The 56433-nt window shown below is 66.6% G+C and carries 57 protein-coding genes and 1 tRNA gene (1 of these 58 cut by a window edge); 33 read left to right on the forward strand and 25 right to left on the reverse strand.

Features of this window, described 5'->3' with window-relative positions; all coding sequences use genetic code 11:
• The first annotated feature begins 495 nt into the window (after positions 1 to 495).
• The 15 genes from U1737_RS00245 (at position 496) to U1737_RS00315 (ending at position 12955) form a co-directional block, all read left to right on the forward strand.
• Positions 496 to 1233 carry a Crp/Fnr family transcriptional regulator gene (locus tag U1737_RS00245; RefSeq protein WP_332795168.1) on the forward strand — a complete coding sequence of 246 codons (738 nt, stop codon included), beginning with the start codon at positions 496 to 498 and terminating at the stop codon, positions 1231 to 1233.
• A 555-nt stretch (positions 1234 to 1788) separates the two neighbouring features.
• Entirely contained in the window at positions 1789 to 1953 is a 165-nt protein-coding gene (locus tag U1737_RS00250) for a hypothetical protein (protein WP_332795169.1), read from the forward strand.
• Between the two features lie 178 nt (positions 1954 to 2131).
• Positions 2132 to 3031 carry a baseplate assembly protein gene (locus U1737_RS00255; protein WP_332795170.1) on the forward strand — a complete coding sequence of 300 codons (900 nt, stop codon included), beginning with the start codon at positions 2132 to 2134 and terminating at the stop codon, positions 3029 to 3031.
• Positions 3028 to 3573 (forward strand): phage tail protein I, encoded by a 546-nt coding sequence (locus tag U1737_RS00260; protein ID WP_332795171.1) that lies wholly within the window; start codon positions 3028 to 3030, stop codon positions 3571 to 3573. The genes U1737_RS00255 and U1737_RS00260 overlap by 4 nt, the downstream gene beginning before the upstream one ends.
• Before the next feature lie 12 nt (positions 3574 to 3585).
• Positions 3586 to 5502 (forward strand): hypothetical protein, encoded by a 1917-nt coding sequence (locus U1737_RS00265; protein WP_332795172.1) that lies wholly within the window; start codon positions 3586 to 3588, stop codon positions 5500 to 5502.
• A 42-nt stretch (positions 5503 to 5544) separates the two neighbouring features.
• Positions 5545 to 5775, forward strand: a complete 231-nt coding sequence (locus U1737_RS00270; protein WP_332795173.1) for a hypothetical protein — start codon at positions 5545 to 5547, stop codon at positions 5773 to 5775.
• A 77-nt stretch (positions 5776 to 5852) separates the two neighbouring features.
• On the forward strand, positions 5853 to 6422 hold the full coding sequence (locus tag U1737_RS00275) for a phage baseplate assembly protein V (RefSeq protein WP_332795174.1): 570 nt from the start codon (positions 5853 to 5855) through the stop codon (positions 6420 to 6422).
• Positions 6423 to 6427: 5 nt separating this feature from the next.
• Complete coding sequence (locus U1737_RS00280) at positions 6428 to 6778, forward strand: GPW/gp25 family protein (protein WP_332795615.1); 351 nt, start codon at positions 6428 to 6430, stop codon at positions 6776 to 6778.
• A 20-nt stretch (positions 6779 to 6798) separates the two neighbouring features.
• On the forward strand, positions 6799 to 7977 hold the full coding sequence (locus tag U1737_RS00285; protein WP_332795175.1) for a phage tail sheath subtilisin-like domain-containing protein: 1179 nt from the start codon (positions 6799 to 6801) through the stop codon (positions 7975 to 7977).
• 38 nt (positions 7978 to 8015) lie between these two features.
• Positions 8016 to 8522: a phage major tail tube protein gene (locus tag U1737_RS00290; protein ID WP_187502718.1), complete on the forward strand. Its 507-nt coding sequence runs from the start codon at positions 8016 to 8018 to the stop codon at positions 8520 to 8522.
• A gap of 61 nt (positions 8523 to 8583) precedes the next feature.
• Positions 8584 to 8889 carry a phage tail assembly protein gene (locus U1737_RS00295; RefSeq protein ID WP_332795176.1) on the forward strand — a complete coding sequence of 102 codons (306 nt, stop codon included), beginning with the start codon at positions 8584 to 8586 and terminating at the stop codon, positions 8887 to 8889.
• Between the two features lie 11 nt (positions 8890 to 8900).
• On the forward strand, positions 8901 to 9017 hold the full coding sequence (locus U1737_RS00300) for a GpE family phage tail protein (protein WP_332795177.1): 117 nt from the start codon (positions 8901 to 8903) through the stop codon (positions 9015 to 9017).
• Positions 9018 to 9021: 4 nt separating this feature from the next.
• Positions 9022 to 11553, forward strand: a complete 2532-nt coding sequence (locus U1737_RS00305; RefSeq protein WP_332795178.1) for a phage tail tape measure protein — start codon at positions 9022 to 9024, stop codon at positions 11551 to 11553.
• A gap of 2 nt (positions 11554 to 11555) precedes the next feature.
• Positions 11556 to 11948 carry a phage tail protein gene (locus U1737_RS00310; protein ID WP_332795616.1) on the forward strand — a complete coding sequence of 131 codons (393 nt, stop codon included), beginning with the start codon at positions 11556 to 11558 and terminating at the stop codon, positions 11946 to 11948.
• Positions 11945 to 12955 (forward strand): contractile injection system protein, VgrG/Pvc8 family, encoded by a 1011-nt coding sequence (locus U1737_RS00315; RefSeq protein WP_332795179.1) that lies wholly within the window; start codon positions 11945 to 11947, stop codon positions 12953 to 12955. Before U1737_RS00310 ends, U1737_RS00315 begins: the two co-directional genes overlap by 4 nt.
• 208 nt (positions 12956 to 13163) lie before the next feature.
• On the opposite strand, the gene U1737_RS20650 is transcribed toward U1737_RS00315, so the two are convergent.
• Positions 13164 to 13733 carry a helix-turn-helix domain-containing protein gene (locus U1737_RS20650; RefSeq protein WP_443027061.1) on the reverse strand — a complete coding sequence of 190 codons (570 nt, stop codon included), beginning with the start codon at positions 13731 to 13733 and terminating at the stop codon, positions 13164 to 13166.
• A 258-nt stretch (positions 13734 to 13991) separates the two neighbouring features.
• On the opposite strand from U1737_RS20650, the gene U1737_RS00320 reads away from it, so the two are divergent.
• The 9 genes from U1737_RS00320 (at position 13992) to U1737_RS00360 (ending at position 17819) form a co-directional block, all read left to right on the forward strand.
• Positions 13992 to 14243 (forward strand): helix-turn-helix domain-containing protein, encoded by a 252-nt coding sequence (locus U1737_RS00320; protein WP_332795180.1) that lies wholly within the window; start codon positions 13992 to 13994, stop codon positions 14241 to 14243.
• On the forward strand, positions 14240 to 14734 hold the full coding sequence (locus U1737_RS00325; protein WP_332795181.1) for a hypothetical protein: 495 nt from the start codon (positions 14240 to 14242) through the stop codon (positions 14732 to 14734). Before U1737_RS00320 ends, U1737_RS00325 begins: the two co-directional genes overlap by 4 nt.
• Positions 14731 to 14949 (forward strand): hypothetical protein, encoded by a 219-nt coding sequence (locus tag U1737_RS00330; RefSeq protein ID WP_332795182.1) that lies wholly within the window; start codon positions 14731 to 14733, stop codon positions 14947 to 14949. The genes U1737_RS00325 and U1737_RS00330 overlap by 4 nt, the downstream gene beginning before the upstream one ends.
• Positions 14946 to 15284, forward strand: a complete 339-nt coding sequence (locus U1737_RS00335; protein WP_332795183.1) for an Ogr/Delta-like zinc finger protein — start codon at positions 14946 to 14948, stop codon at positions 15282 to 15284. Before U1737_RS00330 ends, U1737_RS00335 begins: the two co-directional genes overlap by 4 nt.
• Positions 15285 to 15822: 538 nt before the next feature.
• Positions 15823 to 15981, forward strand: coding sequence for a hypothetical protein (locus U1737_RS00340; RefSeq protein WP_332795184.1), 159 nt, complete (start codon positions 15823 to 15825; stop codon positions 15979 to 15981).
• Entirely contained in the window at positions 15981 to 16202 is a 222-nt protein-coding gene (locus tag U1737_RS00345) for a hypothetical protein (RefSeq protein WP_332795185.1), read from the forward strand. Before U1737_RS00340 ends, U1737_RS00345 begins: the two co-directional genes overlap by 1 nt.
• A complete protein-coding gene (locus U1737_RS00350) occupies positions 16199 to 16549 on the forward strand; it encodes a hypothetical protein (protein ID WP_332795186.1) in 351 nt (116 codons plus the stop codon). The genes U1737_RS00345 and U1737_RS00350 overlap by 4 nt, the downstream gene beginning before the upstream one ends.
• Entirely contained in the window at positions 16546 to 16716 is a 171-nt protein-coding gene (locus U1737_RS00355) for a hypothetical protein (protein ID WP_332795187.1), read from the forward strand. The genes U1737_RS00350 and U1737_RS00355 overlap by 4 nt, the downstream gene beginning before the upstream one ends.
• Positions 16713 to 17819 (forward strand): site-specific integrase, encoded by a 1107-nt coding sequence (locus tag U1737_RS00360; RefSeq protein WP_332795188.1) that lies wholly within the window; start codon positions 16713 to 16715, stop codon positions 17817 to 17819. The genes U1737_RS00355 and U1737_RS00360 overlap by 4 nt, the downstream gene beginning before the upstream one ends.
• 4 nt (positions 17820 to 17823) lie before the next feature.
• On the opposite strand, the gene U1737_RS00365 is transcribed toward U1737_RS00360, so the two are convergent.
• The 8 genes from U1737_RS00365 to U1737_RS00400 form a co-directional block, all read right to left on the reverse strand.
• Positions 17824 to 17900, reverse strand: a tRNA-Arg gene (locus U1737_RS00365).
• 51 nt (positions 17901 to 17951) lie between these two features.
• Entirely contained in the window at positions 17952 to 18653 is a 702-nt protein-coding gene (gene nth, locus U1737_RS00370; RefSeq protein ID WP_332795189.1) for an endonuclease III, read from the reverse strand.
• A gap of 4 nt (positions 18654 to 18657) precedes the next feature.
• Complete coding sequence (dapB, locus tag U1737_RS00375) at positions 18658 to 19428, reverse strand: 4-hydroxy-tetrahydrodipicolinate reductase (protein ID WP_187502701.1); 771 nt, start codon at positions 19426 to 19428, stop codon at positions 18658 to 18660.
• A 103-nt stretch (positions 19429 to 19531) separates the two neighbouring features.
• Positions 19532 to 20299 carry a nucleotidyltransferase family protein gene (locus U1737_RS00380; RefSeq protein WP_332795190.1) on the reverse strand — a complete coding sequence of 256 codons (768 nt, stop codon included), beginning with the start codon at positions 20297 to 20299 and terminating at the stop codon, positions 19532 to 19534.
• On the reverse strand, positions 20296 to 21204 hold the full coding sequence (locus U1737_RS00385; RefSeq protein WP_332795191.1) for a hypothetical protein: 909 nt from the start codon (positions 21202 to 21204) through the stop codon (positions 20296 to 20298). The genes U1737_RS00380 and U1737_RS00385 overlap by 4 nt, the downstream gene beginning before the upstream one ends.
• The gene (locus tag U1737_RS00390; protein WP_332795192.1) at positions 21201 to 22292 is read right to left on the reverse strand and encodes a diacylglycerol/lipid kinase family protein; all 1092 of its coding nucleotides are present in this window, start codon (positions 22290 to 22292) and stop codon (positions 21201 to 21203) included. Before U1737_RS00390 ends, U1737_RS00385 begins: the two co-directional genes overlap by 4 nt.
• A gap of 89 nt (positions 22293 to 22381) precedes the next feature.
• Complete coding sequence (locus U1737_RS00395; RefSeq protein WP_248521275.1) at positions 22382 to 22843, reverse strand: DUF2141 domain-containing protein; 462 nt, start codon at positions 22841 to 22843, stop codon at positions 22382 to 22384.
• Between the two features lie 93 nt (positions 22844 to 22936).
• Complete coding sequence (locus U1737_RS00400) at positions 22937 to 24298, reverse strand: lipopolysaccharide biosynthesis protein (protein WP_332795193.1); 1362 nt, start codon at positions 24296 to 24298, stop codon at positions 22937 to 22939.
• Between the two features lie 133 nt (positions 24299 to 24431).
• Here U1737_RS00400 and asnB point away from each other — a divergent pair, with 133 nt between their 5' ends.
• Positions 24432 to 26360: an asparagine synthase (glutamine-hydrolyzing) gene (gene asnB / locus U1737_RS00405; RefSeq protein ID WP_332795194.1), complete on the forward strand. Its 1929-nt coding sequence runs from the start codon at positions 24432 to 24434 to the stop codon at positions 26358 to 26360.
• A gap of 217 nt (positions 26361 to 26577) precedes the next feature.
• On the opposite strand, the gene U1737_RS00410 is transcribed toward asnB, so the two are convergent.
• From U1737_RS00410 to U1737_RS00435, 6 genes are all read right to left on the reverse strand, one after another.
• Positions 26578 to 27702 (reverse strand): CDP-alcohol phosphatidyltransferase family protein, encoded by a 1125-nt coding sequence (locus U1737_RS00410; RefSeq protein ID WP_332795195.1) that lies wholly within the window; start codon positions 27700 to 27702, stop codon positions 26578 to 26580.
• Positions 27703 to 27901: 199 nt separating this feature from the next.
• A complete protein-coding gene (locus U1737_RS00415; RefSeq protein WP_332795196.1) occupies positions 27902 to 29017 on the reverse strand; it encodes a CDP-glycerol glycerophosphotransferase family protein in 1116 nt (371 codons plus the stop codon).
• A complete protein-coding gene (locus tag U1737_RS00420) occupies positions 29014 to 29766 on the reverse strand; it encodes a phosphocholine cytidylyltransferase family protein (RefSeq protein ID WP_332795197.1) in 753 nt (250 codons plus the stop codon). Before U1737_RS00420 ends, U1737_RS00415 begins: the two co-directional genes overlap by 4 nt.
• 193 nt (positions 29767 to 29959) lie before the next feature.
• Complete coding sequence (locus U1737_RS00425) at positions 29960 to 31480, reverse strand: efflux transporter outer membrane subunit (RefSeq protein WP_332795198.1); 1521 nt, start codon at positions 31478 to 31480, stop codon at positions 29960 to 29962.
• Positions 31481 to 31731: 251 nt separating this feature from the next.
• On the reverse strand, positions 31732 to 32883 hold the full coding sequence (locus tag U1737_RS00430; RefSeq protein ID WP_332795199.1) for an HlyD family secretion protein: 1152 nt from the start codon (positions 32881 to 32883) through the stop codon (positions 31732 to 31734).
• Positions 32880 to 34550, reverse strand: coding sequence for an MFS transporter (locus tag U1737_RS00435; protein ID WP_332795200.1), 1671 nt, complete (start codon positions 34548 to 34550; stop codon positions 32880 to 32882). The genes U1737_RS00430 and U1737_RS00435 overlap by 4 nt, the downstream gene beginning before the upstream one ends.
• 305 nt (positions 34551 to 34855) lie before the next feature.
• Here U1737_RS00435 and U1737_RS00440 point away from each other — a divergent pair, with 305 nt between their 5' ends.
• Positions 34856 to 35944, forward strand: a complete 1089-nt coding sequence (locus U1737_RS00440; RefSeq protein WP_248521260.1) for a mechanosensitive ion channel family protein — start codon at positions 34856 to 34858, stop codon at positions 35942 to 35944.
• Between the two features lie 91 nt (positions 35945 to 36035).
• Here U1737_RS00440 and U1737_RS00445 read toward each other — a convergent pair whose 3' ends face one another.
• The 3 genes from U1737_RS00445 to otsB are packed head-to-tail and all read right to left on the reverse strand — an operon-like array spanning position 36036 to position 39996.
• Positions 36036 to 37424 (reverse strand): alpha,alpha-trehalose-phosphate synthase (UDP-forming), encoded by a 1389-nt coding sequence (locus U1737_RS00445; protein ID WP_187502689.1) that lies wholly within the window; start codon positions 37422 to 37424, stop codon positions 36036 to 36038.
• Positions 37421 to 39217: a glycoside hydrolase family 15 protein gene (locus tag U1737_RS00450; RefSeq protein WP_332795201.1), complete on the reverse strand. Its 1797-nt coding sequence runs from the start codon at positions 39215 to 39217 to the stop codon at positions 37421 to 37423. The genes U1737_RS00445 and U1737_RS00450 overlap by 4 nt, the downstream gene beginning before the upstream one ends.
• Complete coding sequence (gene otsB, locus U1737_RS00455) at positions 39214 to 39996, reverse strand: trehalose-phosphatase (RefSeq protein WP_332795202.1); 783 nt, start codon at positions 39994 to 39996, stop codon at positions 39214 to 39216. The genes U1737_RS00450 and otsB overlap by 4 nt, the downstream gene beginning before the upstream one ends.
• A gap of 723 nt (positions 39997 to 40719) precedes the next feature.
• Between otsB and U1737_RS00460 the strand changes: the two genes are divergently transcribed.
• From U1737_RS00460 to U1737_RS00475, 4 genes are all read left to right on the forward strand, one after another.
• Entirely contained in the window at positions 40720 to 42195 is a 1476-nt protein-coding gene (locus U1737_RS00460) for an efflux transporter outer membrane subunit (protein ID WP_332795203.1), read from the forward strand.
• Complete coding sequence (locus U1737_RS00465; RefSeq protein WP_332795204.1) at positions 42195 to 43583, forward strand: efflux RND transporter periplasmic adaptor subunit; 1389 nt, start codon at positions 42195 to 42197, stop codon at positions 43581 to 43583. Before U1737_RS00460 ends, U1737_RS00465 begins: the two co-directional genes overlap by 1 nt.
• A gap of 67 nt (positions 43584 to 43650) precedes the next feature.
• Positions 43651 to 44307 carry an ABC transporter ATP-binding protein gene (locus U1737_RS00470; protein WP_332795617.1) on the forward strand — a complete coding sequence of 219 codons (657 nt, stop codon included), beginning with the start codon at positions 43651 to 43653 and terminating at the stop codon, positions 44305 to 44307.
• A gap of 163 nt (positions 44308 to 44470) precedes the next feature.
• Positions 44471 to 45679, forward strand: a complete 1209-nt coding sequence (locus U1737_RS00475; protein ID WP_248521249.1) for an ABC transporter permease — start codon at positions 44471 to 44473, stop codon at positions 45677 to 45679.
• Here U1737_RS00475 and U1737_RS00480 read toward each other — a convergent pair.
• The 6 genes from U1737_RS00480 to U1737_RS00505 all read right to left on the reverse strand — a co-directional run bounded on the left by U1737_RS00480 (position 45654) and on the right by U1737_RS00505 (position 53523).
• Positions 45654 to 46271 carry a nucleotidyltransferase family protein gene (locus tag U1737_RS00480; RefSeq protein ID WP_332795205.1) on the reverse strand — a complete coding sequence of 206 codons (618 nt, stop codon included), beginning with the start codon at positions 46269 to 46271 and terminating at the stop codon, positions 45654 to 45656. The two genes, U1737_RS00475 and U1737_RS00480, sit on opposite strands and share 26 nt — an antisense overlap.
• The gene (locus U1737_RS00485; RefSeq protein ID WP_332795206.1) at positions 46258 to 47181 is read right to left on the reverse strand and encodes an XdhC family protein; all 924 of its coding nucleotides are present in this window, start codon (positions 47179 to 47181) and stop codon (positions 46258 to 46260) included. Before U1737_RS00485 ends, U1737_RS00480 begins: the two co-directional genes overlap by 14 nt.
• Positions 47182 to 47325: 144 nt before the next feature.
• On the reverse strand, positions 47326 to 49530 hold the full coding sequence (locus tag U1737_RS00490; protein WP_332795207.1) for a molybdopterin cofactor-binding domain-containing protein: 2205 nt from the start codon (positions 49528 to 49530) through the stop codon (positions 47326 to 47328).
• A gap of 218 nt (positions 49531 to 49748) precedes the next feature.
• Positions 49749 to 51980 carry a xanthine dehydrogenase family protein molybdopterin-binding subunit gene (locus tag U1737_RS00495; protein WP_332795208.1) on the reverse strand — a complete coding sequence of 744 codons (2232 nt, stop codon included), beginning with the start codon at positions 51978 to 51980 and terminating at the stop codon, positions 49749 to 49751.
• 2 nt (positions 51981 to 51982) lie between these two features.
• Positions 51983 to 52963 (reverse strand): FAD binding domain-containing protein, encoded by a 981-nt coding sequence (locus U1737_RS00500; RefSeq protein ID WP_248521239.1) that lies wholly within the window; start codon positions 52961 to 52963, stop codon positions 51983 to 51985.
• Entirely contained in the window at positions 52960 to 53523 is a 564-nt protein-coding gene (locus U1737_RS00505; protein WP_082441359.1) for a 2Fe-2S iron-sulfur cluster-binding protein, read from the reverse strand. The genes U1737_RS00500 and U1737_RS00505 overlap by 4 nt, the downstream gene beginning before the upstream one ends.
• Before the next feature lie 141 nt (positions 53524 to 53664).
• Between U1737_RS00505 and U1737_RS00510 the strand changes: the two genes are divergently transcribed.
• Together U1737_RS00510 and U1737_RS00515 are read left to right on the forward strand one after the other, a co-directional pair.
• Positions 53665 to 54675 carry a glycerophosphodiester phosphodiesterase gene (locus U1737_RS00510; RefSeq protein ID WP_248521493.1) on the forward strand — a complete coding sequence of 337 codons (1011 nt, stop codon included), beginning with the start codon at positions 53665 to 53667 and terminating at the stop codon, positions 54673 to 54675.
• A 5-nt stretch (positions 54676 to 54680) separates the two neighbouring features.
• Positions 54681 to 54959, forward strand: coding sequence for a hypothetical protein (locus tag U1737_RS00515; RefSeq protein ID WP_248521238.1), 279 nt, complete (start codon positions 54681 to 54683; stop codon positions 54957 to 54959).
• 228 nt (positions 54960 to 55187) lie between these two features.
• On the opposite strand, the gene U1737_RS00520 is transcribed toward U1737_RS00515, so the two are convergent.
• Positions 55188 to 55853 carry a TIGR02117 family protein gene (locus tag U1737_RS00520; RefSeq protein WP_248521236.1) on the reverse strand — a complete coding sequence of 222 codons (666 nt, stop codon included), beginning with the start codon at positions 55851 to 55853 and terminating at the stop codon, positions 55188 to 55190.
• 22 nt (positions 55854 to 55875) lie between these two features.
• On the opposite strand from U1737_RS00520, the gene phhA reads away from it, so the two are divergent.
• Positions 55876 to 56433: the 5' portion of a phenylalanine 4-monooxygenase gene (gene phhA, locus U1737_RS00525; protein ID WP_248521235.1), read on the forward strand. Its footprint extends 321 nt past the window's final position; the window shows 558 of its 879 coding nt (coding positions 1–558); its start codon is at positions 55876 to 55878; its stop codon lies beyond the right edge, outside the window.

Genomic DNA, 56433 nt, shown 5'->3' on the forward strand with positions numbered 1-56433 from the left:
GGTATAATATAAGCGAGTCTTTTTCCCCGCGGAGACGTGATGCGGAGGCACGTGTGAGGCAGCTGCGCTCCACCGACGCCCAACTCTAGCTAGCGGTTCATCGCAAGCCTGAATTTAGATGGCTGGTCGCCAAACATTCGGCAAAATGAACCAACGGCTGAAGTTGGGAAGCGGATAACCCCCGACGAACGTCCGCTACTGGGTCCTATCGGCCCCGCGCTGCCGGGCAGTTTCGCCCAATTCCGGACGCTTCGGTCACAAATCATGACTCCCGATAACGGCCATTCGTTCAGCGCATCTTTCCCGGTTTAAATTTGCCCCATCTGCTCCGAACTGCGACCCTTACCTGCCGCCGCACCGTAAAGGCGCCGTGAAGATTAACTTCAATCGAGTATTATCCGGCAACCTATGGTATGAATTATAAATTGCTGATCGAGCACGGCCCTTGGCAACTGAGAGACTCAATGCTCCCGCCGATATTACGGGAACTGCGTTTTGATCTCAGAAATTGACCCTCGCGGTTTGTTTGCAAAAAATCTCTTAGCGCAATCGCAGATACAGGTTTTTGACGACGGAGCTTTGGGCCGTTTGAAAGCTCGAACAAGAACCTTCGATTCGGGAAGCTACGTATTCAGGGAAGGCTTGCCAATTTCAGAATATGCATTTGTAATATCGGGGTATTTATTCCGTCAAAAGCAGACATCGGACGGTCACCGGCAAATTGTATCATTAATAATTCCTGGAGACATAGTTAATCCAGAAATCAGATTTGTGAATAATCTGGACCATGACGTGGTTTGTGCGGAAAAATCTAGCATCGGGTATGTGCAAAAATCCGAGTTTGAGTCATTAATGGATTCCCATTCATACATTCGGCTGGCCTTAGATTTAATCACTACTGCAGAATCACGCCAATTACGGGAGTGGCTGTTAAATATAGGCGGGCGCTCCGCAAGAACTCGCGTAGCTCATTTCTTGAACGAATTTGCTGCCAGAACTCGGCTACGCGGCTTGAATGATGGTTTGCGGTTTTACCTGCCTATCTCGCAGGAGCAGATTGGGGACGCCGTCGGAATTACACCTGTTCACGTTAATAGGGCTATCAGGTCTTTAGTTGAAAGCGAGTTAATCAATCATACAAACAGAGAATACAAAATAGTTGATATCAAAGGATTTAGGCAAGCTGGTCAATTTTCAGAACGGTTTATTACAGTCGATGATTTTTTTGAATAATTATTGCTGCGTGTATACCTCGACATCTAACGTTAAATGCTAAGCGGTTCCATGTCGGCTATTATCGCCTACCCCTCCATCCCTGATACCGTAAGCAGACAGTTTGCGTTCCTTTCCTTACTGGCCATTCCCGACCACGTATTTGCGTCCGTTCCCATTGGCTGTAGAAGGGCCGCATGCGGGCTCGCCATACCGATCGGTACGCTGTTTACATCTGGCTACCTGCCTTAATTGGCGCCAGTCATTTGTGGCTGTGGTGGGATGATCCAACGCCCAGCACAGTAATGCTGCTGGGAGGCAGCTTCTGGCTGCTGTGTGGGATCGCCGCACTTATCCAACGGATGCGTAAAGCTGAGACTGAACGCTAAAACGTCAATATGCGTCAGTTTTCATCCAAAGCAGCCTGACAGCTTTCCTCTCCCAACCGGCACTTTTTATGAAGCGACATCCGGTCGGGTTTACCGCGTGATCGGACAGTCTCAGCTACGCGGGGCGAGGAAAGTAAACAATGAAGGCGGGGATAGCATAAATCTTGATCTAGTTTAAGTCATCGGCATGCCACGAGTCGCCCTCTCGCCCGTTCAGCGCCTGCGCGAAGACCTGGAGGATGCCTTGGCGCAGGCAGATGCCTTAGACCTATCACTGGTAGCTATCCAGATCGCGGAGGCGCTCGAGATGCTCGGGCCTTATGAGGACGGCAAAGCCCGGCTGCTCGGTTAGCACGAACGAGGGCGGGGCAAACGTTCAACAGTGGATCGCTTGGTCTTAAACGAACGACTATGCTCCAAAGCGGACGGTCCGCAATCCTCTCCATACCCGCCATTAAGCGCGAGTGTGAAAAGGCATCTCACACCCGAACATGATGGCGCACCGGTGACCTGACCGACGACATGGCCCGATGGCCGAGCCGTCTACCTTCACCGCTGTCGATCTTTCCCGCCTGCCGGCGCCGATGATCGTCGAGACCCTCGATTTCGAAACGATCTACGGTCAGATGTTGGCGCAGCTTGTCGCACTGCTCCCCGACTTCGATGCGACCGTCGAATCCGATCCCGCCGTCAAACTGCTGCAGGTCGCAGCCTACCGCGAGATGCTGCTGCGCTCCCGCGTGAACGACGCCGCCCGCGCGGTCATGCCAGCCTATGCGATCGGCGCGGATCTCGACAACCTTGCCGCCCTCATGGGCGTGGTTCGCCTGCTCATCACCCCGGCCGATGCACAGACCGGCGCCGCAGCGGTCCTCGAAAGCGACCAGGACTTCCGGCGCCGCCTCGTCCTCGCGCCAGAGGGCTATTCGGTTGCCGGCCCCGAAGGCGCCTATATCTTCCACGCGCTGTCGGCATCGGCGGACGTCCTCGACGCCAGCGCGACCAGCCCGACGACCGGCGAGGTCTGCGTCACCGTCCTTGCGCGTGACGGCACTGGCGTCGCTTCGGCAGCGCTGCTCGCCGCGGTCCTCGCCTACGTCTCGGCCGAGACCCGCCGCCCGCTGACCGATTACGTGACGATCCAGTCGGCGCAGATCGTGCCATACGCGGTCGCCGCCTCGATCACGACGTTTGCCGGCCCGGATGGCTCGATCGTCATCGCCGAAGCGCGTGCGCGTCTCGCCGCCTACATTGCCAACTCGCACCGCCTCGGTCGCGACATCACCCGGTCGGGGATCTTCGCCGCGCTCCATGTCGAGGGCGTGCAGAACGTCGTCCTCACCAGTCCCGCGGCCGACGTCGTTCTGGATCGCACGCAGGCCAGCTGGTGCACCGCTTCCAACGTCGTCCACGCCGGGCTCGGCGAGTGACGCTGCTCCCGCCCAATGCCACCGCGCTCGAGCGCGCGGTCGAGGCCAGCATGGCGCGCCTCGCGGACGTGCCTGTACCGCTGCGCTCGCTCTGGAACCCCGATACCTGCCCGGTCGACCTGCTCCCGTATCTCGCATGGGCGCTGTCGCTCGACAGCTGGTCGAGCGCGTGGCCGGAAACGATCAAACGCGCGCGCGTCCGCCAGGCGCTGGCGATTCAGCGCCGCAAGGGCACGGCATTGTCCGTCCGCGACGTCGTCGCCTCGTTCGGCGGATCCGTGGCGCTTCGCGAATGGTGGCAGACTACGCCGCCCGGCGATCCGCACACCTTCAATCTGCTGCTCAACATCACCGACCAGAGCGGTGCGCCTGTCGATGCCGCGTTCGTCGATGCCGTCATCGCCGAGGTCTACCGCACCAAGCCGGTCCGCTCGCACTTCACCTTCAGCCAGGCGCTCAACGCCACCGCCGGCATCGTGCCGGTCAGCGCCGCGCGCCCCGCCGTTTTCACCCGCCTCACCATGACCGCACCAGCGGCCTGACCCGGAGAGACCATGTCGCTCGTCTTATGCATCACCGACGCCGGCCGCGCCGCGCTCGTCAACGCCGCCCGCGACGGCACCAACGCCGTGCGGATCGCGACAGTCGGCGTGTCGCCGACCGCGATCGTCGCCGCGGCGAACACTGCTGCGCTGCCCGGCGAGGTAAAGCGCATCGCGACGGTCTCGGGTGCCGGCGTCGCGGCCGACGTCATCCATCTGGTCGTGCGCGACGAGACCGCGGACACCTACACGGTCCGCAGCCTCGCGCTGTACCTGGCAGACGGTACGCTCTTCGCCGCCTACGGCCAGGCCGCGCCGATCATCGAGAAGTCGGCCGGCGCGCTGCTGCTGCTCGCGATCGACGCCACGCTGCTCGACGTCGCCGCCAGCCAGATCACGTTCGGCAACGCCAACTTCCTTAATCCGGCCGCGACCTCCGCGACCCCCGGCGTGGTCGAGCTGGCGACCGATGCCGAAGCCATCGCGCTGGCCGACGCGGTCCGCGCGCTCACCCCGAAGAACATGGCGGCGATCTTCACCGCGGCAAACGTCCTGTCGCGCCTGCTGTCGGTTGATGGCGCGGGTTCGGGGCTCGACGCCGATCTGCTCGATGGCCGTCAGGGCGCGGAGTTCGCCCTGTGGTCCGGTGGCAACTTTACGGGGCCGGTCGGCATCCGTCATGCCGGACTGGCGGCGGGCCTGCGGATATCGGACGGCACGAACGGTTACGGCTTCCTGCAGTTCGGCGAAGCGTCCGATGCCAACGTATCGCTCAACTGGTACATGGGTTCGTCCGCTGACAACGCGTACAGCATCTACCAGGGGCCGTTCGGATCGGGCGCGCTGCGGTTGCGCGTCACGCAGACGACGGTCGCGTTCAACGGGTCGCTGATGTGGACGGCCGCGAACGATGGCGCGGGTTCGGGGCTCGACGCGGACCTGCTCGATGGGCAGCAAGGCGCTTGGTACACCGACATCGTCGCCCGGCTGGGATACACGCCGGTCAACGCCACGACCTTCACCGGCGCCAACATCATATCGCGCCTGCTGACGGTCGACGGTGCAGGGTCGGGGCTCGACGCCGACCTGCTCGACGGTCGCCAGGGCAGCGAGTTCGCGCTGATCGCAGGCGCGGCATTCTCCGGGGCGGTATCGGCGCCCTCCGGCACGATCGGCAGCGTTACCTGCGACGCCAACGCCAATCTGCTCGTCGGCGTCACCAGCGGCAGCGCGCATGTCCTCGCCAAGGGCGGTGTGGAGAACGCGCAACACACCGGCTTCCTCGGACCGAACGGCTATGTCGCGACCTTCAACATCGCGAATTCATCGGGGCAGAGTTCGGCTGCGTCGGCCTTCTACCTGTCGAAGAACAGCAGCACGGGTCGGTCGATCAACGCGGCCGGCACGATCAACGCCAGCGGCGCCGACTATGCCGAGTATATGCAAAAGGCGGACGGCTGCGGCCCGATCGTGGCCGGCGACGTCTGCGGCGTCGATATCAACGGCGAGCTCGTGACGCGCTGGGCGGATGCCCGGAGCTTCGTCGTGAAGTCGGACCAGCCGGGGTTCGTCGGCAACGACACCTATGGCGCGCATCTGGGCGAAAGACCGATCGAGCCTACCGACGAAACCGCCGACGATTGGGATACCGCGCACGCCGCGTACGTGGCGGATCTTGCGACGTTTGAAACCGCCCTCGAAGCGGCACGCGCGAACGTCGACCGGATCGCCTTTTGCGGTCAGGTCCCGGTGGCGGTCAGCGGTGCGTTCGCGGTCGGCGATTACATCGTCGCCGCGCCGGATGACGACGCGATCAAGGCGGTCGCTGTCGGTGCCGCGACGATCAGCTTCGACCAGTATCGCGCCCGGATCGGCAAGGTCTGGGCCGTGCGCGACGGCCGCGCATGGATCGACGTTCAGCACGGCTGACGCCCCCGCAATCACAACCACCCACCGGAAGGACCCGACGCAATGAAGATCACCATCGGCGAACACGACCCCGCGACCCGCACCGTCGCCGCCACCTTCACCAGCGGCGACGTCGTTCACGAGCGTAGCGTCAACGCCTGCTACGACGCGAGCGGCGTGTATGACGCCGACGCCACCGCTGAACGTGTCGAGGAAGTCGGCCGCGGCGTCGCGGTGAAGATCGGCCTCGGCGTGATCGCCAACGCACCCGACGCCGAGCCGGACCCCGCCTGATCCCTTCGGGTGTGGGATCGCATTCCACACCCGCACGACCGCGCGCTGTCCGGATCGCCGCGCCACTGTCCCGCGTCATGAACGCGCTTCCCGATCCTCGCCGCATTATCGGCAACATCGTCCGCATCGGCACGATCGAATCCGTCGATCTTGCCGATGCGACGTGCCGCGTGCGTGTCGGCGAGATCGTCACCGGTGACGTCTGCTGGATCGTCCAGCGCGCCGGCAATACGCGGATCTGGTCGCCGCCCACGGTCGGCGAGCAATGCCTCCTGATCTGCCCCGAAGGCGACACCGATGGTGGCGTCGCCATCCTCGGCCTGTTCTCCGATGCGATGCCCGCGCCGTCGAGCGACGACATCGATCTGATCCGCTTCGGCGACGGCGCGATCCTGTCTTATGACACCACCGCGCACCTTCTCGTCGCGCATCTCCCGGCGGGCGGCAGGGTGCAGATCGATGCGCCGGGCGGCGTGACCATCACCGGTCCGGTTTCCATTACCGGTGCCGTCACTATCACCGGCGACGTCGATATCGCGGGCAAGGCGACCGCGAGCGATGACGTGATCGGCGCGGGCAAGAGCCTCAAGAGCCACAAGCATCTCGGCGTCACCGCCGGTGGCGGCGTGTCGGGGTTGCCGCAGTGAACGGCATGAACGCCCGCACCGGCGCGCCGCTCGACGGCGGCGACCACCTCACCCAGTCGATCGCCGATATCCTGTCGACGCCCATCGGCTCGCGCGTTGCTCGGCGCGACTATGGCTCGCTGCTGCCCGACCTGATCGACCAGGCGATGAACCCCGCCGGCCGCATGCGCCTGCTCGCGGCGACCGCGCTCGCGCTGCTGCGCTGGGAACCACGCATCATGCTGACCAACGTCGCGCTGGGCCAGATCGGCCCCGCCAGCTTCGCGCTCGTCCTCGACGGCAAGCGCACCGACGTCCCGGCGCTCGCCGCCCGCACGCGTCTCTCCATCCCGCTTGCCGGCGCGCTGCCCGCATAGTCCTGAAAGGATCTGTTTCGATGGCCTACCAGCACGGAATTACCGTCACCGAAGTTACCGCGGGCGCTCGAACGCTCGTCGATGTCGCCACCGCCGTCATCGGCCTGGTCGCAACCGCGACAGCTCCGGCGGGTGCTCCGACCGCCGCGCTCGATGCAGCGTTCCCGCTCAACCGGCCGGCGCTGGTGACCGACATCGCTGCCGCGATCGGCATCGCCGGCACGACCGGCACGCTGCGCCTCGCGCTGCAGGCCATCTCCGACCAGGCGCGTGCACCCGTCGTCGTCGTTCGCGTCGCCGCGGGGGCCGATGCTGCCGCCACCAACACTGCCGTGATCGGCGGGACGGTCAACGGGCTCAAGACTGGCATGCAGGCGCTGCTCGCGGCTGAAGCGCAGCTCGGGATCAAGCCGCGGATCCTCGGCTGCCCCGGCCTCGACACCCAGGCGGTCACCACCGCGCTGGTCGTCGTCGCGCAGAAGCTGCGCGGCATGGCCTATGCGTCCGCGATCGGCGCCGACATCGCTGCCGCGACCGCCTACCGGGGAAGCTTCAGCGCACGCGAGCTGATGCTGATCTGTCCCGACTTCATCGCCTTCGACACCGTCGCCAGCGCCAACGCGACCAGCTTTGCGGTTGCCCGCGCGCTTGGCATGCGTGCCCGCATCGATTCCGACGAGGGCTGGCACAAGACGCTGTCGAATGTCCCCGTCGTCGGCGTCGTCGGGCTGACCAAGGATATCCAGTTCGACGTGCAGGATCCGAACTGCGAGGCCAACCTGCTCAACGCGCAGCAGGTAACGGCACTGATCCGCAGCGGCGGGGGCTTCCGGTTCTGGGGCTCGCGCACGACGATCGACCCGACCTCGCCGTTCACCTTCGAGTCCGCCACCCGCACCGCGCAGGTCCTCATGGATACGATCGCGGGCGGCATGATGTGGGCGATCGACAAGCCGCTTCGCCCGAGCCTGGTGAAGGACATCGTCGAGACGATCAACGGCACGCTACGCGGGATGAAGACCGCCGGCCAGATCATCGACGGCAACGCGTGGTTCGACGCGGCCAAGAACACCGCGGCGACGCTCAAGACCGGCAAAGTGACGATCGATTACGACTACACGCCGGTCCCGCCGCTCGAAAACCTGATGCTCAACCAGCGCATCACCGACAGCTATCTCGCCGACTTCTCCGTCGCCTGATCGCCCCCGCTTACCCGACCCGAACTTAGGAGCCGATCATGGCATTGCCGCGCAAACTGAAGAACATGAATCTGTTCAACGAAGGCCAGAGCTATCTGGCCGAGGTCCCCTCGGTCACGCTGCCCAAGCTCACCCGCAAGCTCGAGGAGTATCGCGGCGGGGGAATGGACGGCACTGTCAAGCTCGACATGGGCGCGGAAGCCATGGAGCTGGAATTCACCGCCGGCGGTCCGCTGCGCGACGTGCTGCTGCAGGCCACCGCGCCGACGATCGGCGGGATCTTCCTGCGCTTTGCCGGCCAGTACCAGAACGATTCCGCCGGCACGTCCGATGCCGTCGAGGTGACGGTGCGCGGCCGCCACGAAGAGATCGACATGGGCGAGCAGAAGGTCGGCGAGGGCGGCGAGTTCAAGGTCAAGATGGCGCTCGTCTACTACCGCCTCGAGTGGAACGGCGCCGTCCTGATCGAGATCGACGTCCTCAACATGGTTCACATCGTCGGTGGCGTCGATCGTCTCGCGGACATGCGCGACATCATCCTGTGAGGACGCCCCGGCGCCAGCGCCCGCTCCATGACCATCCCCGTCTCGATCCAAGGAATTTTGTATGACCGACACCAAGACCGAATTCGCCACCGTCAAGCTCGACTTCCCGTTCGCTCGCGGCGACCAGCAGATCGAGAAGGTCCAGGTGCGCCGGCCGCGCTCGAGCGAGCTGCGCGGTCTCAACATCGCCGACCTGGTGCAGATGAATGTCGCCGCGACCGCCAAGCTGCTGCCGCGTATCACCATGCCGCCGCTGACCGATGCCGAGATCAACAATCTCGATCCCGCCGACCTGACCCAGTTCGGCATGGAAATTCAGGATTTTTTGTTGCCGAAAGCAGCGAAGGAACAGGACTCCCAGGGCTAGTCGACGACGCGATGGCGGATCTCGCGATCGTCTTCCATTGGCCGCCCGCCGCCATGGACGAGATGACGATCGCCGACCTGATGCGCTGGCGCACGCGTGCAGCGGAGCGGCACAACCCGGAAAGCTGACGCCATGGACCGCAATCTTCGGATCCGCATGCTGCTCGAGGCGAGCGACAAGGTCACCAAGCCCTTGCGCGATATCGTCGGCGGATCTGCCAAGGCGGCTGCGGCACTGAAGGTCACCCGGCAGGGGCTGAAGGATCTGAGCGCGCAGGCCCGCGCCATCGGCGAGTTTCGGCTCGGCCAGGCCAAGGGCGGGGAGATGTTCGGGAAGATCGACGATGCCCGCCGGCGCATCCGAGCCCTGCGCGACGATATCGCGCGAACCGAGACGCCAACCAAGCGCATGACCAACGCCCTCGCGTCGGCCGAGGCGGCGGAGCGCAAGCTCGTCCACGCCAGCGAGGAGCACAGCGCGGAGCTGACGCGCATGCGGTCGGCGCTGACCTCGGCTGGCGTCGATGTCCGCAACCTCGGCGCCCATGAGCAGCGCCTGCGCGACAACATCGCCGCGACCACCGCCACGATGGGCCAGCAGCGTGCCGAGTTCGATCGCCTGGACGAGCGGCAGACTCGCTTCGCGAGCGCGCGCGCCGGGTTCGCGCGGACGCAGAACATGGCGACCGGCATCGCTGCAGGCGGCGCGGCTGGCATCGCCACGGGCCGGACGCTCGCACGACCGATCCTTGGCGCGGTCGAGGACGCGCAGGCATATCAGTCCGTCATGACCGACATCGCCCAGAAGGCGGATCTCGGCCGCGACCGTGCTGACCGCATGGGCCGCAACCTGCTCGCGGCTGCGCGCGCCGCCAACCAGATGCCGGACGAACTGCAAAAGGGTGTGGATACGCTGGCAGGCTTCGGCCTCGATCCGACCAAGGCGGTTGCGATGATGAAGCCGATCGGGCGCGCGGCGACCGCCTACAAGGCCGAGATCGCCGATCTATCCGCCGCGGCGTTTGCCGCCAACGACAATCTGAAGGTGCCCATCGAGCAGACCGGGCGCGTCATCGACATCATGGCGCAGGCCGGCAAAAGCGGCGCGTTCGAGATCAAGGATATGGCGGGCGCGTTCCCGGCGCTGACGGCCGGCTATCAGGCACTTGGCCAGACCGGCACCGGCGCGGTCGCCGATCTTGCCGCGGCGCTGCAGATCGCGCGCAAAGGTGCGGGCGACTCGTCGACCGCTGCCTCGAACGTCGCGAACATCATCCAGAAGATCGCCTCGCCGGCCACGATCAAGGCGTTTTCGAAGTTCGGCATCGATCTGCCGAACGCGCTGAAAAAGGCGTATGCCGAGGGCAAGACGCCACTCGAGGCGATTGCCGAGCTGACCAGGAAGGCAACGGGTGGCGACCTCGGCAAGATCGGCTTCCTGTTCGAGGACGCCCAGGTGCAGCAGGGCCTGCGTCCGCTGATCCAGAACATGGAGGAATATCGCCGGATCCGCGCAACCGCGGCTGGCGCGAAGGGGACGACCGATACCGATTTCGCCGAGCGCATGAAGGACTCGGCCGAGCAGACCAAGCAGCTCAAGATCAACGCGCAGGTGCTATCGGTGTCGTTAGGCTCGATGCTGTTGCCAGCGGTCAACGCGATCACGAAACGTGCCTCGGCTCTTGCCAGCGGCCTGGCGCGGTGGACCGAACGCCATCCCGCGCTGGCGAAGGCGATCGCGATCAGTGCGGCGGTACTCGCCTTGCTTTTCATCGTCCTCGGCGGTGCTGCGATCGTCATCGCCGCGATCATGGGACCGATCGCGATCCTCAACGCCGGCCTGATCGCCATGGGCGTTGCGGGCGGAACCGCGTCTATCGGGCTGCTGCCGATCCTCGGCGCCGTTCTCGCGATCGTCGCGGTGATCGCGTTGCTCGCGGGCGCGGTGTACCTGATCTACGCCAACTGGGGGCCGATCACCGCCTGGTTCAGTTCGTTGTGGCAGGGGATCGTCGGCGTCGTGACCGGCGTCCTCGGCTGGTTTGGCGCTCTCCCTGACCGCTTCGGCGAGTTCGGCCGCAACATGATCATAGGGATGATCAACGGCATCACCGGCATGCTGGGGGCACTGAAGGCGACGATCGTCGGGGCGGCATCGTCGGCCGCGAACTGGTTCAAACAGAAACTCGGCATCCGCTCGCCGTCGCGGGTGTTCGCCGGTTTCGGCGGGTTCATGATGCAGGGCCTCAGCAACGGCATAGCTGGTGGCGCTCGCGAACCGGTGCGGCGGATCGACCGGCTGTCGCGCAACCTGACCGGTGCCATGTCCGCCGCCTCGCTACGGCCGCTTGGTATGATGACCGACGAGGATGCGCCGGCGCGCCGTATCGACGGCCTGTCGCGCCGTCTCACCGCCGCACTGGCGATCGGTTCGGCTTTGCCCGCGCTGACGCCCGCAACCGCGGCCACGCCTGGCGTATCCGCAGCCTATGGTCGTGCGGCCCCGGCGCCGGCACCGATCACGATCAACGTCTACGGTGCGCCAGGCCAAAGCGAGCAGGCTCTTGCCGAGAAGATCGAGCGTGCACTGGAACGCCTACTGAACCGCCAGCGCGCCATGTCGCGATCGTCCTTTTCCGACACACCTGATGGAGCCGACCTGTGAACATGATGGCACTCGGCATGTTCGTCTTCTCGCTGCCGACGCTGGCATATCAGGAGATGCAGCGCAAAAGCGCCTGGCGGCACGCGAGGAGCGGCCGGATCGGCGCGATCGACGCGACGCAGTTCGTCGGCCGCGAGAACGATACGATCACCCTGTCAGGCACGGCCTATGCCGAGCTGATGGCGGGGCGCGTGTCGATTGACGAGCTGCGCGACATGGCGGCCAAGGGCGAGGCGTGGCCGCTGATCGACGGCACCGGGCGGGTCTACGGCGCCTTCGTCATCACCGGCATCGACGACGGCATGAGGGAGTTCTTCGCCGACGGTACGCCGCGCAAGATCGATTTCACCGTCGACCTGCTCGAGATCGCCGACGCAGCGGCGGGTGCGGCATGACCGCGGTCAACAACGTTCCCGACTTCAAGGTTGCGCTCGATGGCACCGATCTGACTGATCGCATTCGTCCGCGCCTTATCTCGCTGTGCCTGAGCGAAAAACGGGGCGGCGATGCCGACCAGCTCGAGATCACGGTCGACGATTCGGATGGCAAGCTCGCGGTGCCGCGCGCCGGCGCAACGCTGACGGTACAGCTTGGCTGGTCGGCCGGCGCCGACGTGACGATCGGGCTGGTCGACAAGGGCAAGTTCACGGTGGACGAGGTCGAACATAGCGGCCCACCCGACCAGATCACGATCCGCGCGCGTGCGGCCGACTTCACCAGTGCCATCGCTACGCGGCGCGAGAAGAGCTGGCACGACACGACGCTCGGCGCGATCGTCAAGGAAATCGCCGGCCGCAACAAGCTGACGCCCCGATGCGCGCCCGCGCTGGCGGCGATTGCAGTCAAGGCGATGGCACAGACTCGCGAGAGCGATATCGCCCTGCTGCGCCGGCTGGGGCGGGAGAACGACGCCACGGCGACGGTGAAGGCCGGCGCATTGATCCTCGCGCCGAACGGCGCCGCCACGACCGCGACCGGCGCGGCGATTCCTGCGCTCACGATCCGGCGCGGCGACGGCGATCGACATAGCTTTCGGATTAAGAAACGCGACGAGGCCAGCAGCGTGTCCGCCGACTGGCACGACCGCAAAGGCGCTAAGAAAAAGACCGTCACGGTCGGCAGCGGTACCGGCGAGACGAAGCGCTTGGCCCGGACCTATTCGTCCGAAGATGCCGCCCGCCGCGCCGCGACTGCTGAGCAGGGACGCGCCGCGCGCGAGCCGCGCACGCTGGATCTCGGCCTCGCACTCGGTCGGTTGGAGATTTACCCTGACCGCCCGGTGACGGTTGCCGGGTTCAAAGCCGAGATTGATGCGGTGAAGTGGCTGGTCGCCGACGTTTCGCACGAACTGCTCGCCAGTCGCGGATTTACTACGGCGCTAACGCTGGAGAGCGCATCGTAATTTGCTCTCCGGAACAGCGCCAGCTCAGCGTGCAACGAACCCTTCGATCGATATGAACGGATTTGCGACAATGACCCCGAAGTGGGTTTCCTACACGCATCCAGCCGTGTGATAGGAGAACAAAATAAGAACAAGTGAGCCGTCATGTCCAACCGTCCGATCTACCGAACTGCGCCTGGCTGCGAGCTGTCGTGCCCGCGGTGCGAGGTTATGTGCGCGGTGATCGCGGGGAAGCGCGACGTGGCCTGGCGGGAGGTGGAGGAAGCGTATCGGCAGAAGGCGATGCGGCCGGGGGTTGATCGGGAGCGACATCTCGCGTCTGCTCGAGCGCGTCTGGCAGATGCCGAGCGAGCATTCGCGCGACATCGCTCGGGTCGGCCGACAGGTCCTCGCCCGCCAGGATACCCTCGAACATTCGCGCAAGCGCATCTTCACTAGGCAGCGTCGGATAAGATTTCGCCGGGAGAGGGTGCCCAGACATAAGTGCCGTAAGCCGAACAAGGGCTTGGCGATCTGCGTCGCGCAACTGCCGGGCGTTATGCACGATCGATCCCTCTTCGCTCGTAAGGGCCTCACCGCCAGACCGTTGGCCCGTCAGTACGTATTGCGTGTCAATGCCGAGCCGAGCCAGATTCGCCAGATAGTCGCCGACTAATTTGCGCTTCGAAGTCTCATACAGGCTTTGCTTCTGGGTATCGGTTCCAGCCCGCTCCGCCAATTCGGCCTGGGTCAGCCCCAGCCGTTTCCTCTCCTCGCGAAGGCGCACACCTGAACTCATCGCTTTTCAACGATTCCCTATTGACGACCCATTGCTTTTCAACGAGTGATGCTATCGGTTTCTACAAAGGCGATGCATTGCACATGATCGACCCCCAAGTCTCGCTTTCATCATCGCCCGCCGCAGACGATGCCACGGCCGCACATGCCGGTCGCGTGCCGTCCGACACGTCGATGGTACCGTGCGATCTGAGCGCGGGGCGGGGTGCATGATCGCGTGCGCTCCCAGTCGCCGACGCTTACCGCGCAAGCGCTCGGATTGGGCATCGATTCCGCGCGTATCGCGGCTGCCCGCCGCACGCTGGACAGGTCAGGCACCAACATCAGCGAATGGGCGAACCGCCACGGCTTTTCGCCGAAGCTCGTCCACGCGATTCTGCAGGGTCGCCGCCGTTGCGCGCGCGGCCAATCGCATCGTATCGCCATCCTGCTCGGGCTCAAGGACGGCGAGCTTAACGATATCGCTCAGCGCGGAGGCGGCTCGCCAATCGCGACGGGTAAGACGCAATGACGAAGATTCGCGTGCCGCATAGTTGGGCCGACGCCGTAACCCGCATTCTCGACCGCGTTGACGATGTTGCCGCTGCCGCTGCCGTGGGCAAGTGCGAACGTCTCGTGCGCGCTTGGTCCGATCCCGATGATCCTAGGCTGCCGTCGCTCGATCAGGCGCTGGCGCTGTCCGCCGCCTATACAATTGCCGGGGGCGAAGATGCGCCGTTTCTGGAAGCGTTCGCGTTCCAGCTCAACGCCAAGACGGTCGAGTGCAACCCATGTCGCCGAGCGTTGACCGCCGATGTGGCGCTCGTCGTTCGCGAATTCGGCGAGGCGTGCGCCTCCGCTCTCCGCCTCGCGGATCCCGAGGCGTCGCCGCGCGACGCACACCGGGCGTTCGCCGACGCGCAGGAGGCGGACGCCGCGATCGACGGGCTGCTGCGCCGCCTATCCAGCATTCTCTCCGCCGGCACGGTGCAAGCGACGGTAAATCTCGGGAATCACCAGTGACGAAGAAGACGCTTATCAAACTGCCTGCCATCGCGTGCCTGCATCGCGCCGCGAAGGCGATCGTCTGCGACGGTTCAGAGATCACATCAATGCTGCGCGCCCTGGCCGAGACCGAAGAGGCGTATAGCCGCACCGGTCGGCTGCTGCGTCGCCTCAAGAGTTTCCTCCCCCTAGGCGTGGCGTCGCGGGCGGGGTTAGCAGGGGGAGCCCAATGACCGTATCGAAGCCTACCAAACACCGGATTCCCGGCATCTCGTGCCCGCATTGCAGCGGCCCGGCCGGAATCCGGAACAGCGCGGCGCTGACCGCGACGGTGCGGCACATCCGCTATCGCTGCGAGAACGACGATTGCGGACATGTCTTCGTCGCCGAGCTGCAGGTTATCCGTACGATCGTGCCGAGCGCCCGTCCGAACCCGGAGGTCCGCCTCCCTTTTTCGAACCCGAACGTCGGTCGGACCCGACCGGTACCGGCGAATGACGACACCCGCACACCGGCCAACGACGACGTCGCGACGTCGCCGGCCGCGATCGGACCCGCGCCCAGCTGAACCCGCGCGGTAACGCCGCGCCCGTCATCCCCGCTGACTGAACACCCGGCCGCAAGCTCCCCGCTTTCGGCGACGCCACACCTTTGCCTGAAGAGGATTGAACCATGCTTCATGTATCATCGTCGACCCACCGCTGTTTGGCGCTCAAGACTGCGCCGATCGCGCCGGTCACTCCGGCAGGGTACCTTCGTCTCCGCCGAAACGCCGCTGGCGTTTCGATAGCAGACGCCGCCAAAGTCATCGCACCGAACAATCGGGCTGAAGGCGCTGCGTTAATCCGCCTGCTTGAAACCGAAGGTGCCGCTGCCCGGTATGTCGAAACGATCCACTCACTCCGCGACGCATACCCTGTCGACGCCGATGTCTACCTCCAGCTGCGGGACGGCCCAGCCGCCACGCATCCGCGAATTTGCGCCGGTTGCGGATGCAGTCATTGGGATCCGTGCGTCGCGCCCGATGACTTCGGCACTTGCACATTCGCGGACGAAAAGACCTGCACGCGCTGCAGCGGTGCGGCCTTTCCGCTCACGGTGTACCAGTGAACGTCGCCACCGCTTCGACGGCGCCGCGCCAGGTCGAACGTTGCATGCGTCGCCGCCGCATCGCAAAGATGGTCCTGCTGATTGCGTTCGCTTTCGTGTGGATCCCGGTCGCGATCATGATGGTCGTCGCGGGTATGCCGGATCGGCGCACGTAATGTCGGTTGCCCTGTTTCACGACATCGGTGTCGGACTGTTCGTCGCCTCCGGTGCGACCGCGGTTGGCGCCATTGCCAACAGCCTAATTCCGCAGTGGCCGCGCATCGCCAGGCTAGCCCTCGGCGAGATCGAACGACCGCTGCAAGTGTCGAACGGCATTTCACACCTTTCGACGAATGGCAGTCGTCATCAACGCATCCAAAAGCAGGGTCTTTCATGATGATCACCGCTGCGCCCAACGAACCTCGCCAGACACCGTTGTCGCCACAGCCAGTCAACTGTTCCCAAAAGCAGGAACAGCGGGGCTATCCGATCGAGATACGGAGGATGGTGGGCATGCAAACCGCGTTCGAAATCCTCGGCGGTAACGACAGGCTGGCGAGCGCTCTAGGCATCACCGTCCGCTCGCTAAACTACAAATTAAACGCTGAGCGTGGCGTGTCAAACCTGGACCTGGCGTTGGGTGCAAACACGCTCGAAACACGCGGCAAGAAGATGCTCGATCATGCCCGCAAGCTACGTGACGAGATCGGACTTCAAACTGAATGCTTGGGAACGGTTGAATGAGCGCACGCGCCCTGATCCGGCAAGCTGACCTCGCACGTGTTCTTCGCGCTGCGGAAAAAGTCGGCATCCCCGTTCGAGTTGAGATCGAGCCCGGCCGGATCGTTGTCACGACGGGTAGGGATATCGTGCCCGCCGGCGGCAACAGCTTAGACGAGATGTTTGCATGAAGCGGCGTTGGCTACCGAAGCATGTCAGCACGTTTCGCGATCGGCATGGGAAGGCTCATTACCGGTATCGCCGCACCGGCTTCTTTACCTACTATTTCAAGAACGAGCCGGGGACTGACGCGTTTCTTGCGGAGCTGCGCGCCTGCAACGACGGCGTCAGTGCTCCCGAGATTGAAGTCGGCGCCAACCGTGCTGCAGTCGGCACGTTCGACGACCTGCTTTCCCGCTACTATCGCTCGCCGGATTTCCTCGATCCGGGTGAGCGTACGCGCGTCGTCTATCGGGGAACGCTCGAGCGCTGGCGTTCGCGAACGCGCAAGGGGCGGCGCTACGGCGAGATTATGGTGCGCGAGCTGCAGCCGCGGCACGTCGAGGCCATGCTCGCCGAGCTGCTACCGCACCGGACCTCGGCGAACATGCTCCGCAAGCGACTGTCGGCGCTTATGAAGTTCGCAATGCGGATCGGCATGGCCGGTACGAACCCGGTCATAGTCACGCGCCCCTTCAAGGTTAGCGGCGGAGGGTTTCACAGTTGGACCGAGGAAGAGATCGCGGCTTACGAACGGCGCCACCCGATCGGTACGGTCGCGCGCCTTGCGTTCGACCTGATGATCTGGACGGGCCAGCGCGGCGGTGACGCGCGCAAGATGGGTCCGGCCAGCGTCCATGACACCCGGCTCGAACTGACTCAGGAAAAGACGAAAGTCTTTGTGTCGCTGCCGATCATGCCCGGCTTGGCGGAATCGATCCTGGCGACACCAACTGTGGGCGCGTTCTTTGTCGTCACCGAGTTCGGCAAGCAATTCTCGGTAAAGGGTTTCGGCAACAAATTTCGTCAATGGTGTGACGAGGCCGGCTTGCCGAACTGCTCGGCGCACGGCCTTCGTAAGGCCGCTGCGCGGCGATTCGCCGAGGCAGGTTGCTCGAACCAAGAGATCAAAGCCTGGACCGGTCACACGACCGATAGCGAGGTCGCGCGCTACACCGCAGCGGCCGACCAGCGCACGCTTTCAGACACCGCCGCCGACAAGCTTTTGGCTAACCTTGCGGAAAGGTTAGCCAAAGATGCCGCTAAGGCATTGAAATCAGGGGAAAATAAGTGATGTTTGGTGCACCCGACTGGATTCGAACCAGTGGCCTCTGCCTTCGGAGGGCAGCGCTCTATCCAGCTGAGCTACGGGTGCCGGATGGCTCGCCTAGCAAAGCGAAACGGGGTGCGCCAGACGTTTTCGTGTTCACGGCTCCCCGGGTGTCGGATCGGTAAGCGCTTCCGGTGATGCAGGCGCTGTCGATTTGCTCTTCGGTGGCGGGGATTTGGGTTTGTAGGCGCACAGATCGCTGACGATGCAGCGCCAGCATTCGGGCGTCCGCGCCTTGCAGACATAGCGGCCGTGCAGGATCAGCCAGTGATGCGCGTGCAGGCGAAACGGCTGGGGGGTGGCCTTGTCGAGTTTCAGTTCGACTGCGAGCGGGGTCTTGCCGCGGGCGAGGCCGGTGCGGTTGCCGACGCGGAAGATGTGCGTGTCGACCGCGAAGGTCTCTGCGCCGAACGCGACGTTGAGGACGACGTTGGCGGTCTTGCGGCCGACGCCGGGCAGGCGCTCCAAGGCAGCGCGGTCGTTCGGGACTTCGCCGCCGTAATCGTCGATCAGCATCTGCGAGAGCGCGATGACGTTCTTCGCCTTGGTGTTGAACAGCCCGATCGTCTTGATGTGGCGCTTCAGCTCGTCGATCCCGAGCGCGACCATCTTCTCGGGCGTGTCGACCTCGCGGAAGAGGGCGCGCGTCGCCTTGTTGACGCCGATGTCGGTGGCTTGAGCGGACAGCGCGACCGCCACGACGAGCGTGTACGGATTGACGAATTCGAGTTCGGTCTCGGGGTGCGGGTCGGCCTCGGCCAGGCGCGCGTAGAACTCGATGACGTCGGCCTTTTTCACCGCGTTACAGCCCGAGCACGTCGCCCATCCGGTAGCGGCCGGCGGGCTGGCCGGCGAGCCAGATCGCCGCGCGGACCGCGCCGCGTGCGAAGATCGAGCGGTCGTCGCCGCGGTGGTTGAGTTCGATCCGCTCGCCTTCGCCTGCGAAGATCACGCTGTGGTCGCCGATCACCGATCCGCCACGCAAGCTGGCGAAGCCGATCGTGCCTTCGGTGCGCGCGCCGACCAGGCCTGCGCGGCTGTCGACGCGGAGCTCGGCGAGCGACGAGCCGCGGCCCTTGGCGGCGGCGTCGCCGAGCAGGAGCGCGGTGCCCGACGGTGCGTCGACCTTGTGCTTGTGGTGCATCTCGACGATCTCGACGTCCCAGTCGGCGCCGAGCCGCGCGGCGGCCTCGCGCACCAGGATGCCGAGCAGGGTGACGCCGAGCGAGGTGTTGCCGGTCTGGAGGATCGCGATGTCGGCGGCGGCCGCGTCGATCATCGACTGGTGCTGCGGCGACAGGCCGGTCGTGCCGATCACGATAGCGGTACCAGCGGCGCGCGCAGCGGCGAGATGTGCCTCGACCGCGGAGGGCGTCGAGAAATCGACCAGCACGTTGGCGGTCCGAGCGAGCGGGGCGGGGTCTTCGCCGGCATCGACGCCGCCGGCGAGCGACGCGCCCGCCGCCTCGATCGCATCGACGATCGCGCGGCCCATGCGGCCGGCGCTGCCGTAGATGCCGATCGCGGGCGAACTGGTGGCGGTCGGGGCGGGGTGGGGCGCGAGCGTCTGCATGCGTCGCGCTTTGCACCAAGCGGCGGTTCGGGGACAGGGGGGAGCGGTAGCCTGAGGCAATTTCTCCGCGAAAGACGGCGCTGCCGTTCGCGGTGTACGGACCTCAGCGGCGGGCGATCAGGTCTCGGACAAGGTCGAGGTCGGCCGGCTTGTCGACATCGACTGCCGCCAGGCCGAACGGGCTGGCGATCGCCGCGGCGTTCAGGCCGGCGAGACGTCCCAGATGCGCGAGTGCGGCGACCAGCGTCAGGCGACCGGACATGTACCGGACGAGCGTGCCGATCCCGAGCCGGCGGACGATTCGCCACGGCCGCTTGCGATCCGCCTCGACCTGCGCCCACAGATCGAGTGCGGCGACGGACCGGGGCGTGGCGAAGTGAAACAGGTTGCAGCCCGACCAGGCGCCATCGGCGAAGCGGAGATAGGTGCGGCGCGTGCCCGGCGCGGCGGCCTCGATCACGTCCTGGCGGGCGAGCAGCGCGGCGACGTCCGCGTGCGCGGGTGCGTCGGCAAGGAAGCGCGTGATCCATTCGGGCTGGAGCAGCGCGTGATCCGCGGTAGTCACCAGCAGCGGCGTGCCGAGTGCCTCGATGCCGTCGCGGACGCTGCGGCTGGGGCCTGAAGCGGCGGTCAGGACGGTGAGGCCGAGCGCGATGGCGGCGGCGCGGACGGCATCGTCGGACACCGAGACTGCGATCTGCGTTGCACCCGCCTCGCGCAACGCCTGGGCGACGCGCGCGAGCAGGGTCTGGCCGTCGAGTTCGATCAGCGCCTTGTGTGAGACGCCGGCATAGGCCGCGACGGGGTCGACGCCGCCGCGCGATCCGGCAAGGATCAGCGCGCTAAAACCTTGGTCAGCAGTGGCGCTCATACCGTCTTGGCTCCGGTCTGCGCCCGCGCGCGCCAGACCCGCCAGAACACGCCGGGCGCCGCGAGGATCGGATGTTTCTCGCGCCACGGGGTCAGCGGCACGGTGACACCGGTGTGGCGCTCGACCTTCCAGATGCCGTAGCGGGCGGCGCCCTCGAAGGTGAAGGCGGCGCGCACCAAGCGGGCGATGTTGATCGGCTTTCCGGCGCGGCGGCGGCGCGCCCAGGCCTGGAGCAGTGCGCGACGTCGTGCCGGCGCCAGGTCGGGCTTCAACATGCCGGCCTCGTCGCGGAAGGCGATGCCGTCGGCGGTCCAGGCGAGCGGGAGGAGTTCGGCATAGCGCGCTGGATCGAAGCCGAGGATCTGCCCCTCACGCCCCTTGCGTTCGACGCGAAGTTCGGCGGCATAGGTCTGGCGGAACAGCGCGCGCCAATACTCGTCGGCGGTGCCCGTCTCGGGGCCGAGCGCGGCGGCAAAGCGCGCGGCGGACTTGGCCGCGTCGGCGATGGCCTCGGCAACCTGCCCCGCGGTGTCCGGATCGCGCACCCAGACGAGTGCGGAGGGTTGCACGAACCGGGTCCAGATCGTCGTGTCGAGCGTCCGCGCCGCCGCCGCCTTGGCAAAGGTCGCCAGCCGCATGGTGGCGATCTTGGCGCGCAACGTCTCGCCGCGCAGGTCGAATTCACGGTAGCTGACGGTCGGCCACATGCCGCGCTCGGGCGGGCCTGCGGTCAGCACGTAGAAATCGAGCACGCCCTCGGTCGCGCCGGTGCGCAGGTTCGAGCCGTAGAACAGCACCGCCACGGTCCCGGGCGCGCTCTCGGCGAGTATCGCAGAGATGTCGCGGACCGCGGGGATGGTGGGGACGTGCAACTGGCGGCGGACGACGTCGCCGAGCGTGATCACGGGACGACGAAACTGAGCGCGCGCGCTTCGCGGACGGTCAGGTCGCCGCCGGGATAGACTTCGCCATCGAGGATGAAACCCGAGTCGATCGACAGGTCGAAGCTCGGTGTATCGATCCGGTGATAGCCCGCGCGGTCGAGCCAGGCGGCGGGCGAACCGGCGACGATCAGCGGCGTCGCGGCGGCGAGCCAGCGCGGCGGCGCGTCGACCAGCAAAGTCTTCAGCCCGGCGCGCGGTATGCCGAACGGACGGATGCCGATCGGCATGCGCTTCAGCGTCGAGGCGAGCAGGATGTAGCGTGCGCGATCGGTGTCGGCATGCTTGCCGGCGGCGTGCGCGCCCTCGTCACCGCGCGACTGGAAGCGGATCCGCATCCGGTTGCCGGCGCGCCACGCGCTGTTGGCGCCGCCGAACAGCGTCTGCAGGATCGCCCAGCACAGCGCGAGCCCGACTGCGACACCGTTGAAGGCGCCGGCGCGGTGGGTGCGTTGCGCCAGCGCGGTGGCATCGACGAACGCGCCGGCGCCGAACAGAAAGCCACACAGTTTCGCGCCGCTGTCCTTGCGTATCACCTCGACCGGGCTGCGCAGCTTGACGCGACCGTGCCGCGCCGCGGTCAGCGCCTGATCGAGCGTCCAGCTATCGGGGATGCCGAGATCGAGCGCGAGCGCATTGGTCTTGCCCGAGGGGACGATCGCGACGCGCGGTGCGGCGCCGGTCCAGACGCGCGCGGCGGCGGTCATCACGTCGCGGATCGTGCCGTCGCCACCGTCGATCACGAGCAGTTCGATGCCGTGGCGCGCGAAATCGGTCAGCACCTCGGCCAGTTCGGCCTGGGTGCGCGGGGTAACGGCCAGCACCGTGCCCGACAGGAACGGCTTGGTCGCTTCGACGCTGCTGCGGTTGCGATGGCTCTTCGGGTTGCAGATGATGCCGGTGCGAATCTTCGCGGCTGCCTCGCGGGGGTTCACGCTGGCGCGTTCGGACGCGGCCGAATCGAACATCCCCTCAGGCAGCCACGCGGGCGCGACTGGAGGGGAGAGCGATTGCCTGCCAAAGGCGTCGAAGTTCGAAACAGCATCAGCCACGATATAGAGATACCCGTCACGGTACAGAACCGCTACAAATTTGTGTCAGCAAGATTTCCGTTCCGCGTCAGGCGCAGTCCGGCAGCATATTATCGGCGATACCGCATCTTCATCCGTACGACGGTGCCGGAGGCAGGCAGGGCCGTACGGGCCGATTCGAAGGACGGAAGCCCGATCGAGGTCGGCGCGTCGTTGGAGAAGCCGAAGCCTTCCTTCGGCATGAACAGCGTCCGGTTGAAATCATGATCGCTGTTCTCGTCGTGATATTGCGCGATCGCGTAATAGCCGGGCTTGAGCCAGAAACAGGCACGCGGGTTCGCCGCCGACACGCGCGCGCGCGCCAGCTTCGCGCCCTTCGCCAGGAACCGCTTCTTGTCGTCAGGATAGACCGTGAAGGCGACTTCGCCGACATGGTTGTGCATCGTCGTCGCCTCGACGATCAGCTTGGCGTTGCCATTGCCCGGTGTGCCCTCGCAGGTCTCGGCGGCGCGCGCCTGGACCGGCGCGAGCACGGCGGCCGCACCCAGCGCCATAAGAATTACATGGTTCATTGGCAGACTAAGACCCGAAAATAGTGGCGATAGAGCGGCGCGCAGATGACATTTGCGACGTGAACAGGGCGTTTATCGCAAGCGCCCGGGGCTCTATGCGGGCTGCGCTTCGTCCGGCGTGCGGGTCATCCGGGCCGCTGCGAACCCCAGCAGGATCGCCACCGCGACCGATCCGGTGGCGACCGCCGCGGCGATCCCCGCCGATCCATAGGCGGGCATCAGCACGAATGCCGCGACGAACAGCAGGCCGACTCCGACCGCGCGGATCGCGAACACCGTGCCGGCGCGGTGCAGCGCGGTCATCACCGTGTCGAGGCTGACCGTGGCGAGGTCGAAACACCCGGCGGCGGCGAGCCACAACAGTACCGGATACGCGCCGCCGAACGACTTGCCACCGACCAGCTTCAGGATCGGCTCGCCGACCAGCGCGACGATCGCGAGGATGACGAGCGCCGCCGCCGTGCTGGCGAGCATCGTCCGCACCAGGATGCGGCGCAGGCGCGACGGCTCGGCGGTCCGCACCGCGCGGACGATCTCGGGGAAGGCGGCGCGCGACAGCATCTGCGACAGTTTCGCCAGCGCCTGTGCCAGCTGGGTCGCCAGCCGGAACGCACCCGCCGCTGCCGGGCCGATCGACGCACCGACCAGCAGCAGCGGGATCTGCTTGCTCGACAGGCCCAGCGTCGCGCTGGCGTTGGTGCTGAGCGAGAAGCGGACGATGCCGGGATTCTCGTCGCGGACCTGCTGCCACGTGCCACGGCCGCTCGCGAGCAGGCGCAGGTCGCCACTGCGCGCGACCATGATCCAATAGGTCGCGGCGGTGACGATCTCGGCGATCGCCCAGGCGAGCATGAAGCCGCGGATCGTCGGTTCGAAGATCATCGCCGCGCCCGCGCCGACGAAGCGCATGATCGGCGTCATGCTGTCCGCCACCGCCGACAGCGAGAATTTGTCGCGCAGCCGCAGGATGCCGAGCGGGGTGGAGCGGATCGTGATCAGCTGCACCACCGCGAACATCAGCGTGTCGCGCATCAGGTCGGGCGGGATGCCGAAGCCGTCGCTCCACGCGAAAAGGATCGCCACGGTCAGCACGGCACCGACCAGCGCACTGCAGATGTCGAGGATCGCCGACAACCGGAGCAGGCGCGCGAGCCGCGGCGTGTCGCCCTGCTGGATCGGCTCGACACCATATTGGACGATGATCTGCCACGTCTGGAAGCCGACGAAGGTCGCCAGTGCCTGTGCCGCACCCGAGATCAGCGCGAACCGGCCGAAGTCCACCACGCCCAGCGTGCGCGTCGCGAACCCGAGATAGAAGAGCGACAGGATTGCCAGCACGCTGCGACTGGCGAGCAGCCAGCCGAGGTTGCGCGCCGCCGCCCGGAAAATCCCGGTCGTGCCGGCACGTGCCGGCGCATCCGCCGGGGCCGGAGAAGGAGCGGGGTCCTGAACCATCTGCGACCGGCCCCTAGAGTGCGACGGCGGGTGCGGCAAGGTTTCGGGGGCTGCGAGGTGTGAAGAAGGGGTCGGGGCGCCCAAAGGTGACAAAGCGGCGGGCGGCTCCTAGACCGCGCGCGTTCGGGCGGCGGTGCTGCCGTCATGCGAGGGATCGTTCGTCATCTGCGGAATTGCCGGCCTTTACGCACGGGGTAGCGGTGCGGTTTCGCCCCGCCTCGTGACCGCGCAGTGCGACGCGATCCTGCACCGCGGGCCCGACGACCAGGGCGTGATGACCGATGGCGATTTCGGTTTCGGGATGCGCCGGTTGAGCATCATCGACATCGAGGGCGGGCACCAGCCGTTCCACTCGCCTGACGGCCGCTATGCGCTTGTGTTCAATGGCGAAATCTACAATTTTCGCGAGTTGCGGCGCGAGTTGCAGGCGTTGGGGCGCATCTTCGAGAGCGCGGGCGATACCGAGGTCATCCTGGCGGGCTACGAACGCTGGGGCGACGAGGTGTGGGCGAAACTCGACGGGATGTTCGCGGTCGCGGTGTGGGATACGCACGCCCGACGCCTGATCCTCGCGCGCGATCCGATCGGGATCAAACCGCTATATTATACCGACCAGAGCGCCGGCTTCGCGTTCGGCTCTGAACTGAAGACGCTGACCTTGCTGCCCGGCATGGCGTTCGACGTCGATCGTCGTGCGCTCCACGATTATTTCAGCTTCGGCCATGTCCGTACCCCGCGCTCGATCTACGCGCAGGTTCGGACGCTGCCACCGGGTCACGTGATGACCGTCGAGGCGACCGGTACGCCGACGATGCGCGCTTATTGGACGCCGGCCTATCATCCCGCCGAGCCGCGGTCCGAGGCGCAGTGGATCGAGCGGTTCCGCGACGAATGGCTCGACACGATCGGCAAGCAGATGGTCGCGGACGTCGATGTCGGCGCGTTCCTGTCGGGCGGCGTCGACTCGTCCGCGGTGGTCGCTGCGATGGCGCAGGTGTCGGACCGCCCGGTCCGCACCTTCACGATCGGCTTCCCCGACCCGCGCTTCGACGAGTCGCCGCATGCCGAGGCGATCGCGCGGCATCTCGGCTGCCACCATGTCACGCGCACGCTAGAGCTGGCCGATGCGCAGGCGATGCTCCCCGAGGTCCAGCATTGTTACGACGAGCCGTTCGCCGATCCGTCGGCGGTGCCGACCTGGTACGTCAGCCAGATCGCCGCGCAGGAGGTGAAGGTCGCGCTGTCGGGCGATGGCGGCGACGAGCTGTTCTTCGGGTATAAGCGCCATGCGACCGAGCGGCGGATCGGGGCGCTGCCGGCGCCGTTGCGTCGCTTGGCGCGGGCGCTGGATGCGGTGCCGACGTTGCCCTCACGCCATGCGAACGCGGTGTTGCAGCGCTGGCGGAAGACCACCGGCAGCGCCGCGCTTCCGAACGGCATCGCGCGGTTCTTCGCCAAGACGCAGATCACGAACGAAGCCTTCCGCCGCGAAATCTTCTCGGCCGAGTTCATCGCCGAGGAGGAGGGCGGGATCGCCGCGCTGGTCGCGGAATATTTCCCCGATCCCGACGCGATCTCGACCGACACGCTTGAGCAGTTCGGGCTCGCCGACCTCGCGCTGAACCTGCCCGGCGCGATGCTGACCAAGGTCGACCGCGCGAGCATGGCGCATTCGCTAGAGGTGCGCGTGCCGATGCTGGGGCAGGGGATGGTCGACCTCGCGCTGTCGATGCCCGCGGACATGAAGCTGCACGGCAAGATCGGTAAATACGTCATCCGGCAGGCCATCGCACCGTGGCTGCCGGAGGGGATTCTCGACCGGCGGAAACAGGGCTTCCAGATGCCGCTGGCGGCGTGGTTCGCCGGCGATTTCGGGGCCTATGCGGAGCAGCTCTGGCGCGACAGCGGCGTGCGGGAGCAGGGGATGTGGCGTACGGGCGCGGTCGACAAGGTGTTCGCCGATCACCGCGCGGGGAGGCGGGACTACAGCCGGTTCCTGTATGCTCTGGCGATCTATTGCCTGTGGTGGATCGGGCGGCCGAAAGTCCTGGTTGAGGGATAGAGCTTCCCGCATCCCCCATCTCCGTTCGTGCTGAGTAGAGACCGAGTAGCTCCGTCAGGAGCGTACCGAGGGCTCGTATCGAAGCATGGGTTCCGCGCGGCAACCTGTCCTTCGATACGCCCTCTCGATACGCCGCCTTCGGCGACTACTCGACGGCTACTCAGGACGAACGGAAGGGGTAGTGGCGGCGTAAAAAGGGGGGCGGCTCGACGAAGCTTTACGCCAGCCAACTCACCAACGTCTCGCCCCTGGCCTTGCGCAGCATCGCCTGCACCAGCCGCACCAGATGCACCACCAGCGAGATCGCGGTCCACGCGGCGACCCCGATGATCCCCCAATCGGGCCGCGTCACCAACAACCCCGCGAACAAGATCACCATGTTCGGGTTCCGCCGCGCGGTGATCAGCCGGAACCAGCTGTCGAACCGCTCCCAGACATGGATGTGCATCCCGAACCGGACGATGAACGCCCCCTCGATCAGCCGTTGCGCGACATAGCCGAACAGCATCGTCCCGATCACCGCCCAGAACACGCCGTCCTCGAGCGGCCGCCCGTACGGCGCACAGCCGGCGGCCCAGGCCCACCACCAGAACGGCGGATGGACCAGGTCGACGCCGTGATCCCACGCATTCCCCAGCTTCGAGGAAGTAATCGTGCACCTGGCCAGCTTCCCGTCGACGGTATCGAGCACCATGAAGAACAGGCCCGTGGCGAGCCCCGTCCAGAACCAGCCATACCAGAACGCCACGGTGGCGACGATGCACAGCACCGAGCCGAGCGCGGTCACCTGGTTCGGCGTGATCCCGGCGCGTGCGCAGATCCGCGTGATCGCCAGCGCCCATTCGGGCCACAGATATTTGGTCAGCAGGTCGGTGACGCCCTTGTACGCGCCGACATAGCTCGCCCGCTCGATCGCCGGCACCGCGGCGGGGGTGAGCAGTTCCGCGAATGGCCGTTCGCGTTTCCGGAGCGCTTCGTTGAGAATGCCCTCCTCGGCCTCGGCGGCGATTACGGTCAGCCCGGTCACCAGCGGCGCTTCGCCGAGCATCGCCGCAGTCATGCGATCGCGTTCGCCGGCGTCGCGGACATGCGCTAGCACGGGCACGCCGGTGCGCGTGACGACGGTCCCGGGGCGTGACTTCAGATGCGCGATCCAGACCGGATCGAAGGCGTAGGCGAGGTTGGCGAGGATGACGGGGCCGGTGCTGTCGTCGGTATCCGGGGCCAACCCCTGCGCGACGCCGATCCGCCGGATCCGCTCGGCATTGGTCATGCCCCAGAGCAGCGTGTCGTTCGCCCGGACGGTCCGGAGCGCTGGCGTAGGGGCTGTCGAATCTACCATCCCGCACCCGTTACCCGATCTGGTCGTGAAAGCGAGAGGGGGAGAGTGGGTGGAGGCACATACCTCCCGAACCACCACCCCGACCGCAACCACCCCGGCGAAGGCCGGGGCCCAGTTGGAATGACCGGAGTAACCTCGCGCAGTCCTTCGTTGGCAACGCCCCCAATTGGGCCCCGGCCTTCGCCGGGGTGGTGGAGAATTAACGGGCCGGCGTGGCTTCCAGTAGTCGAAGGATCTCCGCAGCGCCGCGCGCCGCGCCCCTCTCGACCGCCCCGAGCGACTGCCCGGCAAACTCCGCCTGAACCGCCGCATAGTCCGCATGCGCCAACGCCGCGCGGTCTAGTGCAGCAATCACATCCGCGACGTCGTCCACGACCTCCCCGCAAACCCACATCGCGTAGTTCGGATCCCCCTCCCACGCCGCCGCCCCCGCATTGAGGAACACGCAGGGCCGCGGGCGCATCAGGAACTCGATCACCTGGCTCGACGTGTCGCCGAGATACACGTCCGCCACGCCGGTATAGCTCCCGTCGACCATCGCGAACCCGTCGATGTCGCAGTGGACATGCGGCAGATCTCCGATCTCGCGCATCAAATCCGCCACCTCGGGCGCGCGCTCGATCAGACGCTGATGCGGCGCGAAGATCAGGTTGTAGCGCCTGTCCGCGACGATCCGCCGCACCACGTCCGCCCCCCAGCGCCACCACGACGAGCGATGCTGCTGCCAATGCGGCGTATACAGCACCACGGGCCGCGTATCCGCGAACGGCGGCGCGGCATGCGTGCGGTGCGTAAAATCGGCCTTCACATAGCCCGTCGCGACGAACTTCTCGGGCGCGAACCCACGGTCGAGATACGTCCGTCGCTCCAGCTCGCTTGGCACCAGCGTCAACGCCGCCGCACGCCGGCGCGGGTCGTCGCGCGCACTCATCGAGCCCACACCGTGCGAGGTCTTCACGAACTTCGACCGCATCGGAAACAACCGCGGCAGCCACAGACTCGTCTGCTCCGCGCACACCACCACTGCGGCGCTGCGGAGATACGGCAGCAGCCGGAGCAGCATCGGCATCTTCGCCGGCAGCACCGGATTGCGCCCGCTGCCGTCATCCTCGACCGCGCGAAATCCGGGCGCGCGGCGAATCCGGACGGTCGGGAAAGGGGCGGTCCACCGCGCCAGCAACGTCTCGTGCACCGACGTGCTCACCCACAATTCGATCGGCACGTCGGACGTCGCGGCCAGCGCCTCGACGATCGGGTAGAGATGCGGGATCAGCAGCGTCTCGCCAAGAAACAGGAACGCGACCTTCCGCGTCATGATCCCAAAGTGCCGTCCGCCTGCGCATCATGGTCGCGCTGCCAAAGCGCGATGTCCTCCGGGCGGTCGATCTCCTGCCAGCGGACGTCGCCCGCGATCCGCACCGCGCGGACGCCGACGGTCTCCGCGGCGCGGCGGACGACGGCGTGGTGATAGGCATGGATGCCGTCCTCCTCGCCGATCACCGCGCGCAACGCGTCGGCATAGGCGCTGCCGCCGGTCGACACGATCAGCCCAAGCGAGCGATCGGTGGCCTGGTGCCCGACGAGATGCTTGCCGACCGCGACGACAGCGTCGCCGTCCGCCTCGACCAGCATGTCGTCGAGCCCCGGCGTCACCAGCGGCTCGATCACCAGCTTTACGGCCGATCCCGTATCCGCGCCCCGATCGGCCAGCGCCGCGCGCAAGATCGCCGCGTCGAACAGCGTGTCGCCGTTCATCAGCGCGAACGGCGCGTCGAGATACGCGCGCGCCGCCCAGACGCTGCCGATGCTGTTGGCGATTGACCAGAACGGGTTGAAGACGAGCTCGGTTGGCAGACCGCCGTCGCGGGCGCTCAGATGTTTGGCGATCTGGTCGATCCGGTAGCCGCCGACCACCACCGCACTCTCGAACCCGGCCGCGGCGACCGCGTCGAGCTGGTGATCGAGGATCGCGCGACCGCCCACCTCGACCAGGCATTTCGGCGTGGTGAGCGTCAGCGGCAGCAACCGCGATCCGTGACCCGCGGCAAGGATGATGGCCTTCATGGGGTGAGGCTGTAGGGGCTAAGTGTGGCAGGAAAATGCATGCGGTAGAGGGTTGGGAGGCGCAACACTGCGTAATCCACTCCGTCATGCCGGGCTCGTTCCGGCATCCACCGTTCCGCATGCTCTCCACCATCGAGTTTGCGGAACGGTGGACCCCGGAACAGGTCCGGGGTGACGAGCGTGCGGGTCGCGACTATCGCCGAACCGCCTCGGCATCCGCACGAGACCAGCCCCCGCCCATCGCCTGGTACAGCGTCACATACGCGGTCAGCCGATCCGCCCGCGCCTGCACCAGCGACAGCTCCGCGGTCAGCAACCCGCGCTGCGCATCGAGCTGGTCGATATACGCCGAATATCCCGCGCGGTACCGGTTCGACGCATTGCGCAACGCCCCCGCCAGCGCATCGCGCTGCCCGGCGAGCGCGACCGCCTGCTGGCCCGAGCGCTGCACCCCCGCCAGGCTGTCGTCGACCTCGCGGAACGCCTGGAGCGCAGTCCGGCGATACGCGAACGCGGCCTGGTCGCGGCGCGCAGTGGCGGCATCGGCCTGTGCCCCCAGCCGGCCGCCGTCGAAGATCGGGCTGAGCACGCTCGCGCCGATCGAGAACACCGCGATCGGGTTCGCCAGCGCGGTCGACAGCACCACGCCCGCCGAGCCGGTCAGGGCGAGGTTCGGCAACATCGCCGCACGCGCGCTGTCGAGCGAGCGGTCGGTCGCGACGAGTGTCTGCTCGGCCTGGAAGAGATCGGGGCGGCGGCGGAGCAGGTCGGCGGGGAGGCCATCGGGGATCGCCGGTGCGGCCAACTGGTCGAGCGTCCGCCCGCGCGGGATCGGGCCGGGATTGTCGCCGAGCAACAGGCTCAGCGCATTCTCCTGCCGGCTGATCGCGAGCTGCGCCGCAGGGACGAGCTGTTCGGTGGCGTGGAATTCCGCCTCCGATTGCCGCAGTTCGAGGTTAGAGGTGTAGCCGGTCTCGGCGCGCCGCCGCGCGATCCGCAGGCCTTCCGCGCGGGCCGCCAGCGTCTGGCGCGCGACGGCGAGGCGCTGATCGAGCGCGCGGAGCGTGATGTAGCCGGTCGCGACGCTGCTCGCGATGCCGAGCCTTACCGTGTCGCGTGCCGCTTCGCTGGCGAGCAGTTGCGCGCGGGCGGCTTGGCTCGCGAGGCGGAGGCGGCCGAAGAGGTCGAGGTCGTAGCTGATCGACACCGCCGGCTGCGCGCCGATCGCGTCGGAGGGTGTGCCGAACGGGCTGACGGTCTGGCCGGTGGTGCTGGGCGCCGAGCCGCTGACGAGAGGCGTCTGTTGCGCGCGCGCCAGGCGGGCCGCGGCGCGCGCTTCGTCGATCCGCGCGGCGGCTGAGCCGAGGTCGGGGCTGTTAGCGAGCGCTCGGGCGACGAGACCGGTGAGGACCGGATCGCCGAACGCGCTCCACCAGTCCGCCCGGATCGGCGCGCCGGTGCCAAGCGCCGTGCGCCAGGCTGGGGGCGGGGCGGCGGCGGTTGTCGCGGGGGGCTCAGGGCGGGGGCCTATGCATCCGGTGGCGAGGACGGCGAGGGTGAGGGTGAGGGCCGTTCTCGCCGATTTCGCTTTTAACGGCTGATGCGACCTGAGCGAGTACGATCGCGCAAACCGCTTCCCCCCCGGCGAAGGCCGGGGTCCAATTGGGAAGGTGGGAGTAACTGTGGATTGCGCTTCATTACCACCGTTGCCCAATTGGGCCCCGGCCTTCGCCGGGGTGGACCGGTTTGCAAGCGTACCGTTTTCTAACGGCCTACCGCCATTTGCGACCGTGGACGCTTTTGCCGGAGCGCTCGCGTGCACGATCTGCTGGACTTCCCCCCTCCCTGGAAGGGAGGGGGCGGGGGTGGGGAGGCCTGGGGCTGGAGACAGCACTCCCTCGAGAGCGACCCACCCCCAACCCCTCCCTTCCAGGGAGGGGGGAAGTCCGCGGTTACGGTGGCCCATCACCGAACACCCGGCCCGCCGGCCGTGTCCACGCGTGCCTGCACCGACATCCCCGGCCGCAACCGTGCGCTGAGCGGTTGTCCCGCATCCACCCGGATCCGCACCGCGATCCGCTGCGGCACCTTGGTGAAGTTGCCCGTCGCATTGTCCGCCTTCAGCACCGCGAACTCCGACCCCGCCGCGGGCGAGATCCGCTCGACCCGCCCGGTCAGCCGCGCGTTCGCCAACCCGTCCACCGTGAACGACGCCGGCTGACCGACCACCATCCGCGCGGTCTGCGCTTCCTTGAAGTTGGCGATCACCCACGTCTCCGGCGGCACCAGGAACATCAACTGCGATCCCGCCGTCACATATTGCCCGAGCCGCACGCCGACCTCGCTCAATCGCCCCGTCTCCGGCGCGCGGATCACGGTGTTGGCGAGGTCTATCCGGGCAAGCTGTCGTGCAGCCTCGGCACCGGACACCCCCGCCTGCTGGCCACCACGACCGACCTCGACCGTGCGGATATCCTGTCGCGCAATCTCCCGCGCGGCTTTCGCCTGCTGGACCTGCGCCTGCGCTTGCCGCAACGCCGCCAGCGTCTGGTCGCGTTCGCGCAGCGACACCGAGCCGTCCGTCACGAGGTCGTTGACGCGCGCCATGTCCGCCTGCGCGCGCATCAGCTGCGCCGAGGCATTGGCGACCGCGGCGTCCTGCGCCGCGAACGTCGCCTCGCGGCTGGCCGCCGTCTGCCGGCTGTTCGCGAGTGTGGCAGCCTGCGCGTCGACCTGCGCCTGCGCCTGATCGACGCGCTGGCGATAGATGCGGTCGTCGATCTTCACGAGCGGATCGCCCTGCTTCACATCGGCGAAGTCGCGCACCAGCACCTGCGTCACATAGCCGCTGACCTGCGGGCTGATCACCGTTGTCCGCCCGCGCACATAGGCGTTGTCGGTCGACTGATAGCTCGTCGCGAACGGGGGCAGGCGCCACGCCGCCAGCACCGCGCACACGCCAGCGATCACGAGCAGGACGATAACGATGATGACGTTGCGGCTCGGCGGTTGTGGACGCCAGCCAGAGCCGACCGGCGTGACCGGTACAGCGGTCGCCTCCGCCTGCTTCTCTTCGGTCGCCGGCCCCTCGGCCACCGGGCTGCGTGCGTCGCTCATGTCGTCCCCTCAACCGGGCCCTCAAGCCGCGCCCGTCGCTCGCGTCGCGCCCGTCTCGCCAGCAGGAACAGCAGATACCCGAACGTCGCGCCAGCAAGAACGGCGATCAACCGGAAGACGTCGGCATACGCAAGCACGTTCGCCTCCCGCGTCGTGGTTTGCGAGAGGATCGCCGCGCCCTCGGCATTGCGCAGCGTCGGGTCGACGATCACCCGGCCGACCGCGGCACCACCGGCGGCGATGCGCTGCGTGACGATCGGGTCGGTCGGCGAGATCTGCTGGACGAGCGCCGCGCTGTTCGCCTTCTCGCGGATCACCTGATAGCTGCCGAGCAACGCCGTGCCGCCGAGCCCGCCGAGCGAATTGATGATCCCGAACAGCGCGATGAAGCTGATGATATGGCCGGCGCCTTCCTTCAGCGCGCGGGTCATCCCGAACAGCAACGCCGGCCCGAGGAAGAACGTCGCGGAGAAGCCGATGATCGCCTGCGTCACGTACATCTGCGGCGCGCGCGTCAGGCTGGTCGCGTAGGAATCGAACCATGCCGCCACCGCGACCAGGCCGATCGCGAGCATGATCGGGTGGCCGAGCCGCTCGACGTCGAGCGTCACCGCGCTCGCGATCAAGCCGCAGACCGATGCGACGAAGATGATCAGGAAGAACGGCACGAGCTGGTCGTTGTTCTGGCCCAGCACGGTCAGCAGCCCGACCGACGCATAGGTCTGCTCCGACAGCACGATCCGCGCCATCACGATGACGATCGTGAAGCGGACGATGTCGGCGCTGCCGAGCCAGCGTGTGTTGAGCAGCGGGTTGGCGCGGTGGTGCTCGACGACGATCGCAGCGGCGAACATCGGGATCGCGACGATCAGCGCCCAGCCGATCCACGGCGCGTTGGTCCACCATACGATCCGCCCGAGCCCGAGGACGGCGGCGAACAGCGCGGTGGAGCCAGCGAACAGCACGAAGGTCAGGAAGTCGAGCGGCTCGAACGCCTTGCTCCGCGTCGTGGGCGGCAGGCGCAGCGCGGCGACCGCGGCGAGCGAGAGCAACGCGAGCCCGAGTTCGAACAAATACAGCGTCCGCCACTGCGACATCGCGAGCAGGTCGGGCGAGAAGAGGCGGGCGAGCGGCGTCGCGCATTGCGGGATGCCGATGCCGAGCACGACCGCCTTCAGCCGCCATTTCGCGGGCAGCGACTGCATCACGTAATAGAGGCACAGGCTGCTCAGCGCCGCGCCCGCCATCCCGCTGATCGCGCGCACCGCGATCGCGGTCGCGAAGCCGTGGACGAACAGATGCGCGAGCGTGATCAGCACGTAGAGGATCAGGAAGATCATCGCGAACGGCCGCAGCCCGAACTGCGCGCGGAATTTGATCATCAGCAGGTTTATGCTGACGTTGGTCATGACGTAGACGGTCGGCAGCCACGCGATCTCCGCCGGATCGAGCCCGAGCGCACCTTGGAGCGTGTAGGTGTTGGCGCTGATTAACGCGTTGCCGAACCCGACCGTCAGCCCGAGCAGGATGCCGATCAGCGCATAGGCGATCTGGCGGTGTCTCGGGTGGAGCGGCGAGCCTGGGGAGCCGGGGAGGATGGGGCGTTCGTGTTCGGCGAACTGCCAGTTCTCTTCGCTCAGGAAGTGTCTGATTCTCTGGGCGATCATGGTCGGGTGGTTCTGGCATGATCGGGGCGGGGCGTCATCCCGGATCGCTTGTGACGACGAGGCAAACTATCTGACCGCTACCTCCCCGGCGAAGGCCGGGGCCCAATTGGAAGGGTCACAGTAACGGTGGACTACGCATCGTTACAGCCGTCCCCAAATTGGGCCCCGGCCTTCGCCGGGGTGGTGACCTGCGCCGGGCAGTGGCTGCAGCGAATGAAGCCTTGCCCGATCAACCCGAAGCCCGCCCCCAACCAAAATGCTGCACTGCAGCGGAACATCACCGTTCCCCCGAGAGTTGCGCCACAATGCGCATGTTTAGATCGCTCCACATACCCCCCGAATGGGTCTGGCTGGAGAGTGTCGCCGTCGTCTCGGCGGCCGTCCTCGTCGCGCTGGTCGCGCATTGGCTGACGATGCGGATCGCCGGCCATGCGCAGCGCCGCTCGACCGCCAAGACCGACGGCCTTGTCCTCGCCCGCGTCCGCCGCCCGCTGCGCGCGGTGTTCGTGTCGGTATCGGTCGCATTCGTCGCGCGGATCCTGCCGATGGACAACGACATCGAGGATCTGTGGAAGCAGCTGCTCGGCTTCCTCGTCCCCGCCTTGCTCGGCTGGCTCGCGGTCGCGGCTCTCCGTGCGTTCCAGGACGTGATCGAAATCCGCGCCGACATCTCGGTCGAGGACAATCTCCGCGCCCGCCGCAAGCGCACGCGCGCCGCGATCCTTGGACGCATCGGCACGTTCTTCATCATCTTCATCAGCGTCTGCCTGATGCTGCTGAGCGTTCCCGGCATCCGCTCGATCGGCGTCACGCTGATGGCATCGGCGGGTATCGCGGGCCTGGTCGTCGGTGCCGCTGCGCAGCCGGCACTGAAGAACCTGATCGCTGGCGTGCAGATGGCCTTCACCGAGCCGATCCGGATCGACGACGTGCTGATCGTCGACGGCGAATGGGGGCGGGTCGAGCAGATCAACCTGACGTTCGTGGTCATCAAGATCTGGGACGAACGCCGGCTCGTCGTGCCGGTCTCGAAGTTCCTCGAACAGAGCTTTCAGAACTGGACGCGCGAGACGAGCCAGCTGATGGGGTCGGTGTTCTGGTATCTCGATCCGTCGGCGGACGTGCCGCGGCTGCGCGAGAAACTGGGGGAGATCATCACGTCCAACCCGCGCTGGGACAAGCGGTTCTACAACCTTCAGGTGACGGACGTGAAGACCGACTGTATCGAACTGCGCGGGCTGATGACCGCCAAGGATGCGGCGATCGCGTTCGATCTGCGGTGTGATGTGCGGGAAGCGTTGCTGAAGTATATCCGCGAGGAAATGCCTGAAGCGATCCCGCGCAACCGCCTGCTGATGGCGCCTAACCTTTCCACACACGCCACGTCATCCTGACAAAAGTCAGGACCCAGAGCCAAAAACGATAGCGCTCGTGACCCTGGGTCCTGACTTTCGTCAGGATGACGGAGTGGGTGTGGGAACGGTCCTAAGCCTCGACGTGCTCCGGCACCGCCTCGAGCGCGGTGATGAACAACTCGCACCACCACATCACGTCCTCTTTCCGGACGTTGTCGATCAGCTTCTCCCAGCGCGCCTTCCGTTCCGCCAGCGGCATCTTGAGCGCCCGGTCGATCGCGTCGGACATCTCCTCGGGGCTGTACGGATTGACCAGCACCGCGTCCTTCAACTGTGTCGCCGCGCCCGCGAAGTGCGACAGCACCAACACGCCCGGATCTTCGGGGTCCTGCGCCGCGACATATTCCTTCGCGACCAGGTTCATCCCGTCCCGCAGCGGCGTCACCAACCCGACGCGAGCCGCGCGATAGATTCCCGCCAACACATCCCGCGGGAAGCCCTGGTTCACGTACCGAATCGGCGTCCAGTCGATATCCGAATATTCGCCGTTGATCCGTCCCGACATCGAATCCAGGTTCGCGCGAATCTCCTGATACGTGTCGACCTTCTCGCGCGAAGGCGGCGCGATCTGCAGCATGTAGACCAGCCCGCGCCGATCCGGATGCGACCCGAGGAAGCGCTCGTAGCCCGCGAACCGCTCGGCCAGACCCTTCGAATAATCGAGCCGGTCGACGCCCACGATCAGGCTGCGCCCGGTCGCGGACATATACATCCGCTCTTTCGAATGCCGCGCCGCGTCGCTGTTCGCCGACTTCTCGAAGTCCGCCGTCTCGATCCCGATCGGCGTGGTGATCGCCTTGATCGTACGATCGCCGACCGTCACCCAGCCATCCTCGCCGACCACGCCGTCGAGCTGGCTGGTGACGTAGTGCAGGAAGCTGTCGAGCCAGTCCTGCGTCTGGAACCCGACCACGTCGTACGCGAACATCGATTCGACCAGCGCACGGTGGCTGGGCAGCGACAGCAGCATCGCCATCGGCGGCCACGGGATGTGCAGGAAGAAGCCGATCTTGTTCTCGACGCCCAGCTTGCGCAATTCGCGACCGAGCGGGACGTGGTGATAATCGTGCACCCAGACCAGATCGTCGGGTTCGATCAGCGGTAACACCGTCTCCGCGAACCGCTTGTTGACGCGCGCGTAGCCGCTGGAGAAGTCGCGCTCGAACTCGGTCAGGTCGATCCGGTAATGGAACAGCGGCCACAGCGTCCGGTTCGCATAGCCGTTATAATATTCGTCGAAATCCTGCTCTTCGAGGTCGATCGTCGCGGTCGTGACGCCCTTGCCCTGCTGGAAATTGATGTGCCCAGTGAAGGTCTCGGTGGTCTCGCCCGACCAGCCGAACCACACGCCCCCCTTCTCGCGAAGTGCGGCGAGCAGCGCGACGGCGAGGCCGCCCTGGTTCCCCGAAGGCGCATCGACCGACTGGACGCGGTTCGAGATGACGACAAGGCGGCTCATCGGACGGCACTCCACGGCTTGCTAAGCAGGACCGCGCAGTTGATCAGCCCGACCAGCGAATAGGTCTGCGGATAATTGCCCCACAGCTCGCCGGTGTTCGGATCGATATCCTCCGATAGCAGGCCAGCCGGCGTCCGCCGCGCGACCATCTCGTCGAACAGCTCGCGCGCATCGGCCGTCCGGCCAGTCGCGTGCAACGCCTCGATCAGCCAGAAGGTGCAGACATTGAACGCGGTATGCGGCAGGCCGAAATCATCCTCGGTCGCATAGCGCAGCATATGGCTCCCCCGTCGCAGCCCATCCTCGACGGCTTTGAGCGTCGACTGGAACCGCGGATCGTCGGGCGCGAAGAAGCGCAGGTCGAGCAGCTGGATCAGGCTCGCATCGAGATCGTCGCCACCGAACGTCGCGGAGATACGCTGCGTATCCTCGCGCCATGCCGATTGCTCGATCGTCGTGCGGATCGTGTCCGCGCGTGCGTTCCAAAAGGTGCGGCGATCCTCCAGCCCGAGCACCCCAGCCGCATTGGCCAACCGATCGCACGCCGCCCAGCACATGGCGGCGGAATAGGTATGGACGTGCGCCTTGGTCCGCAGCTCCCACAGCCCCGCGTCGGGCTTGTCGTACGTCTCCCACGCGCGGTCGCCGACCAGTTCGAGGCTCTTGAAATCTTCGACGCTCGACATCCGGAACAGCCGGCGATCGAAGAACGCCTGCACGTCGGACAGGATGATCTGGCCGTACGCGTCGTGCTGGATCTGCTCGTACGCCTGGTTGCCGGCGCGGACCGGACCCATCCCGCGATAGCCGGGCAGATCCGCCTCGATCCGCTCGATCAGCGTCGACTCGCCGCCGACGCCGTAGAGCGGCTGGACATGGCCGCCCTTCGACGCATCGACGATGTTGCGCAGATATTCGAGATAGCCTTCGAGCACGTCGAGCGCACCCAGCCGGTTGAGCGCCTGAACGGTATAATAGGCGTCGCGAATCCAGCAGTAGCGATAGTCCCAATTGCGCTCCGACCCCTCATGCTCGGGGATCGAGGTGGTGAGCGCGGCGACGATCGCGCCGGTCTCCTCGTGCTGGCACAGCTTCAGCGTGATCGCCGCGCGGATGACGACGTCCTGCCATTCGACCGGCGTCGCGAGCCCACGCACCCAGTGGCGCCACTCGTCCTTGGTCCGCGACAGCATCGCCTCCGCCGCCTCGTGCAGCACGCCCGCGAAACTCTCGTCGGGGCCGAGGAACAGGTGCATCTGGCGCTCGAGTCGGAACCAGTTCTCGCCGACGATATGCCCGACCGGCGCGTCGGTGGTCAGGCGCAGCGTCTGGTCGTCCATCAGGAACCGGATGTGGTTCGACCCCTGCGTATGCTCGGTCGGCTTGCCCCAGTTCGTCGCGACGCGCATGCGGATACGGATCCGCGGCGAGCCGGCGACCGGCTTGACGATCCGCACGAAGCTGGTCGGGCGATAGGTCCGGCCTTCGCGGACGAAGCGCGGGCAGAAATCGATCACCTCGACTGCGTTGCCGGCCTCGTCCTCGTGCCGCGTCACCAGGATCGGCGTGTTGCGGATATAGGCCTGCGTGGTCTTCGCGCCGCCTTCGAGTTCGATCGCCCAGAACCCGGTCTTGGGCGCATCGCCGCCGAGCAGCGCGCAGAATGCCGGGTCGCCATCGACGCGCGGCACGCAGCCCCAGACGAACGTGCCGGTCTTGTCGATCAGCGCGGAGACCTGACAATTGCCGATCGGCCAGAGGTTCATGTCGGCTTTTTGGGTAGGTGCGGTCATCGTGTTTCCAATATGGCGGCGATCCAGTCACGGAGCGCGGCAACGTCGTTCAGGCGGTAGGCGGCTGCGGTCGGGCGCGGCTCGCCGATGAGAATGCCCGCGCCACCAAGGGCACGCGCGGCCTCGAAGCCGTCTTCGTCGGTGACGTCGTCGCCGAAGAAGTACGGCATGCTTCCTGCCATTGTCGGCGCTGCGATCAGTTCGCGCAAGGCCGCGCCCTTGTCGCCGGGGGTCCGCAGCTCGACCATCATCTTGCCGCGCTGGAGCGTGAGGCCGTGGGTGGCGGCGAGATCCTCGGCGAGGCGGACGGCCTCGGGTTCGAAGTCCGGCGCCATCCGGTAGTGCAGCCCGGCACCGAGGCTCTTGGCTTCGTAGACGAGCCCGTTGGCATCGGCGAAGGCACGCAACGCCTCGGCGGCGACTTCGAGCGAGGCGGGGCGGTCGGCAGCGACGTGACCGTCTTGGGGAGTGCGACGTTCCGCGCCGTGGCTGCCGGCGACCGCGAACAGCTGTGCGTGGCGGCCGAGCATCGCATCGAGCTGCGTGATCGACCGCCCGCTGATGATCGCGACGCGTCCGGGGAAGCGCTCGGCGAGCGTATCGAGCCGGTCGAGCAGGCGCTGATCGACCAGGACGGCATCGGGGGTTGGCGCGAGATCGACGAGCGTCCCGTCGAAATCGAAGAACAGACTGACATTGTCGAGGGCCACGAGTGGCGGATCGAGCACGGCAAGCGGCGGCGCGAGGACATCAGTCGCGGGCTGGCGTTCGGCTAGCATGATCCCCCAACCCGCAGAGGTGCCGCTCCGTTCCGCTGCACTGCAAAATTGTAACGGAGGCGGTTCGATTAATTTTGGTCGGGGTTTTGGGGAGAAGAGGGACGGGAAAGGGAAAGGGCGTGGCTCGCACCTCTACCGTTCTCCAGCGAAGGCGGGAGCCCAGGATCAAGCAGCGATACCCCCCTAACCCTGGGCTCCCGCTTTCGCGGGAGAACGGTGTATGAGATGAACGGCATAATAGCCTCACCAACCCCACCAACCTCACTGGCACCCCCCCCCGGCGAAGGCCGGGGCCCAGTTGGGGGGACGGCAATGATCCACGCTGCGCCCCGTTGCACCAGACGTTCCAACTGGACCCCGACCTTCGCCGGGGTGGCTGTAGACGGGATGACTGGGGCGGAGCGACATCCGGCGCCGGCCCACCTTCGGGAATCTTCTCCCCTCCCTGAAAGGGAGGGGTAGGGGGTGGGTCGGCTTCCGCATCACGGAACGCCAGTGGCACGAGCGGGCCGACCCACCCCCAGCCCCTCCCTTCCAGGGAGGGGAGAAAGACGGGCCCCGTCTTCCCCCGATCCCGTCTTCCAACCCCAGCGATAGGATAGTAACCAATGACGCCGCCGCATCGCTTGGCGCCCTGCACCTCCAGAGCATCCACCCCGCCTGCGACACCTCGCGACACAAAACCGCTGGACTAGGGCAGGGACGGCGGCCATTCCTCCGCCCATGTCCCGCGTCCGCGCTCTTCTCTTCGCACCCGTCCTATCGGCAGGCGTCCTACTCGCCGGCTGCACCGTCGGCCCGGACTACCACCCAAAGGCGGCGGCCGAGCTCGGCGTCCCCGACGCCTATTCGATCACCCCTGAAACCAGGCCCGAAGACCTGACCCGCTGGTGGCAGAAGTTCGACGACCCCGTCCTCGGCCAGCTCGTCGAGCAGGCCGCCGCCGCCAACCTCGACATCGCGCAATCCGTCGCGCGCCTCCGCCAGGCCCGCGAGAGCCTGATCCAGAACCGCGCGTCGCTGCTTCCCACGCTCAGCGGGTCGGCTGGCTATCAGCGCAACGAGAATGTCCGCGGCGGCGGGCGGTCGTTCACGCTCCCCGACGGCACCGTCGTCGATACCGGCGGCGGCGGCGCCAACAGCTTCACGCTCGGCGCCAGCGCCAGCTACCAGGTCGGCGTCTTCGGCGAAATCCGCCGCACCGTCGAGGCGAGCCGCGCCGATTACGCCGCGTCAGGCTTCGACTACGCCACCGTCCTGATCTCGGTCGAGAGCGAGGTCGCGCGCAACTACGTCCTCGCCCGCCTCTACCAGCAGCAGCTCGCCAACGCCCGCGCCTCGCTCGCGATCCAGGACGACAACCTCGAAATCGCCGGTTTCCGCGTCCAGGCCGGGCTCGTCTCCAGCGTCGACGCAGAACAGGCCCGCGCCCAGCGCGCGCAGACCGCCGCGACGATCCCCAGCCTAGACCAGCAATATGCCGCCGCCGTCGCGCGGATCGGCGTGCTGACCGGCCAGGCGCCCGGCACGCTCCGCACGATGATGGCACCGGTCAAGGCGATCCCGACCGGCCCCGCCGCGGTCGGCGTCGGCATCCCCGGCGACACGCTCCGCCAGCGCCCCGACATCCGCTCCGCCGAACGCGCGCTCGCCGCCGCCACCGCGCGGATCGGCGTCGCCAAGGCGCAGCTCTATCCCGCGCTCGCGATCACCGGTAACCTCAACACCAACGCGACCTCGATCGGCAACATCGGCGACGCGATTACCGGCAGCCTGTTCGCCGGCCTGACGCAGGCGATCTTCAACGGGGGCCGGTTGCGAAGCCAGGTCCGCACCAGCGAAGCCGCCGCCGACGGTGCGTTCGCGCTCTACAAGTCCACCATCCTCACCGCGCTGGAGGACGTCGAGAACGCCGTCGTCGCGCTCCAGACCGCGCAGGAACGCGAGCGGCAATTCGCGATCGCGCTCGACGCGTCGAACAACTCCGCGATCCTCAGCCGCAGCCAATACCGCACCGGCCTCACCGATTTCACCACGCTCAACCAGCAGGAAACCGCGCTCCTGTCCGCGCGCAACGGCGCGACGCAAGCGCGCGCCGATGCCGCGACCGCGTTGATCGCACTCTATGCCGCACTCGGCGGCGGCTGGGACTCCACCGTGATCCCCGAAGCGCCCCAATCCAATCCAGAGGCACGCTGATGGCCGACGCATCGATCGACGACTTCCTCGGCGTAAAGCCGCAGGCCCCCTGGAAACGCTACATAAAGTGGGTCGTGATCGCGGTCGGCGTGGTCCTGCTCTGCCTGCTGCTCGCCAAGTGCTTCGGCGCGAAGGAACAGACGCAATATTCGACGCAAGCGGCGCAACGCGGCAACCTGACGGTCACGGTCTCGGCCACCGGCAAGCTCGCACCGACGACTCAGGTCACGGTCGGCTCGCAGCTGTCGGGCCTCGTCACCAAGGTCGTCGTAGACGTCAACGACCGCGTCGTCGCGGGCCAGCCGCTCGCGCTGATCGATCCCGAACAGCTCGACGACCAGATCCGCCAGACCAGCGCCCAGCTCGCCGCCAACCAGGCGCAGGTCGCGCAGGCGCAGGCCACCGTCGCCGAAGCCCGCGCGCAGTTGAACCGCCTCGAGGAAGTCTCGCGCCTGTCGGGTGGCCGCGTTCCGTCGAAGACCGAGCTCCAGACCGGCCGCGCCGATTACGCGCGCGCCGTCGCAGCGCAGAAGGTCGCCGAAGCGAACGTCGCCGCCAGCCGCGCCCTCCTTGCGCAGAACCAGACGCAGCGTGCGCGGGCGATCATCCGCTCGCCTGTTACCGGGGTGGTGCTGGCGCGACAGATCGACCCCGGCCAGACCGTCGCGTCGTCGTTCAACACGCCGACGCTGTTTGTGATCGCCGAAGACCTCACCAAGATGAAGCTCGAGGTCGCGATCGACGAGGCTGACGTCGGCGAGGTCAAGATCGGCCAGAAGGCCAGCTTCACGGTCGACGCGTTCCCCGGCCAGACCTTCCCCGCGACGATCAGCCGCGTCGATCTCGGCTCGAACCTGACGGTCAGCTCGGCGACCTCGTCGAGCACCACGACCACGACGTCGACCACCGGCCAGGTCGTGTCCTACGCGGCCGACCTCACCGTCGCGAACCCGTCGCTGACGCTGCGCCCCGGCATGACCGCGACCGCGGACATCGTCACCTCGGACAAGCGCAACGTGATGCTCGTCCCCAACGCCGCGCTGCGCTTCAAGCCGACCGCCGCAACGGGCGACGCGGGCGGCGGCATCGCCGGCTCGCTGACCTTCCGTCCGCGTCGTGGCGGCGGCGGCGCCGAGCGGACCGCGACACTCGGCCGCGGCGCGCAGCAGACGATCTACGTCAAGGGTGCGGACGGCACGCCGCAAGCCGTGCAGATCACCACCGGCGACACCAACGGCACGATGACCGAAGTCCTGTCGGGCAACCTCCAGCCCGGCGCGCAGGTCATCACCGGGCAGTTGGCCAGCGGGTCGGACGACACCAAGCGCAGCGGCGGCGGCGCCCGTCGCTCGGGCGGCGCGAGCAAGGGTGGGGGCGGTGGCCAGTAATTCGCCCCCGGCAGAACCGCTGATCTCCCTGCGCGGCGTCACCAAGACGTATGGGCAGGGCGCGACGATGTTCCAGGCGCTCAAGGGCGTCGACCTCGACATCGCGGCGGGCGATTTCGTCGCGGTGATGGGGCCGTCGGGGTCGGGCAAGTCGACGACGATGAACATCCTCGGCTGCCTCGACGTGCCGACCGACGGGACCTTCCTGTTCCGCGGGTATCATGTCGAGACACTCGACCGCGACCAGCGCGCGCTGCTCCGTCGCAAATATCTCGGCTTCGTGTTCCAGGGCTTCAACCTCCTCTCGCGCACGTCCGCACTGGAGAATGTCGAACTCCCCTTGCTCTACCGCGGCGACGAAAAGCGCGCGCGTCGCGATGCGGCGATGGCGAGCCTTGAGACGGTCGGCCTCGCGGACTGGTGGGACCACACCCCCGCCGAACTCTCAGGCGGTCAGCAACAACGCGTCGCGATCGCCCGCGCGCTGGTGACCAGCCCCGACGTGTTGCTTGCCGACGAACCGACCGGCAACCTCGACAGCGAACGCTCCGTGGAGATCATGCAGCTGCTCACCCGGTTGAACGCGGAGAAGAACATCACGGTTCTGATGGTCACGCACGAACCCGACATGGCCGCGTTCGCGAGGACGGTGGTTCACTTCAAGGACGGCTTGGTAGAACGCATCGAAAGCCAGCACCGCCAAGGCGAAAGTGTGGAATCGTGAGCGCCGCCGGCAGCGCATTCCCCTCCCGCTTGCGGGAGGGGGCAGGGGAGGGCGCGACGTACGTACTGGCGTCCGGTCGGTGGAACGAACCCCTCCCCCGACCCCTCCCGCAAGCGGAAGGGGAGCAGCATTGCAGCGCCCTCGATAGCGGAGCGACGCAGTAATGTTCGGCACCACCCTATCCCTCGCGCTCCGCTCGATCCGCCGCCACCTCCTGCGGTCGTTCCTCACCATCCTCGGCATCGTCATCGGTGTCGGCGCGGTCGTGACGATGGTCACGCTCGGCAAGGCGACCACCGCCGCCGTCCAGCAGTCGATCTCCGCACTTGGCACCAACATCCTGCAGATCCGCCCCGGCCAAGGCTTCGGCCGCGGCGGTGGCGGCCCGCGTCCGCCCGACTTCAAGCCCGAGGACGTCGACGCGATCGCCAACCAGATCGCCGGCGTCACCGCGGTCGCCCCGCAGGCGCAGGCCACCGCCACCGCGATCTACGAGGGCGCGAACTGGTCGACCACGATCAACGGCACCACTTCCGCCTATTTCCAGGTCCAGCCCTGGCCGCTCGCCGCGGGGCGCATCTTCTCGCCCGCCGAGGAAGCCGCGGGCAAGGCAGTGTGCATCATCGGCAACACGGTCCGCACCAACCTTTTCCGCGGCGGCGACGCGGTCGGCCTGCGGATGCGGATCGGCGCGATCAGTTGCGATGTTGTCGGAATACTCTCCGCCCGCGGCCAGGCCGGGTTCGGCGGCGATCAGGACGATGTCGTGATCATGCCGATCAAGGCGGTCCAGCGCCGCTTCACCGGCAGCCGCGACATCCGCCTGATGCTCGTCGGCGTCGACCAGAAATTCTCGACCGCGACCGTCCAGGCCTCGATCACCGACCTGCTCCGCGAACGCCGTACGATCACGGCGGGCAAGGAAGACGACTTCAACATCTTCGACACGAAGCAGATTTCGGACACGCTGACCGGAACCACGACGTTGCTCACCGGCATCGTCGCCGCGGTCGCCGGGATCAGCCTGGTGGTCGGCGGGATCGGCATCATGAACATCATGCTGGTGTCGGTGACCGAGCGCACGCGCGAGATCGGCATCCGCCTTGCGATCGGTGCGGTCGCGCGCGAGGTGCTGATGCAGTTCCTCGTCGAGGCGATCGCACTGTCGTGCCTCGGCGGCGTCATCGGCCTCGTCATTGCGCAGTTGGCGATCGCGATCATCGCCCCGCTGATCAAGGTTCAGTGGATCTTCGTGCCCGAGATCAACATCTTCGCGTTCGTCATCTCGGCGGTGATCGGCGTCGTATTCGGCTATTTCCCCGCCCGCCGCGCTGCCGCGATGAACCCTATCGACGCGTTAAGGCACGAGTGATCGCCGCCTTGGGATCGTGGACCAGCGCCTGCAGCCGGTCCAGATCCTCGGGCGTGTCGATATCGATCAGCTCGGCGGGCGCGGTAACGACGTGCCGCCCCGCCTTCACCAGGTCACGCGCACCCGCATCGCCGTCCAGCGTCAGCAGGAAATCGAACCGATCGCGCCCGAACAGGGCAGGGGGGCTCGGCTTCTCGCCATCGCTCGACGCAACGACGGCGTCCGCACTGTCGGCGGCATCGAGCATCCGGTAGATATGCGCCGCGGTCACGCGCGGCATGTCGGCGAGCGCGATCAGCACCGCCTCCGCACCCTCGTCCTTCGCGCGCTGCACGCCGAGCTTCACCGACTGCGACATCCCCGACGACGGGTCTTCGTTATGCACCACCTCGAAATGATGGCTGAGGAAGTCGAGCTTGCAGCCGTCGGTGACCACCAGCCGTCGCTTGAACGGAATGTTCTCGAACGCGGTGACGACGTGCATCCCAAGCGGCTTGTTGAGGAACGGCACCTCGAGCTTGTTGGGAATGCCGAACCGCTCCGAGCGACCGGCGGCGAGCAGGATGAGGAAGACGTCTTCAGCGGCGATCATTGAACGCTCCTATCATCGCCGCCGCGACCGACAGCGCAATCTCCGACGGCCCGATCGCGCCGATGTCGAGCCCGACCGGCGCATCGATCCTGTCGATATTCTCGGGCGAAACGCCTGCCGCGGCAAGACGCTCCCGCCGCGCCGCGTGGCTCTTGCGGCTGCCCAGCGCACCGACATAGGCGGCATCGGACGCGAGTGCGGCGATCAGCGCGGGGTCGTCGATCTTGATGTCATGGCTCAGCGTCACGACCGCAGTCGACGGCCCCGGGCGATAGGCGGCGATCGCCTCGTCCGGCCAGCGATCGTCGAGCGTCACGCCCGGAAACCGCTCCTCCGTCAGGAAGCGCGCGCGCGGGTCGATTACCACCGTCTCGATCCCGAGTTCGCGTGCGAGACCCGCCAACGCCTGCGCGATCTGCACCGCCCCGACGATCAGCAACCGCCGCGGTGGATCGTAACGGTTGACGAACATCTCTCCCGTTTCCAGCGGCCGCGCATCGCTATGCCCGGTCTTGAGATCGGTCGTCACGGTCAGCGCATCGCCCTGGTCACGCGCATCCGCGATCCGGTCGAACAGCTCGGGATCGAATCCCTCCGCCGACACCGGCTGCACCATCACCGCGATCTCGCCGCCGCACGGCAGTCCGACTTCCCAAGCCGCCGCATCCGCCACGCCGTAGTTGCGCACCTGGAACGGCGCGCCCGCGATCACCTCGGCGGCGGTGGCCAGGATGTCGCTCTCGACGCACCCGCCGGACACCGATCCCTCGAACCGCCCATCGGCATGGACGAGCATATGGCTTCCCTTGGGCCGCGGCGCGGAGCCCCAGGTCGAGACGACCGTGGCGATCGCCATCTTCTCGCCCTTCCAGCTCTTCGCGGCGGCAATCACGCTATCGTTTTCGGCCATGTTGTCTCTCTTCTAATCCTCCCCGCACGCGGGGAGGGGGACCAGCGCAGCTGGTGGAGGGGGCCAGCCGCAAACGTTACGCTTCGGGGGAAACCCCCTCCACCACGCCAAGCGGCGCGGTCCCCCTCCCCGTGCCGGGGAGGATCAGACGGCCGGCAACCCCGCCAACAGCTTGTCGAGCGTCACCGGAAAGTCCCGGACTCTGACGCCCGTCGCGTTATAGATAGCATTCGCCACCGCCGCGCCCGCGCCAGAAATCCCAAGCTCCCCAACGCCCTTAGCACCCACCGGGTTCGCGGACGTGTCGATCTCCTCGATGAAATGCACCTCAAGCTGAGGAATGTCGGCATTCACCGCGACATGATATTCGCCGAAATCGGGGTTCACGAACGCCCCGGTCCGCGTGTCGACGATGCCCTCCTCGCTCAGCGCATAAGCGATCCCCCACGCCATCCCGCCGGTGATCTGGCTCGTCGCGGTCTTGCGGTTGAGCACCCGCCCGACATCGAACACCCCCAGCATCCGCCGCACCCGCGTCTCGCCCGTCACCGCGTTCACCGCGACCTCGACGAAGTGCGCACCGTGGCTCACCTGGCTGGTGCGTTTGCTCTCGGCACCCGGCCCGGTCTTGCCCATCGCCACGATTGGTTCGCCGCGAACGAGATCGGCAAGCGTTACCGACCGCCCGCCAGCGCTCACGCAGCCGTCGTGCAGGCTCAGATCCTCGGGTGCAGCGTTCATCCGCAGCGCTAGTTCGCCAAGGATATCCTCACACGCCAGCACAACCGCCGAACACGCGCTGCCAGCCCCGAATGATCCACCCGACCCCGCGCTCGCCGGCAAGTCGCTGTCGCCGAGCCGCACGGTCACGTCCGACACCGGCAGGCCCAACATCTCACCCGCGGTCTGCGCGAGAATGGTGTACGTCCCCGTGCCGATATCGGTCATATCGCACTCGACCGTCGCGCGCCCGTCCGCCTCCAACCGTACGCGCGCCTGCGCCTCGACGGTGAAGTTGCCGCGCAAGCTCGCCGCCATGCCGATCCCGACCAGCCACTCGCCCTCGCGCACCGACCCCGGCGCCGGCACGCTCGCAGGCCAGCCAAATCGCTCGGCGCCCTGCGTATAGCAATCGAGCATCCGCCGCGTGGAGAACGGCTTGCCGCTCACCGGATCGGTCTCGGGCTCGTTGCGCCGCCGCAGTTCGATCGGATCGATCCCGAGCTGCTCGGCCAGTTCGTCCATTGCGCACTCGACGCCGAACGTCCCGACCGCTTCGCCCGGCGCACGTACGGCACCGCTCGCGGGCAGGTCAACGCGCACGAGGTCGGTCTTGAACCGCCGCGCGTCGCCCCGGTACAGCGGCAACGTCCCGAAGGGCACCGGCTCCAGAAATTCGCCATCGTCGTTCTGCGCGACGACGCTCTCATGCCCCATGCCGAGGATCACGCCGTGCTCGTCGGCGGCGATCCGGACACGCTGAATCGTGTGCGAGCGGTGATGCACCATATACGCGGTCTGGCGACGGGGCAGGGCGATCTTCACCGGTCGCCCGACGACCTCCGCCGCTATCGCCGCCAGGATCGCCTCCGCGCCGACTCCCGTCTTCCCCCCGAACCCGCCGCCGACATACGGGGCGAGCGCACGCACCTTGTCCGCATCGATCTTGAGCGCCTTGGCGATCGTCTTACGCGCGCCGCCGATCACCTGATTGCTGGTACGTACGGTAAGCCTGTCGCCCTCCCACCACGCAGTGGTCGCGTGCGGCTCCAGCGCGGCGGGGAAATGCACCGGCGTCGTATAGGTCCGGTCCAACGTCACCGCCGCATCCGCCATCACCGCGTCGAGATCGCCCTTGTCGACCGGCGGCAGGAAGCCGATCTCGGGCTTGGTATCGACCGGCTGCGCCTCGACGTCGAACCGATCCTCGCCCGCCTCGGTACGGACAACGACCAGCGCCGCGGCATCGCGCGCGATCGCCTGGTCCTCCGCGACGACGATCGCGACCGGTTGGCCGAGGTGAAGGATGACGTCGGTATCGAACTTCGGCAACGCACGGGAATTGGACTCGCCGGCAGGCATGCGCGGGTCGCCGTGAATGACGGCGATGACGCCGGGCAACGCTTCCGCGGCGCGCACGTCGATACCGAGGATGCGCCCGCTGCCAACCGGCGTGCCGACGATCGCGGCATAGGCGATTCCGTCGGGCGTGGCCTCATACGCATAGTCCGCCACACCGGTGACCTTCGCCGGCCCCTCGATCCTGTCGAGCCCGAGTCCGAGAACGCCCTGCTTCGCGCGGTCGAGACCAGCCGGCCGACACGCTACATCCATTACGTGTTCGTTCATTTGTCGGTCCTCGGGTGGAGGGTGAGATATGGGTAGGGCGGGGACGTTTGACGAGGGCGCTACGCATCCCCCCAACACCACCCCGGCGAAGGCCGGGGCCCAATTGGGGAACGAGAGTAACGGAGGACAATCCTCCGTTATCAAAGCCTTCCCAATTGGGCCCCGGCCTCCGCCGGGGGGGTACTGTTACATGAGGTAAGCTTTACTCAGCTCCGGCCTCAAACAGCCGGCAACTGATCCAGCAGCTTGTCGAGCGTGATCGGGAACTCGCGCACCCGTATCCCCGTTGCATTATACACCGCGTTCGCCACCGCAGCCCCCGCGCCCGAAATCCCCAGCTCGCCGATCCCCTTCGCGTGGATCGGGTTCGCATGGATGTCGCGCTCGTCGACGAAGTGGACGTCCATCTGCGGCACGTCCGCATTGGCCGGCACGTGATATTCGCCGAGATCGTGGTTCACCAGCTTGCCGGTCCGGGTGTCGTGGATCAGGTCCTCGGTCAGCGCGGTGCCGATCCCGAACGTCATCCCGCCGAGGCACTGCGACCGCGCGGTCTTCGCGTTGAGCACGCGCCCCGCCGCGAACGATCCGAGCATCCGCCGCACCCGCGTCTCGCCCGTGATCACGTTGACCGCGACCTCGGCGAAATGCGCGCCGAACCCGGCCTGCGACGTCTCCTTCTCCTGCTTGCCCGGCTTGATGTGCCCGGTAGCCTCGAGCCCCTTGCCGACCAGCTCGCCGATCGGCGTCGAGCGGTTGTCACCGATGGCCTTGCCGTCCTTCAGCGTCAGGCCGTCCTCGTCGACGCCAGCCGCCTTGGCCAGCTTCTCGCGCAGCATCTCGCATGCGAGATACACGGCGGTCCCCGAAGACGCCGCACCCCAGGACCCGCCCGAGCCCGCCGCTGGAGGATCGTTGGTATCACCCAGCGACATCGTGATGTTCTCGACCGGAATGCCCAGGATCTCCGACGCGATCTGTGCCAGGATCGTATAGCTTCCGGTGCCGATATCGGTCATCGCCGACGACACCGTCGCCGAGCCGTCCGGGTGGATCTCGACCTTGGCGGACGATTCCATCATCATGTTGCCGCGCACCGCCGAGGCGACGCCCATGCCGATCAGCCACTCTCCCTCGCGGTGCGTGCCGGCCTTCTGGCGCTTGTCCCAGCCGAACTTCTTCGCACCCTCGTCGAGCGCACGCGTCAGGTTGCGCGACGAATAGGGCACGTCCTTCTCGGGGTCGATTTTCGGATCGTTGCGCTTGCGCAGCTCGATCGGATCCATGCCGAGCTTTTCCGCCAGCTCGTCCATCGCACCCTCGAGCGCGAGCATCCCGACCGCTTCGCCCGGCGCGCGCATCGAGCCCGACAGGACCAGGTTCACGTCGACGAGATCATGCGTGATCAGCCGGTTCTCGCCGCCGTACAACAGATGCGTGCCGATGCCCGCAGGCTCGAAATAATCCTCGGTCGACTGATTCGATGCGAGCGTCTCGTGGCCGATCGCCGACAGCTTGCCCTCGGCATCGGACGCGAGCCGGACGCGCTGCTCGGTATTCGAGCGACGGACGGTCGCCTCGAACACCTGCGGACGCGACATGACCGCCTTGACCGGACGGCCAACCTGCTTGGCCGCGATCGCCGCCGCGACGCTCTCGGGGGCAATGCCGAGCTTCGACCCGAACCCGCCGCCGATATAGCGCGCGACGATCCGGCATTTCTTCTCCGAAATGCCGAGCGACTTGGCGAGTTGCTGCGCGTCCGACGTCGGCATCTGGTACGCACCGTACAGCGTCAGCGAGCCGTCCTCTTCCCACACCGCGGTCGAGGCATGCGGCTCCATCGCTGCCGAATTCTGGCTCGGCGTGACATAGGTCGAATCGATCGTCACCGCCGCATTGGCCATCGCCGTGTCGACATCGCCCTGCTTGAAATGCGCAGGCGCAGCATCGTCGGGCGGGGTCCGCGTCTCGTCGCGGTGCGCGGCGAAGTCATACTGCCCCTCCGCCTCGTCATACTCGATCGGCAGCCGCGCCGCCGCATCGCGCGCGACCTCGAAGCTTTCGGCGAGCACGATCGCCACGATCTGGCCGAAGAACGCGATGTCCTTCACGCCCTGCGTCGGTGCATCGGTCGCGCCGCCCTGCGCCGAGACGCGGATGAACTGGTCGAAGTCGGTGACGACGTCGATCACGCCGGGGATCGCCTTGACCGCATCGACGTCGATCGAGACCACCTTGCCCGCCGAGATCTTCGTGCCGACCAGCACGCCGTACGCCATGTTGTCGAACTGGTATTCCGCCGCATAGGTCGCCGTGCCGGTGACCTTCAGCGGCCCGTCGATCCGGTCGAGCGGCTTGCCGATGACGCCCTGTACGCCCGTATCCAGCAACGAGTCCGGATGTGGCTTGTCCATCGTCAGGCTATTCGTAGTGCCAAAACCGAACATGCTTATGCTCCCGTGACGTTGCGCAACGTCGCAATCAGCGTGCGACGGGCGAGGGGGATCTTGAAGTCATTCGAGCCATAGCCTTTGGCATCGGCAAGCAGCGCGGTTGCGGCAGCTTCGAACACGGCATCGGACGGCGCCTTGCCGACCAGAGCGGCCTCGACCGCCGGGTTGCGCCACGGCATCGGCCCGAGGCCGCCGAACGCGAGCGAGGCCGACGCGATCACGCCGTCTTGCACATCGACGATCGCCGCCACCGAGACCAGCGCGAACGCGTACGAGGCACGATCGCGCACCTTGCGGTATTCCTGCTTGCCCTTGGGCGGCGCTGGCAGTTCGATGTGCGTGATCAGTTCACCCGCTTCGAGCGCGTTCTCGATCTGCGGCGTATCGCCCGGCAGGCGATAGAAATCGTGGATCGAAATCCGCCGACGGTCGCCATCCGCCTTCAGCGTCACGATCGTCGCGTCGAGCGCACGCATCGCCACCGCCATATCGCTCGGATGTGTCGCGATGCAATGCTCGCTCGTCCCCAAGATCGCGAGGATACGGTTATAGCCACCGATCGCCGAACAGCCGCTGCCCGGCTCGCGCTTGTTGCACGCCGCGGCCGTGTCGTAGAAATAATAGCACCGCGTCCGCTGGAGCAGATTGCCCCCGGTCGACGCCTTGTTACGCAACTGGCCCGAGGCACCCGCCAGCAATGCCCGGCTCAGCACTTCGTACTTGGCGACGACGCGACGGTCGGCGGCGAGATCGCTGTTCGGCACCAGCGCACCGATCGTCAGCCCGCCATCCTCACGCTCCTCGATCTTCGCGAGATCGAGCCGCGAGATATCAACGAGCTTGTCCGGCGTCTCGACCTGCAGCTTCATCAGGTCGAGCAGGTTCGTGCCGCCCGCGATGAACTTCGCGCCATTGGTATCGATGTCCTTGACGGCCGCTTCCGGCGTCGCGGGCTTTTCATAGGTGAAGGTCTTCATGCCACCAGCTCCCCGCGTGCGTTGGCTTCCATCGCGGCGTCCTTCTCGTCCGCGGTCCGGCCTGCGGGCTCGGCACCACCGACTTCACGGATCGCATCGACGATGTTCGGGTACGCGGCGCAACGGCACAGATTGCCGCTCATCCGCTCCGAAATCTCGGCATCGTCGAACTTCGGATCGGTCAGGTCGCCCGACGCATGGCTTGCCCAGCCCTTCTTGACCTCGTCGAGCATGCCGACCGCCGAACAGATCTGCCCCGGCGTGCAATAGCCGCACTGATAGCCGTCATGCCGCACGAACGCGTCCTGCAACGCGTGGAGGTTGCCGGGCTGGCCGATCCCTTCGATCGTCGTGATCTCGTCGTCCTGATGCATTACCGCGAGCGTCAGGCAGGAATTGACGCGACGGCCGTTGATCAGCACCGTGCACGCCCCGCACTGGCCATGATCGCAGCCCTTCTTCGAGCCCGTCAGCCCGAGATGCTCGCGGCAAAGGTCGAGTACCGACGTACGAATATCGGGCTCGGCGTCATATGATTGACCATTGATCGTGAAATGCATGGCGGTGCCCCTGGTTGAATGTGCCGGGAATGTACGGATTTCGAGGACTCAACGCCGATGCGCTCAATCGTTTCCTATTGCGACAGGCTCTCACACATCGGTGCGCTGGCGCTCGTCGCAGCAAGCGGGCAAGCTGCCGCGATGACGCCAGCTTCTCCCCGATTATCGCCTCCGATCGTCATTGCGCACCGAGGCGCGAGCGGGCTCCGGCCCGAGCATACGCTGGCGGCCTATTCGCTCGCGATCGACCAGGGCGCGGACTTCATCGAGCCCGATCTGGTGCCGACCAAGGACGACGTGCTCGTCGCGCGGCACGAGAATAACATCGCCGACACGACCGACGTCGCCGACCACCCCGAGTTCGCCGCGCGCAAAACCACGAAGACGATCGACGGCCAGACGATGACCGGCTGGTTCGTCGAGGACTTCACGCTCGCCGAACTGAAGACGCTGCGCGCGAAGGAACGCCTGCCCAAGCTCCGCCCGGCCAACACCGCCTATGATGGCCAGTTCCAGATTCCGACGCTCGCCGAGATCATCGCGCTCGCCAAGCGCCGCTCGACCGAGACGGGCCGGACGATCGGCATCTATCCCGAGACCAAGCATCCGACCTATTTCGCGAAGATCGGCCACCCGACCGACGCGAAGCTGGTCGCCGAACTCCGCGAGGCGGGCTGGGATTCAGCGAAGGCACCGGTCTTCATCCAGTCGTTCGAAGTCGCCAACCTCCAGCGCCTCCACACGATGACCAAGGTCCGCCTGATCCAGCTGATGGCCCGGGAGGGCGCCCCCGCCGATGGCGCGCAGCCGAGCTATGCGGCGATGATCACGCCAGCCGGCCTCAAGGCGGTCGCGGCCTATGCGTATGGGATCGGCCCCGACAAGGCGATGCTCTGGACCGACGCTACCCCAACGACGCTGGTCGCCGACGCGCACGCCGCCGGACTGCGCGTTCACCCCTGGACCTACCGCGCCGAAAACTACTTCGAACCGACCCGCTTCCGCCGCGGCACCGACCCCGCGGCGCACGGCGACATCGCAGCCGAGATCGACGCCGGCCTCGCGCAAGGTATCGACGGATTCTTCACCGATTTTCCGCTATACGGTGCCCAAGCGCGCGACCGAGCCCGGGAACCGCACGCGCAGGAGTGAAGTAAATGCGTAAATGTCTTCCCGTGCTGGCGCTGCTGCCGTTCCTCGTAAGCGGCTGCATCAGCACCGCGGCCTCGATCGTGAAGGCGCCGTTCCAGGTCGCCGGCAAGGCGGTCGACTGGACCACCACCAGCCAGGAAGAATCGGACCGCAACTACGGCAAGAAGATGCGCAAGCAGGAAGCCGAAGAGGGCAAACAGCGCAAGGAACTGGCGAAACGCTGCAAGAAGGACCCCCAGCGCTCGGAATGCGGCCAGTACCAGGGCTACCGCGCAGGGAATTGACCGGTCCCTAACCCCAAAAACCACCCCGGCGGAGGCCGGGGCCCAATTGGGGGACGTTGCTGACGACGCACTGCGCGCGGTTACCGCTGTTTCCCAATTGGGCCCCGGCCTCCGCCGGGGTGGTGGCCCGAGCAACTGCTCCGCCCCCTCCTTGTTCTCCCGCGAAGGCGGGAGCCCAGCCTGGACTCCCGCCTTCGCGGGAGAACAATCTAGCGGGCAGGACAGCCCCTAAAACCACTCCATCACAGTAACCGGAAACGGCGTCCACCACCCAACCCGCACCCCCGCAAATCGCAGGGCATCCCCCGTCCAGCTGTTACACGTCCGAACCGCGCTATACCGCCCGTTAGCCTCGTAAAACGCGTCATAACCCGCATACCCAGGATACCGCGCACCCCCGTCGCGAAAGCTCGCGCGGATATACGCCGCCAGCCGCCGATACTGCGCCGGCGTCACCACGATCTCCCGAGCCCCATCCCCCGCCCGTGGCCTCGGCAGATGATCGACATGCACCAACGTCCGATCACTCCCGACCGCCGAAGCAACCACCGTCCGCAGCTTCACGTCCGCCCAGGTCGGTGTCTCCAGGTAGAAGCTCTTCTCTCCCCACCCGAACGACACATGATCAAACGCGCCATAGCGAGGATCGCGCAGATCCTCCGCCCGAGCCACCCCGCGCCAATCGACCCCGGCGGCCATTTTCGGCACGATGATCCCGGTATGCACGCCGTTGCTCTCGACGAAGATGTGCACCCCCTCGGCAGGGGGCCGCCAATCGCGATTGCTGGGGATCGACCCGCCGACCAGCCCCGCCACCGCATAGCTCGCGACCACCCCGAACACGGCGGCGATCGCCCATGAAATCCACTTAACCCAACGCGTTTCCGTCTTCATTCCGTCATGCTAGACCAAGCCCATGGCCAATGACACGCACGTACTGAGCACTCCGCCCGAAGGCGCCCCCGACTGGACGATCCCGCAGAACTGGGCGGCCTATACCGCCGAGGATCACGCGACCTGGGACACGCTGTTCGCGCGCCAGTCGAAGCTGCTCCCCGGCCGCGCCTCGAACGCGTGGCTGCGCGGGCTCGATGTATTGAAGCTGTCGAAGCCCGGCATCCCCGATTTCGAGGAACTGTCCGAGCGCCTGACGAAGCTCACGGGCTGGTCGGTCGTCGCGGTGCCCGGGCTCGTCCCCGACGACGTGTTCTTCGACCACATGGCCAACCGGCGGTTCGTGGCCGGCAACTTCATTCGTCGGCCCAACCAGCTCGACTACCTCCAGGAGCCCGACGTGTTTCACGACGTGTTCGGCCACGTGCCGATGCTCGCCGATCCGGTGTTCGCGGATTACCTCGCCGCCTACGGTCGCGGCGGTCAGCGCGCGCTCGGCCTCGATGCGCTGAAATATCTCGGGCGGCTCTATTGGTACACGGTCGAGTTCGGCCTGATCGCGGAGCCCGAGGGCCTGCGC

Origin of the sequence: Sphingomonas fucosidasi, assembly GCF_036663855.1 — a bacterium.
Classification (GTDB): Bacteria; Pseudomonadota; Alphaproteobacteria; order Sphingomonadales; family Sphingomonadaceae; genus Sphingomonas; species Sphingomonas faeni_B.

Bases quoted from the DNA above. Each gene is read 5' to 3' on its own strand.
- U1737_RS00250 (WP_332795169.1), top strand. From the start codon at position 1,789: ATGCCACGAGTCGCCCTCTCGCCCGTTCAGCGCCTGCGCGAAGACCTG.
- U1737_RS00255 (WP_332795170.1), top strand. From the start codon at position 2,132: ATGGCCGAGCCGTCTACCTTCACCGCTGTCGATCTTTCCCGCCTGCCG.
- U1737_RS00265 (WP_332795172.1), top strand. From the start codon at position 3,586: ATGTCGCTCGTCTTATGCATCACCGACGCCGGCCGCGCCGCGCTCGTC.
- U1737_RS00270 (WP_332795173.1), top strand. From the start codon at position 5,545: ATGAAGATCACCATCGGCGAACACGACCCCGCGACCCGCACCGTCGCC.
- U1737_RS00275 (WP_332795174.1), top strand. From the start codon at position 5,853: ATGAACGCGCTTCCCGATCCTCGCCGCATTATCGGCAACATCGTCCGC.
- U1737_RS00280 (WP_332795615.1), top strand. From the start codon at position 6,428: ATGAACGCCCGCACCGGCGCGCCGCTCGACGGCGGCGACCACCTCACC.
- U1737_RS00285 (WP_332795175.1), top strand. From the start codon at position 6,799: ATGGCCTACCAGCACGGAATTACCGTCACCGAAGTTACCGCGGGCGCT.
- U1737_RS00290 (WP_187502718.1), top strand. From the start codon at position 8,016: ATGGCATTGCCGCGCAAACTGAAGAACATGAATCTGTTCAACGAAGGC.
- U1737_RS00295 (WP_332795176.1), top strand. From the start codon at position 8,584: ATGACCGACACCAAGACCGAATTCGCCACCGTCAAGCTCGACTTCCCG.
- U1737_RS00300 (WP_332795177.1), top strand. From the start codon at position 8,901: ATGGCGGATCTCGCGATCGTCTTCCATTGGCCGCCCGCCGCCATGGAC.
- U1737_RS00305 (WP_332795178.1), top strand. From the start codon at position 9,022: ATGGACCGCAATCTTCGGATCCGCATGCTGCTCGAGGCGAGCGACAAG.
- U1737_RS00310 (WP_332795616.1), top strand. From the start codon at position 11,556: ATGATGGCACTCGGCATGTTCGTCTTCTCGCTGCCGACGCTGGCATAT.
- U1737_RS00315 (WP_332795179.1), top strand. From the start codon at position 11,945: ATGACCGCGGTCAACAACGTTCCCGACTTCAAGGTTGCGCTCGATGGC.
- U1737_RS20650 (WP_443027061.1), bottom strand. From the start codon at position 13,733: ATGAGTTCAGGTGTGCGCCTTCGCGAGGAGAGGAAACGGCTGGGGCTG.
- U1737_RS00325 (WP_332795181.1), top strand. From the start codon at position 14,240: ATGACGAAGATTCGCGTGCCGCATAGTTGGGCCGACGCCGTAACCCGC.
- U1737_RS00335 (WP_332795183.1), top strand. From the start codon at position 14,946: ATGACCGTATCGAAGCCTACCAAACACCGGATTCCCGGCATCTCGTGC.
- U1737_RS00345 (WP_332795185.1), top strand. From the start codon at position 15,981: ATGTCGGTTGCCCTGTTTCACGACATCGGTGTCGGACTGTTCGTCGCC.
- U1737_RS00350 (WP_332795186.1), top strand. From the start codon at position 16,199: ATGATGATCACCGCTGCGCCCAACGAACCTCGCCAGACACCGTTGTCG.
- U1737_RS00355 (WP_332795187.1), top strand. From the start codon at position 16,546: ATGAGCGCACGCGCCCTGATCCGGCAAGCTGACCTCGCACGTGTTCTT.
- U1737_RS00360 (WP_332795188.1), top strand. From the start codon at position 16,713: ATGAAGCGGCGTTGGCTACCGAAGCATGTCAGCACGTTTCGCGATCGG.
- dapB (WP_187502701.1), bottom strand. From the start codon at position 19,428: ATGCAGACGCTCGCGCCCCACCCCGCCCCGACCGCCACCAGTTCGCCC.
- U1737_RS00380 (WP_332795190.1), bottom strand. From the start codon at position 20,299: ATGAGCGCCACTGCTGACCAAGGTTTTAGCGCGCTGATCCTTGCCGGA.
- U1737_RS00395 (WP_248521275.1), bottom strand. From the start codon at position 22,843: ATGAACCATGTAATTCTTATGGCGCTGGGTGCGGCCGCCGTGCTCGCG.
- U1737_RS00400 (WP_332795193.1), bottom strand. From the start codon at position 24,298: ATGGTTCAGGACCCCGCTCCTTCTCCGGCCCCGGCGGATGCGCCGGCA.
- U1737_RS00410 (WP_332795195.1), bottom strand. From the start codon at position 27,702: ATGGTAGATTCGACAGCCCCTACGCCAGCGCTCCGGACCGTCCGGGCG.
- U1737_RS00415 (WP_332795196.1), bottom strand. From the start codon at position 29,017: ATGACGCGGAAGGTCGCGTTCCTGTTTCTTGGCGAGACGCTGCTGATC.
- U1737_RS00420 (WP_332795197.1), bottom strand. From the start codon at position 29,766: ATGAAGGCCATCATCCTTGCCGCGGGTCACGGATCGCGGTTGCTGCCG.
- U1737_RS00430 (WP_332795199.1), bottom strand. From the start codon at position 32,883: ATGAGCGACGCACGCAGCCCGGTGGCCGAGGGGCCGGCGACCGAAGAG.
- U1737_RS00435 (WP_332795200.1), bottom strand. From the start codon at position 34,550: ATGATCGCCCAGAGAATCAGACACTTCCTGAGCGAAGAGAACTGGCAG.
- U1737_RS00440 (WP_248521260.1), top strand. From the start codon at position 34,856: ATGCGCATGTTTAGATCGCTCCACATACCCCCCGAATGGGTCTGGCTG.
- U1737_RS00445 (WP_187502689.1), bottom strand. From the start codon at position 37,424: ATGAGCCGCCTTGTCGTCATCTCGAACCGCGTCCAGTCGGTCGATGCG.
- U1737_RS00450 (WP_332795201.1), bottom strand. From the start codon at position 39,217: ATGACCGCACCTACCCAAAAAGCCGACATGAACCTCTGGCCGATCGGC.
- otsB (WP_332795202.1), bottom strand. From the start codon at position 39,996: ATGCTAGCCGAACGCCAGCCCGCGACTGATGTCCTCGCGCCGCCGCTT.
- U1737_RS00460 (WP_332795203.1), top strand. From the start codon at position 40,720: ATGTCCCGCGTCCGCGCTCTTCTCTTCGCACCCGTCCTATCGGCAGGC.
- U1737_RS00465 (WP_332795204.1), top strand. From the start codon at position 42,195: ATGGCCGACGCATCGATCGACGACTTCCTCGGCGTAAAGCCGCAGGCC.
- U1737_RS00470 (WP_332795617.1), top strand. From the start codon at position 43,651: ATGTTCCAGGCGCTCAAGGGCGTCGACCTCGACATCGCGGCGGGCGAT.
- U1737_RS00475 (WP_248521249.1), top strand. From the start codon at position 44,471: ATGTTCGGCACCACCCTATCCCTCGCGCTCCGCTCGATCCGCCGCCAC.
- U1737_RS00480 (WP_332795205.1), bottom strand. From the start codon at position 46,271: ATGATCGCCGCTGAAGACGTCTTCCTCATCCTGCTCGCCGCCGGTCGC.
- U1737_RS00485 (WP_332795206.1), bottom strand. From the start codon at position 47,181: ATGGCCGAAAACGATAGCGTGATTGCCGCCGCGAAGAGCTGGAAGGGC.
- U1737_RS00490 (WP_332795207.1), bottom strand. From the start codon at position 49,530: ATGAACGAACACGTAATGGATGTAGCGTGTCGGCCGGCTGGTCTCGAC.
- U1737_RS00495 (WP_332795208.1), bottom strand. From the start codon at position 51,980: ATGTTCGGTTTTGGCACTACGAATAGCCTGACGATGGACAAGCCACAT.
- U1737_RS00500 (WP_248521239.1), bottom strand. From the start codon at position 52,963: ATGAAGACCTTCACCTATGAAAAGCCCGCGACGCCGGAAGCGGCCGTC.
- U1737_RS00505 (WP_082441359.1), bottom strand. From the start codon at position 53,523: ATGCATTTCACGATCAATGGTCAATCATATGACGCCGAGCCCGATATT.
- U1737_RS00510 (WP_248521493.1), top strand. From the start codon at position 53,665: ATGACGCCAGCTTCTCCCCGATTATCGCCTCCGATCGTCATTGCGCAC.
- U1737_RS00515 (WP_248521238.1), top strand. From the start codon at position 54,681: ATGCGTAAATGTCTTCCCGTGCTGGCGCTGCTGCCGTTCCTCGTAAGC.
- U1737_RS00520 (WP_248521236.1), bottom strand. From the start codon at position 55,853: ATGAAGACGGAAACGCGTTGGGTTAAGTGGATTTCATGGGCGATCGCC.